This window comes from Gordonia sp. C13, from assembly GCF_023218005.1.
Lineage (GTDB): Bacteria > Actinomycetota > Actinomycetes > Mycobacteriales > Mycobacteriaceae > Gordonia > Gordonia namibiensis.
In genome coordinates this window covers 57,672-107,670 of sequence record NZ_JALPSY010000017.1, presented here as the reverse complement: position 1 = coordinate 107,670, position 49,999 = coordinate 57,672, and the positions used below count along the sequence as shown (strand labels likewise).

44 protein-coding genes (1 of these 44 running past the window's edge) are annotated in these 49,999 nt (G+C 69.4%); 34 read left to right on the top strand and 10 right to left on the bottom strand.

Annotated elements, in window-relative coordinates:
- Nucleotides 1–1,589: glycosyltransferase 87 family protein (locus M1L58_RS14575; protein WP_308221818.1), on the bottom strand; the 1,589-nt coding region annotated here is incomplete at its 3' end.
- A 136-nt stretch (nt 1,590–1,725) separates the two neighbouring features.
- On the opposite strand from M1L58_RS14575, the gene M1L58_RS14570 reads away from it, so the two are divergent.
- Together M1L58_RS14570 and M1L58_RS14565 are read left to right on the top strand one after the other, a co-directional pair.
- Nucleotides 1,726–2,220 carry a polyadenylate-specific 3'-exoribonuclease AS gene (locus M1L58_RS14570; protein ID WP_006868125.1) on the top strand — a complete coding sequence of 165 codons (495 nt, stop codon included), beginning with the start codon at nt 1,726–1,728 and terminating at the stop codon, nt 2,218–2,220.
- Between the two features lie 41 nt (nt 2,221–2,261).
- Nucleotides 2,262–3,659: a class II 3-deoxy-7-phosphoheptulonate synthase gene (locus M1L58_RS14565; RefSeq protein ID WP_006868126.1), complete on the top strand. Its 1,398-nt coding sequence runs from the start codon at nt 2,262–2,264 to the stop codon at nt 3,657–3,659.
- A gap of 316 nt (nt 3,660–3,975) precedes the next feature.
- Here the strand turns inward: M1L58_RS14565 and M1L58_RS14560 are convergent, their stop codons facing one another.
- Entirely contained in the window at nt 3,976–5,220 is a 1,245-nt protein-coding gene (locus tag M1L58_RS14560) for a protein kinase domain-containing protein (RefSeq protein ID WP_006868127.1), read from the bottom strand.
- Between the two features lie 124 nt (nt 5,221–5,344).
- Here M1L58_RS14560 and M1L58_RS14555 point away from each other — a divergent pair, with 124 nt between their 5' ends.
- Nucleotides 5,345–5,710, top strand: coding sequence for an Rv2175c family DNA-binding protein (locus tag M1L58_RS14555; protein WP_005200101.1), 366 nt, complete (start codon nt 5,345–5,347; stop codon nt 5,708–5,710).
- Here the strand turns inward: M1L58_RS14555 and M1L58_RS14550 are convergent.
- A complete protein-coding gene (locus tag M1L58_RS14550; RefSeq protein WP_374112729.1) occupies nt 5,679–7,271 on the bottom strand; it encodes an alpha-(1->6)-mannopyranosyltransferase A in 1,593 nt (530 codons plus the stop codon). The two genes, M1L58_RS14555 and M1L58_RS14550, sit on opposite strands and share 32 nt — an antisense overlap.
- Nucleotides 7,268–8,419, bottom strand: a complete 1,152-nt coding sequence (locus M1L58_RS14545; protein ID WP_143931878.1) for a polyprenyl synthetase family protein — start codon at nt 8,417–8,419, stop codon at nt 7,268–7,270. The genes M1L58_RS14550 and M1L58_RS14545 overlap by 4 nt, the downstream gene beginning before the upstream one ends.
- An 11-nt stretch (nt 8,420–8,430) precedes the next feature.
- Between M1L58_RS14545 and M1L58_RS14540 the strand changes: the two genes are divergently transcribed.
- Nucleotides 8,431–9,408 carry a methylenetetrahydrofolate reductase gene (locus M1L58_RS14540; protein ID WP_006868131.1) on the top strand — a complete coding sequence of 326 codons (978 nt, stop codon included), beginning with the start codon at nt 8,431–8,433 and terminating at the stop codon, nt 9,406–9,408.
- 13 nt (nt 9,409–9,421) lie between these two features.
- On the opposite strand, the gene M1L58_RS14535 is transcribed toward M1L58_RS14540, so the two are convergent.
- Genes M1L58_RS14535 through M1L58_RS14525 form a run of 3 tightly spaced genes read right to left on the bottom strand, consistent with a single transcriptional unit; the run spans nt 9,422 to nt 12,687 of the window.
- Entirely contained in the window at nt 9,422–10,309 is an 888-nt protein-coding gene (locus M1L58_RS14535) for an LppM family (lipo)protein (protein ID WP_248659417.1), read from the bottom strand.
- A gap of 37 nt (nt 10,310–10,346) precedes the next feature.
- The gene (locus M1L58_RS14530) at nt 10,347–11,969 is read right to left on the bottom strand and encodes a phytoene desaturase family protein (RefSeq protein WP_248659416.1); all 1,623 of its coding nucleotides are present in this window, start codon (nt 11,967–11,969) and stop codon (nt 10,347–10,349) included.
- A gap of 49 nt (nt 11,970–12,018) precedes the next feature.
- Complete coding sequence (locus M1L58_RS14525; protein WP_248659415.1) at nt 12,019–12,687, bottom strand: GNAT family N-acetyltransferase; 669 nt, start codon at nt 12,685–12,687, stop codon at nt 12,019–12,021.
- A gap of 319 nt (nt 12,688–13,006) precedes the next feature.
- On the opposite strand from M1L58_RS14525, the gene M1L58_RS14520 reads away from it, so the two are divergent.
- From M1L58_RS14520 to M1L58_RS14405, 24 genes are all read left to right on the top strand, one after another.
- On the top strand, nt 13,007–13,471 hold the full coding sequence (locus M1L58_RS14520) for an SAV_6107 family HEPN domain-containing protein (RefSeq protein WP_248659414.1): 465 nt from the start codon (nt 13,007–13,009) through the stop codon (nt 13,469–13,471).
- 177 nt (nt 13,472–13,648) lie between these two features.
- Nucleotides 13,649–14,050: a DUF3040 domain-containing protein gene (locus M1L58_RS14515; RefSeq protein ID WP_006868136.1), complete on the top strand. Its 402-nt coding sequence runs from the start codon at nt 13,649–13,651 to the stop codon at nt 14,048–14,050.
- A 465-nt stretch (nt 14,051–14,515) separates the two neighbouring features.
- Nucleotides 14,516–14,956, top strand: a complete 441-nt coding sequence (gene mraZ, locus M1L58_RS14510; protein ID WP_006434990.1) for a division/cell wall cluster transcriptional repressor MraZ — start codon at nt 14,516–14,518, stop codon at nt 14,954–14,956.
- A gap of 243 nt (nt 14,957–15,199) precedes the next feature.
- Nucleotides 15,200–16,186: a 16S rRNA (cytosine(1402)-N(4))-methyltransferase RsmH gene (gene rsmH / locus M1L58_RS14505; RefSeq protein ID WP_248659413.1), complete on the top strand. Its 987-nt coding sequence runs from the start codon at nt 15,200–15,202 to the stop codon at nt 16,184–16,186.
- Between the two features lie 2 nt (nt 16,187–16,188).
- A complete protein-coding gene (locus M1L58_RS14500) occupies nt 16,189–17,103 on the top strand; it encodes a hypothetical protein (RefSeq protein WP_248659412.1) in 915 nt (304 codons plus the stop codon).
- Nucleotides 17,104–17,206: 103 nt separating this feature from the next.
- Entirely contained in the window at nt 17,207–19,141 is a 1,935-nt protein-coding gene (locus M1L58_RS14495; protein WP_248659411.1) for a peptidoglycan D,D-transpeptidase FtsI family protein, read from the top strand.
- 175 nt (nt 19,142–19,316) lie between these two features.
- Nucleotides 19,317–20,999, top strand: coding sequence for a UDP-N-acetylmuramoyl-L-alanyl-D-glutamate--2,6-diaminopimelate ligase (locus tag M1L58_RS14490; protein ID WP_248659410.1), 1,683 nt, complete (start codon nt 19,317–19,319; stop codon nt 20,997–20,999).
- Nucleotides 20,996–21,520 (top strand): UDP-N-acetylmuramoyl-tripeptide--D-alanyl-D-alanine ligase, encoded by a 525-nt coding sequence (locus tag M1L58_RS14485; protein ID WP_248659409.1) that lies wholly within the window; start codon nt 20,996–20,998, stop codon nt 21,518–21,520. The genes M1L58_RS14490 and M1L58_RS14485 overlap by 4 nt, the downstream gene beginning before the upstream one ends.
- Nucleotides 21,521–21,614: 94 nt before the next feature.
- The gene (mraY, locus tag M1L58_RS14480) at nt 21,615–22,712 is read left to right on the top strand and encodes a phospho-N-acetylmuramoyl-pentapeptide-transferase (protein WP_006868142.1); all 1,098 of its coding nucleotides are present in this window, start codon (nt 21,615–21,617) and stop codon (nt 22,710–22,712) included.
- Nucleotides 22,705–24,276, top strand: a complete 1,572-nt coding sequence (gene murD, locus M1L58_RS14475; protein WP_248659408.1) for a UDP-N-acetylmuramoyl-L-alanine--D-glutamate ligase — start codon at nt 22,705–22,707, stop codon at nt 24,274–24,276. Before mraY ends, murD begins: the two co-directional genes overlap by 8 nt.
- Nucleotides 24,277–24,281: 5 nt before the next feature.
- Nucleotides 24,282–26,153, top strand: a complete 1,872-nt coding sequence (gene ftsW / locus M1L58_RS14470) for a putative lipid II flippase FtsW (RefSeq protein ID WP_374112728.1) — start codon at nt 24,282–24,284, stop codon at nt 26,151–26,153.
- A 73-nt stretch (nt 26,154–26,226) separates the two neighbouring features.
- Nucleotides 26,227–27,435: an undecaprenyldiphospho-muramoylpentapeptide beta-N-acetylglucosaminyltransferase gene (murG, locus tag M1L58_RS14465; RefSeq protein ID WP_248659406.1), complete on the top strand. Its 1,209-nt coding sequence runs from the start codon at nt 26,227–26,229 to the stop codon at nt 27,433–27,435.
- 71 nt (nt 27,436–27,506) lie between these two features.
- Entirely contained in the window at nt 27,507–29,117 is a 1,611-nt protein-coding gene (gene murC, locus M1L58_RS14460; RefSeq protein WP_248659405.1) for a UDP-N-acetylmuramate--L-alanine ligase, read from the top strand.
- Nucleotides 29,114–29,815 carry a cell division protein FtsQ/DivIB gene (locus M1L58_RS14455; protein ID WP_248659404.1) on the top strand — a complete coding sequence of 234 codons (702 nt, stop codon included), beginning with the start codon at nt 29,114–29,116 and terminating at the stop codon, nt 29,813–29,815. Before murC ends, M1L58_RS14455 begins: the two co-directional genes overlap by 4 nt.
- Before the next feature lie 295 nt (nt 29,816–30,110).
- Nucleotides 30,111–31,286 (top strand): cell division protein FtsZ, encoded by a 1,176-nt coding sequence (ftsZ, locus tag M1L58_RS14450; RefSeq protein ID WP_006868148.1) that lies wholly within the window; start codon nt 30,111–30,113, stop codon nt 31,284–31,286.
- Nucleotides 31,287–31,291: 5 nt separating this feature from the next.
- Complete coding sequence (gene pgeF / locus M1L58_RS14445; protein ID WP_006868149.1) at nt 31,292–32,017, top strand: peptidoglycan editing factor PgeF; 726 nt, start codon at nt 31,292–31,294, stop codon at nt 32,015–32,017.
- Nucleotides 32,018–32,043: 26 nt separating this feature from the next.
- The gene (locus M1L58_RS14440; RefSeq protein ID WP_248659424.1) at nt 32,044–32,808 is read left to right on the top strand and encodes a YggS family pyridoxal phosphate-dependent enzyme; all 765 of its coding nucleotides are present in this window, start codon (nt 32,044–32,046) and stop codon (nt 32,806–32,808) included.
- 122 nt (nt 32,809–32,930) lie between these two features.
- A complete protein-coding gene (locus M1L58_RS14435) occupies nt 32,931–33,644 on the top strand; it encodes a cell division protein SepF (protein WP_006868151.1) in 714 nt (237 codons plus the stop codon).
- Between the two features lie 56 nt (nt 33,645–33,700).
- On the top strand, nt 33,701–34,042 hold the full coding sequence (locus M1L58_RS14430) for a YggT family protein (RefSeq protein ID WP_006868152.1): 342 nt from the start codon (nt 33,701–33,703) through the stop codon (nt 34,040–34,042).
- Between the two features lie 300 nt (nt 34,043–34,342).
- Nucleotides 34,343–35,152 (top strand): DivIVA-like cell division protein Wag31, encoded by an 810-nt coding sequence (wag31, locus tag M1L58_RS14425; protein WP_006868153.1) that lies wholly within the window; start codon nt 34,343–34,345, stop codon nt 35,150–35,152.
- Nucleotides 35,153–35,186: 34 nt separating this feature from the next.
- Nucleotides 35,187–36,062: a hypothetical protein gene (locus M1L58_RS14420; protein ID WP_248659403.1), complete on the top strand. Its 876-nt coding sequence runs from the start codon at nt 35,187–35,189 to the stop codon at nt 36,060–36,062.
- Between the two features lie 324 nt (nt 36,063–36,386).
- The gene (gene ileS / locus M1L58_RS14415; RefSeq protein ID WP_308221816.1) at nt 36,387–39,590 is read left to right on the top strand and encodes an isoleucine--tRNA ligase; all 3,204 of its coding nucleotides are present in this window, start codon (nt 36,387–36,389) and stop codon (nt 39,588–39,590) included.
- 86 nt (nt 39,591–39,676) lie between these two features.
- A complete protein-coding gene (locus M1L58_RS14410; protein ID WP_248659402.1) occupies nt 39,677–40,879 on the top strand; it encodes an NAD(P)/FAD-dependent oxidoreductase in 1,203 nt (400 codons plus the stop codon).
- A 29-nt stretch (nt 40,880–40,908) separates the two neighbouring features.
- Nucleotides 40,909–41,826: an RNA polymerase sigma-70 factor gene (locus M1L58_RS14405; protein WP_248659401.1), complete on the top strand. Its 918-nt coding sequence runs from the start codon at nt 40,909–40,911 to the stop codon at nt 41,824–41,826.
- A gap of 132 nt (nt 41,827–41,958) precedes the next feature.
- Here the strand turns inward: M1L58_RS14405 and M1L58_RS14400 are convergent, their stop codons facing one another.
- Nucleotides 41,959–42,654 carry a TetR/AcrR family transcriptional regulator gene (locus tag M1L58_RS14400; RefSeq protein ID WP_248659400.1) on the bottom strand — a complete coding sequence of 232 codons (696 nt, stop codon included), beginning with the start codon at nt 42,652–42,654 and terminating at the stop codon, nt 41,959–41,961.
- A gap of 119 nt (nt 42,655–42,773) precedes the next feature.
- Here M1L58_RS14400 and M1L58_RS14395 point away from each other — a divergent pair, with 119 nt between their 5' ends.
- Together M1L58_RS14395 and M1L58_RS14390 are read left to right on the top strand one after the other, a co-directional pair.
- A complete protein-coding gene (locus tag M1L58_RS14395) occupies nt 42,774–43,229 on the top strand; it encodes a nitroreductase/quinone reductase family protein (RefSeq protein ID WP_248659399.1) in 456 nt (151 codons plus the stop codon).
- 39 nt (nt 43,230–43,268) lie between these two features.
- Nucleotides 43,269–44,846 (top strand): DNA polymerase IV, encoded by a 1,578-nt coding sequence (locus M1L58_RS14390; protein WP_248659398.1) that lies wholly within the window; start codon nt 43,269–43,271, stop codon nt 44,844–44,846.
- Between the two features lie 25 nt (nt 44,847–44,871).
- On the opposite strand, the gene M1L58_RS14385 is transcribed toward M1L58_RS14390, so the two are convergent.
- A complete protein-coding gene (locus tag M1L58_RS14385) occupies nt 44,872–45,873 on the bottom strand; it encodes an asparaginase (protein ID WP_248659397.1) in 1,002 nt (333 codons plus the stop codon).
- A gap of 237 nt (nt 45,874–46,110) precedes the next feature.
- Here M1L58_RS14385 and M1L58_RS14380 point away from each other — a divergent pair, with 237 nt between their 5' ends.
- A complete protein-coding gene (locus M1L58_RS14380) occupies nt 46,111–46,590 on the top strand; it encodes a hypothetical protein (protein WP_182374438.1) in 480 nt (159 codons plus the stop codon).
- A 37-nt stretch (nt 46,591–46,627) separates the two neighbouring features.
- On the opposite strand, the gene M1L58_RS14375 is transcribed toward M1L58_RS14380, so the two are convergent.
- Entirely contained in the window at nt 46,628–47,572 is a 945-nt protein-coding gene (locus tag M1L58_RS14375) for a hypothetical protein (RefSeq protein ID WP_248659396.1), read from the bottom strand.
- Nucleotides 47,573–47,612: 40 nt separating this feature from the next.
- On the opposite strand from M1L58_RS14375, the gene lspA reads away from it, so the two are divergent.
- From lspA to M1L58_RS14360, 3 genes are all read left to right on the top strand, one after another.
- A complete protein-coding gene (gene lspA / locus M1L58_RS14370; RefSeq protein WP_248659395.1) occupies nt 47,613–48,263 on the top strand; it encodes a signal peptidase II in 651 nt (216 codons plus the stop codon).
- On the top strand, nt 48,256–49,182 hold the full coding sequence (locus M1L58_RS14365) for an RluA family pseudouridine synthase (RefSeq protein WP_006868165.1): 927 nt from the start codon (nt 48,256–48,258) through the stop codon (nt 49,180–49,182). The genes lspA and M1L58_RS14365 overlap by 8 nt, the downstream gene beginning before the upstream one ends.
- 87 nt (nt 49,183–49,269) lie before the next feature.
- Nucleotides 49,270–49,999 carry the 5' portion of a serine/threonine-protein kinase gene (locus M1L58_RS14360; RefSeq protein WP_248659394.1) on the top strand. Its footprint extends 677 nt past the window's final position, so the window shows 730 of its 1,407 coding nt (coding positions 1–730); the start codon lies at nt 49,270–49,272; its stop codon lies off the right edge, out of view.

The following is a 49,999-nucleotide window of genomic DNA, read 5'->3' as shown; positions in this document are numbered from 1 at the left end:
CCCGCTTCGCCGACCCTCGCGTCATCGAGGATGATGCACAGTTCGGGAATCCAGTCGCGATCGGCGGGGACGACGTCGTCGAGGTCGAGTCTCCGTAGGTCGTCGGCTGTGAACCACTGCAGATCGAGATGTTCAAGTGCGGCCGGGGTGCCGGCACGGAGGCGCGCGCGGTAGGCATGCAGGACCAGGCCGTTGGGCAGCGTCACCGGCTTGCCGACGGCGTCGCCGGCCTCGACCTCGGCGCCGAGTTCCTCGCGGATCTCCCGGGCGAGGGCGGCGGCATGGGTTTCGCCGGACTCGACCCGGCCGCCGGGGAGTTCCCACTTGCCGGCGAGTTCGACCGGATGCGCGCGCTGGGCGAGCAGCACCCGACCGGCGTCGACGACGGCCGCGGCGACCACGTCCTTCGGGCGGTCGTCGGTCTCTTCTGCCCCGCGTGCGGAACGGGTGGCGATCAGCCAGCCCATCATGACGAAGGTGGCGATCGTCCAGGCCGCGCCGAGTACGGCCTCGACGGCGGCGGGGGGCTCTGGGCCGTATTCGTTGAGGACGCGCAGGATCCACGGGATGCCGAGGCCGGCGACGACGAGCCACATACCGAGGATCGCGCGGGCACCGGGGCGTCGTGCGCCGGCGCCGTGGACCAGCCAGATACCCAGTGGGACGACCCAGACCCAGTGGTGGACCCAGGAGATCGGGGAGATCAGGAGACCGAAGAACTGCACGACGAGCAGGACGCCGAGGGCGTCGGAGACCGCGCGCCAGGTGAACACCACCACCACGGTGGCGACGACGACGCCGAGGAACCAGATCCAGCCGGTGCCGACGTCGAAACCGGCGAACCGGGACAGCGTCCCGCGCAGACTCTGGTTGATGACCGCCTCGACGGGACCGATCCGTTCGGCGTCGCCGAAAAGGGTGCCGTAGTAGGTCCGGGTGACCTCCGGGAAGAGCAGCAGGCAGCCGAGGACGGTGAAGACGAAGGCGAACGCCGCCGACAGTGCGCCCCATGGTTTGCGGACGGCGAGGTACCAGAGGCCGGTGATGGCCGGGGTGAGCTTGATGCCGGCCATCAGACCGATGAGCGCGCCGCCCGCGAGTACGCCGCGCTCGTTCGGCGACCCGTCGGCGCGGCGGGCCCAGGAGATCGCCAGCAGGGTGCCCAGCATGAGGAAGACGTTGATCTGGCCGTAGTCCAGGGTCACCCGGACGGGTTCACACCAGATCGCCGGTGCGGTCCACAGCGCGGCGAGCGCATGGACGTCGGTGCTGCGGCCGCACAGCCGGAGCGAGACGACCACGCACGCGTAGAGCGCGGCGAAGGTCGCGAGCTGCCAGCCGATCGCCACGACGTCCCACGGGACCAGCGACAGGGGATAGAGGACCACCGCCGCGAACGGCGGATAGGTGAAGGGGAGCGCGAAGTCGGTCTCACCGGAATAGGTGAACAAATAGAGCGACCCGTCGGCGAGACCCGCCGAACCGTCGCGGTAAACGTGCAGGTCCACGAAGTTCCTGCCGTTCACGGTCAGCGTGTCCCAGACGAGCCGCGCGATGATCGACGCCGCCAGGAAAGCGGTCGCCAGCACAGACCTGGAGCGCACGAATTACCAGGGTAGCCAGCAAAGTACGGCAATGGCCAAACGTGCGTCGCCCTGGCGCGTGGGCGGAACGGGTCGAGGGAGTCCGGCAAGTGCGCAATCGGCGTATGTGAATACTGTCCCCATGCGGTTCTTCTACGACTCGGAGTTCATCGAGGACGGAAACACCATCGAGCTGGTCTCGATCGGGGTCGTCGGCGAGGACGGCCGTGAGTTCTATGCGGTGTCCACCGAGTTCGACCCCGGCCGCGCCGGTGACTGGGTCCGGGCCAACGTGCTGCCCAAGCTTCCTTCGCCGTCGTCGCCGGTCTGGAAGGACCGTCGCCGGATTCGCGAGGACCTCCTCGAGTTCCTCACCGCGGACGGGACCGACATCGAGCTGTGGGCGTGGATCGGCGCCTACGACCACGTCGTCCTGTGCCAGATGTGGGGTCCGATGACCGCGCTGCCCCGACCGATCCCGCGTTTCACCCGCGAACTCCGCCAGCACTGGGAGGCCGCCGGGCGTCCCGCACTCCCGCCGGCACCGTCCGACGCCCATGACGCACTGAGCGACGCGCGGCACAACCTGCGTCGCTGGGAGGCGATCGAGAAGGCCCGTCTCGACTCGCGTGGCTGACCCGGCGTAACTCGCGGGGGAGTCTGCTTTACGCTGGACCAGTGGTGAACTGGACCGTAGACGTTCCTATCGACGAACTCCCCGAACTGCCGCCGCTGCCCGGTGGGCTCCAGGAGCGTTTCGACGACGCGATGAGCCGCCCCGCGCTGCAACAGCCGAGCTGGCCCGCCGAGGAAGCACGCAAGATCCGCACCGTCCTGGAGTCGGTGCCGCCGATCTGCATGCCCGCCGAGGTGCAGTCGCTGTCGGCGCAGCTGGCCGACGTGGCCGAGGGCCGCGCCTTCCTGCTGCAGGGCGGTGACTGCGCGGAGACCTTCGCCGACAACACCGAACCCCACATCAAGGCCAACATCCGCACGCTGCTGCAGATGGCCGTCGTCCTCACCTACGGCGCGAGTATGCCGGTGGTCAAGGTCGCGCGTATCGCCGGCCAGTACGCCAAGCCGCGGTCGTCGAACGTCGACGCCCTCGGTCTGCCGTCGTACCGCGGTGACATGGTCAACGGCTTCCCGGCCGACGAGGCCGTGCGCCAGCACGATCCCTCACGTCTGGTGCGCGCGTACGCGAATGCCGCCGCAGCCATGAACCTGGTCCGGGCACTGACCCAGGCCGAGGCAGACCTGCATCGCGTCCACGACTGGAACCGCGAGTTCGTGCGGACCTCGCCAGCGGGCGCCCGCTACGAGGCCCTGGCCTCCGAGATCGACCGCGGCCTGCGGTTCATGGACGCCTGCGGCGTCACCGACTCGAGCCTCCACTCGGCGTCGATCTTCGCCTCGCACGAAGCACTCGTCCTCGACTACGAGCGCGCCATGCTGCGCCTCGCCGACGCCCCGGACAAGGAGTCGCAGGAGAAGGTCCTCTACGACCTGTCCGCGCACTTCCTGTGGATCGGTGAGCGCACCCGACAGCTCGACGGCGCGCACATCGCCTTCGCCGAACTGATCAACAACCCGATCGGTGTGAAGATCGGCCCGACGACGACGCCCGAGCAGGCCGTCGAATACGTCGAGCGTCTCGACCCGCACAACGTCCCCGGCCGCCTGACCCTCGTCGCCCGCATGGGCAACGGCAAGGTGCGCGAGGTGCTCCCGGCGATCGTCGCCGCCGTCGAGGCGACCGGCCACAAGGTCATCTGGCAGTGCGACCCCATGCACGGCAACACCCACGAGGCGTCGACCGGCTTCAAGACGCGTCACTTCGACCGCATCGTCGACGAGGTGCAGGGCTTCTTCGAGGTCCACCGCGCACTCGGCAGCCACCCCGGTGGCGTGCACGTCGAGCTGACCGGCGAGGACGTCACCGAATGTCTCGGTGGCGCACAGGAGATCTCGGATCTCGACCTCGCCGGCCGCTACGAGACCGCCTGCGACCCGCGCCTCAACACCCAGCAGTCGCTGGAGCTGGCGTTCCTCGTCGCGGAGATGCTGCGCGGCTGACGGTTCGGCCTGGCGGCGAGGTGGTTTCGATACGCCTCGTCGCAGGCTCCTCGGCTACTCAACCAGCGGTCGGGGTACGCCTCGTCGCAGGCTCCTCGGCTACTCAACCAGCGGTCGGGGTACGCCTCGTCGCGGGCTCCTCGGCTACTCAACCAGCGGCCGGAGTACGCCTCGTCGCAGGCTCCTCGGCTACTCAACCAGCGGTCGGGATACGCCTCGTCGCAGGCTCCTCGGCTACTCAACCAGCGGTCGGGGTACGCCTCGTCGCAGGCTCCTCGGCTACCCGACCAGCGGTGCTCCGCCGTCCGTGTCGAGGTCAGCCGATCGTGAGATAGGTGCTGCCGACCCAGAACCCGGCGGCGCCGAGACCCACCGCGATCAGCAGCACCAGCAGAATCCACACGACCGCGCCCAGGCGCCCGCCCCCGATGAGTTCGGGTTCGAGCGGGTCCTGGTCGTGCGCGTCGACGGCGTCCCGGCGACGCGGAACCGGTCGGTCCTCCCGCCCGCGTGCCGCAGCGCGACCGTCGGCATCGCCGACCCCGGCGACCGGACGGATCGGCGCCGCGGGGGAGTCCGGCGACGACGATCCGGGTTCGTACGGTCCCGGTGCCGACTGGACCCGGGTGTCGTGGCCGATCGGGCCGGCGGCGCGGTAGCGCGACTTCATCTCCCGCTCCCGGGATCGCTTCGGTGCGGGCACCGTGAACGGCGGCAGGTCGAGGTCGTCGGCGACCGCGAGCAGAGCGTGCTGCATCTCGAAGCCGTCGGCGAATCGATCGGCCGGGTTCCGTTCGGTCGCGCGCAGCACGATCTCGTCGAACTCCGCAGGGACACCGGCGATCACGTCGCCCGGCGCGGGGACGTCGTAGGTGAGTCGCTGGTAGGCCAGCGACAGCGGTGAGTCGCCGTGGAAAGGGGTTCGGCCCGTGAGCAATTCGAACATCATCACGCCCATGGAGTAGACGTCGCTGCGGGCGTCGGCGTGGGTGGACTCGACCTGTTCGGGGGAGAGGTAGGCGGCGGTACCGAGGATGACGCTGGCCGAGGTGACCCCTGCTTCGGCGACGGCGCGCACGAGTCCGAAGTCGGCGACCTTGACCTCGCCGGCGTCGGAGATCAGCACGTTCTCGGGTTTGACGTCGCGATGGACCAGGCCCGCGGCGTGCGCGGTCCCGAGGCCGCCGAGCACGGGTTCGGCGACGGCGACCACCGCGTGCGGCGGCATCGGGCCACGTTCGCGGAGGAGTTCACGCAGGCTTCCGCCGTCGACGAGTTCCATGACCAGGAAGGCGATGCCGTTGTCGATGCCCTGGTCGTAGACCGCGACGAGACCCGGGTGCTTGAGGCCGGCGACCGCACGCGCCTCGAACTCGAAGCGGCGCAGGAACTGCGGGTCGCCCGAGTACCGGGAATCCATCACCTTGACCGCGACCTCGCGCCCGAGCCGGAGGTCGACGCCGAGGTAGACCGCCGACATTCCGCCCCTCGCGATGGGTGCGTCGATGCGGTACCGGTCTTCGAGGACGGTCCCGAGCATCGGGTCGACGGGGGCGTTCACCCCGCTGAATCTACCTGCAGGACCACGCCGTCGGGGTCATCGGCGCGTGTGAGCCGCCCCCGGTGTCGGGCGCGCGGAGAGCGGCGGTTTCATCGTGCCCGGGTGTACCGCTACGCTTCTTTCCGTGGGTTCCATTCCGTTGTCGCCTGACACCCTGTCCGCTGATGTCGAGATGCTGTCGGTCGACGAGGTCGCCGACCGGCTCGCGGTGTCCACCAACCGGGTGCGCACACTCATCCGCGACCACAACCTGCTCGCCGTGTCCCGCGGCGGGCATCCGGTCATCCCGGCGGTGTTCTTCGACGACGAGGGCGTGGTCAAACATTTCTACGGCCTGGTCGGGGTGCTGCTCGACGGCGGTTACACCCGCGACGAGGCGATGAACTGGTTGTTCACCGTGCAGGAGGACCTCGACCTCCACCCGGCCGCGGCGCTGCACACCGACTCCGCGCGCGAGGTCATCCGCCGGGCGCAGGCTCAGGCTTTCTGACCTCGTCCTCGCCGTCCGCCGGTTGATCCGGTGCCCTGGTACGTTCCGAACCCCAGGCCCACCGTCCGAAGCGGCCGAGCCGCAACGGGTCCGGACGGAGCAGCGACCAGGCGGCGAGTCCGGCGAGCAGGAACGCCAGCGTGAGCTCGACGGGCTTGTAGAAGACGATCGCATCATCGGGCTGGAAAACGATGAGCATGAACGTCGACACCCCGACCACGGTCGCGCGCGCCCACGGCGGAAGGGTGAACGCCACCGCGATCGCCAGCGCCCACGTGTAGTACCAGGGGAGCGTGGACGGTTCGAGCAGGAGCACGGCCAGCATCGCCCACGCCATACCGGCAACCGCATCCCTCTCGTCTCGACGGTGACGCCACCACAGCGCGACCAGCGTGACCGCGAGGACCACCGACCCGATCGCACGCGTGATCTCCAGTACCGGTTGAAGATTCAGTGCGACGAACGGTGCGGCGAGCAGCGTGACGACATGGGCGACGAAGGTCGGGATCGTGAACCAGTTGATGATCACATCGGCCCAGCCCAGACCCGTCAGCCAGCCGAACCCGAGGCCCACCAGCAGGGTCCACAATCCGAACACCGCGACCGAGATGCCGACGATCGCGGCGAAGACGCCGATGACATCGCGGGCGGTCGCGGGCCGGCGGGACCGTATGTGGGACAGCCAGATCCACAGCACGAACGGCACTGCTATCCCCGCGGTGATCTTGATCGACACCGCGAGCGCGAGTACCGCGGTACCGGCCACGTGGCGTCCGGTCACGACCAGGACGACACCGGTCGTCAGCACGCCGGCCATGAGGAGTTCGACGTGGGGTCCCGCGACGAGATGGATGAGGACCATCGGATTGAACAGCGCCAGCCACAGCCCCGCCTGGGGCGAGGCGCCGAAATGCCGTGCGAGCCGGGGGATCGCCCACAACGACAGGAAGAGCCCGGGTACGAGGACGAGTCGTACGGCGAGGATACCCGCGACGACGTGGTCGCCGGTGACCTCGGTCACGACGCGCAGCAGACCCATGGTGAACGGCCCGTACGGCGCGGTGGTGGTGGCCCAGACCGTCGCCATGCTGTCGACGAGCGGGCCCGGGTGGTGGGCCGGGCCGTCGGCGTAGGGGTTGAACCCGGCACCGAACACCGCCCCCTGCGCGAGGTAGGCATAGACGTCGCGGCTGTAGACCGGCACCGCCACGAGCAGCGGTGCCGCCCAGACGAGCAGCCACCGCTGCAGGGTCCGGACAGACGGGGAGTCCGTGGCGCCCCGGGCGATCCGACGCCCCAGCCGGACCCAGGCGAACACCATGGAGAAGACGCCGAGCCAGAAGAAGATGCCGAAGAGGTTCTTGCCGTGACCGTAGGTGATCCAGCTGAGTCCCAGATCGGCGAGTGTCGTGGTGTTGCGGGGCGGGTCGCCGACGCCGAAACTGCCGAGGCAGACCAGGATCGCGCCGACCGCGCCGATGATCAGATCGCCGCGTGCGGTCCGGTCACGGACGCCCGTGCGAGCGGCCGTCGGGGTCGATGCCTTCACGCCGGAGTTCACGCCTCGCGATGAGCGGTCCGGTGGGCGACCGCGGTGAGTTCGCTGCGGATGTCGGCGCCGATGTCGGCGGTGTCGAGTGCACCGAGAGCGGCGCCGAGGAGGTCGTCGATCTGCTTCTCCATCTCGCCGACCGCGCCGACGTCGACGAGAAGCCCTCGCGCGGCGCCCAGTTCGTTCTCGTCGAGCGGGCGTCCGATGTAGTCCCGCAAGCGGTTCCCGAGAGCGGGGTCGGAGTCGTCGGCGCGTCGCAGGGCGGTGGCCAGCAGGGCGGTGCGCTTGCCCGACACCAGGTCGTCACCCGAGGGCTTGCCCGTCCGTTCGGGGTCGCCGAAGACGCCGAGCTGGTCGTCGCGCAGCTGGAAAGCGATACCGAGGTCGTGCCCGATCTTCCGCAGCGTCGCGACCAGATCCTCCGACGCACCCGCGAGACGTGCGCCGAGTTCGAGCGGGCGGGCCACCGTGTAGGCGGCGGTCTTGAACTCCATCACGCGATAGGCCGCGGCGGCCGAGTCGTCACCGCTCGCCTCGTTGACGATGTCGAGGAACTGGCCGCCGAGCACCTCGGTGCGCATCGCGGCCCAGGTCGCGCCGACGGCGGGCGGGAGCGCCCGGTACTCGACGGTGCCCGCCGCGACCCCCGGCCGGTGATCGTGCACGAGGTCGTCGGCCCACGCGAGCGCGAGGTCGCCGGCGAGGATCGCGGCGGCCACCCCGTGGTCGGCTGCGTCGCCGGCCCAGGAGGCGGCGGCGTGCCGCGACTGGAAGACGCGATGCAGCGTCGGGTGCCCGCGCCGGGTGTCGGACTGATCGATGATGTCGTCGTGGATCAGGGCGCACGCCTGTACGAGCTCGAGGGCTGCGCCCACTCGCAGCGCGTCGCGGGCCTCACGACCGACGTTCGATGCCGGGTCGGCGTCGGCGCGACCCGATTCGGTCATGCCGCACCGCCATCCGGCGAAGGCGAAGACCGGCCGGATGCGCTTGCCGCCCTGCAGGACGAAGTCCCGGACCAGTTCGGCCGCGGTGCCGACCACCGGGGCGATCTCGGCCGCGGCGGGGACCGCGACGTCGAAGAAACTGCGCAATTCGGTCTCGACGGCCGCCGGGACCGCATCGAGCGAGGTCGGCGTGGGGGAGGCGGAGGTCACCCTGCCAGGCTATGCGAATCGCTCTCTACACTGTTCGGGTGACCCCAACCGCTCCGGCACCCTCGATCGTCGAACGCCTGTCCGCCCCGCACCGTGGACCGGTGCCGTTCTCCGTCGAGTTCATGCCCCCGCGCGACGCCGAAGGCGAGGCCCGGCTGTGGCGGGCGGTGCGGATCTTCGAGCGGTTGTCTCCGGCGTTCGTGTCGATGACCTACGGCGCCGGCGGTTCGACGCGCGACCGCACGGTTCGTATCACCGGCGAACTCGCCGCCCAGACCACGCTGCTGCCCGTGGCGCACCTGACCGCGGTCAACCACAGCATCGCCGAGCTGCGTGCACTCGTCGGCGCCTATGCCGATCAGGGCATCGCCAACATCCTCGCGCTGCGCGGCGACCCGCCGGGTGATCCCCTCGGGGAGTGGATCGCCCATCCCGAGGGCGTCGAGTACGCCGAGGAACTGGTCCATCTCATCGACACCCTCGGCGACTTCCACGTCGGCGTGGCGTCGTTCCCGGAGGGTCACCACCGTGCCCCCGACCTCGAGCACGACACCCGCAACCTGGTGAACAAGCTGCGCGCGGGCGCCGAGTACTCGATCACCCAGATGTTCTTCGATGTCGAGGACTACCTCCGCCTCCGTGACCGGGTGCAGGCCGCCGATCCGGAGCAGGGTGCCAAGCCGATCATCCCCGGCATCATGCCGGTGACCTCGCTGGCCAGCATCAAGCGCATGGCCGAGCTGTCGGGTTCGGTGATCCCGCCCACCGTGATCGAGCGGTTCACCAAGGCCGCCGGTGACGGTCCAGAGGAGGATCGTGCCTCGGTTCGCGCCGTCGGTATCGACTTCGCCACCGAGACCGCCGAACGGCTCATCGCCGAGGGCGCACCGTGCCTGCATTTCTGCAGCCTCAACTTCGCGAAGGCGACCTCAGAGGTGCTCGGCCGCCTCGGCGTGGACGTCGACGCCGCGCTGCACGTCCCCGCCTGACGCCGACCGGGTCCTAGCTGTCCTTGGGCGCGGCCGAGGCCTTCGGGTCGGCGGCCGCCGAAAGGCCCTCACCCGACAGGGTCGACGGCGCGGTGTTGGTGGCGACCGGTCGTCCCGGGCGCGGGCCGCGGTACCGCTTCGCATAGGCGAGCCGCGCGATGACAAGCACCGCGATCAGACAAACGATCGCGACGAACCAGGACCAGCTGCTGACCGCTGCGGTCGCGGGATCCGGGTAGGTGGCGTCCGCGGTGAAGTCCGACGGTTCGCCCGGAGCCGGGGTCCAGGTGACCGTCGACTCGCCGACCTGGTCACCGTTGGTCGCCGTCACCGGTCCGCCGAAGGTGACCGTCAGCTGGACGAAGTCGCGACCAGGGATGAGCTCGGACAGGTCGGTGTCACCGCGGAATCGGACCACCTCGCCGCTGCGCTTGGCGGTGAGATCCATCGTCAGCGAGGTCTCACCGTAGGCGTCGGCGATGATGTCACCGAGTTGGCCGAACTGGCCTGCGGTGAGATCGGAGAAACTCGCGCGGCTGCCCACACGGGTGACGGCCTCCTCGGGCTTGCCGCCCCCGGCACCCTTGTCGTCACCGTCGGCGGCGTCCGACTCCTCCTCGGGCGTCTCCTTGTACTCGGTCACCGAGACCTGCCCCATCATCGACTCGGGGAGATCCAGCTGCGGGGCGCCACGGGGATTGTCCGGGGACGTCGCGACGATGACACTGCCCGAATACCGATCGCCCACCGTCGTCGAACGCTCCAGGCAACCGGCCATCAGCGGCGACAGGAGGAGAGCCACGACCGCCACCGCCACCGGCATCAGCCGGCGGTGTCGGGACTGACCGCGGGAGGACTTCGGTGCACCCTGCTCGGGATTCGACAATCGCACGCTGCTCATCGTGCCAGACACTCAGCCGAAGAGACGTCTCCGACGCTCAGCCGAACAGACGTCTCCCACGTAGGGCGGCGTGGGCGGCGATGTAACCGCTCGCGCCCGTCACCCCGCCGCCCGGATGCGTCGACGCCCCGGCCAGGAACAGCCCGTCGGCGCCGGGGACGCGATGGCCCGCCAGATCCGGGGTCGGTCGCCACATGAACATCTGGTCGATCGACATCTCGACATGCATGATGTTGCCGCCGATGAGCCCCAGTTCGGACTCGAGATCCTCGGGGGTCTGGATGTACCGGTGGGCGATGGACTCGGCGAAACCCGGTGCGTGACGGTCGACTTCGTCGCAGACCGCCGCGGCCGCCTGCGCACCCAGGGTCGACCAGTCGCCCCCGGCGTCGCTTGCGAGCCGGTACGGATGCCACTGCGCCCACAGGTTGATCGCGTGCCTGCCCTCCGGGGCGAGGCTGGGGTCGATCGCCGAGAAGCTCATCGCCACCACGGCGGGCCGCGGAGGCAGGGAACCCACCGCGGCGGCGGCGTGCGCGCGGACCAGGTGTGCGCGGTCGGTGACCAGCAGACCGAGGGCCGAGTGGACGCCGTGGGCGGGCAGGTCGTCGGGCAGGTCGCGGTAGGCGGGTAGCGCGGTCGTGCCGAGGCGCACCGCCATCCCGATCCCGCTGCCGACGACGATGTCGCGCCGCCAGCGCTCGATGGTCCCGGCGTCGAAACCGCCCGCCGCCAACAGGTCCAGGGTCGCCAGGACATGGCAGGCGTTGATCACCGTGGGCGTGCACCGATGCTCACCGGATTCGGTCTGCACCCGCCAGTGGTCACCGCATCGGGTGATCGAGACCGCCGGGTCCCCGCACACGATCCGGCCGCCGTCGGCGCCGATGCGGTGGACGAGCGCATCGGTCAGCGCACCGCTGCCGCCGATCGCCCGACCGGGCGGGATGAGATGCATCAGCGCGGCGAACCCGACCATCGGCGCGGTGCCGGGCGCGCTCATCGGCGGCCCCGACTGCGCGCCGAACCAGGCGAGCCCGGCCTTCAGCTGTTCGGAGTCGAAGTAGCGGTCGAGGAGCGAGTCGCCGGACGTCATGAGTTCGGCGGTGAGATTCATCATCGCGCCGCTGCGGCGTCCGACCAGGCCGGTGCGTTCGGTGGTGGCCGTCGACCCGAGACCGGCGAACGCCCGCCCGAACTGTCCCATCGACGCGGGTCGATAGAAGGCGTCCATGACGGCCCGCGCCCGCGGCGTCCAGGTCTCGACGAACTGCCGATATGCCGCGGCATCCGCTGCGCCGCATGCTCGTTCGATGGAGACGCAGGTCGCGTCGAGATCGGTGCGAAAGACGATCGCCGGCGCCGTGTCGGTCGCCGGCACGAAAGCCCAGGGGTCGCAGTCGACGTAGCGGAGTCCGTGCGAGGCGAGGTCGAGGTCGTCGAGAACGGGGGAGTGCCGGATCATCAGGTGCGCCGAGGAACCGCGATCGATGCGGTACCCGGGGAAACGTTCGACGGTCGACACCGCCCCGCCGGGGATGTCATCGCGCTCGAAGACCTCCACGTCGCGTCCGGCCTTCGTCAGGTAGGCCGCGGCGATGAGGCCGTTGTGGCCGCCGCCGACGACAACCGCGTCGCGCCGCTCCCCGTGCCCGCTCATGCGTGTTCCGTGTCGTGCGCTGTCGTCGTTGTCTGTGCCACGCCCTCCATCATCCAGATTGCGGAGGACCGGGGTGCGGCGGTTGCAGGTTCAGCGGCAGCGGACGGCCGAGGAACGCGAACGGGCGAGGATCGCCGGTGAAGGTGAAATGCCGGAGCACATCCGAGAAACCCATCCGCCGATACAGCGACCAGGCCCGGTTCTGCTCGGCGGGGATCTCCGGCGTCGACAGCAGCACATGGCGTTCGGGTCGCTCGGCGAGCAGCCGCGCCAACAGCAACTGCCCGATGCCGCGACCCTGTGCGGTGGGGTGGACGTGGAGCTCGGTCAGCTCGAAGTAGTCCCGGGCGATCATCTCGATGTCCGCGGGGGAGCGTCCCGTCTGTCGCAGCCCGAGCCGGAGTTGCTGGTTCCACCACTGACCGGTCGCGCCGGTGTAGCCGTAGGCGATGCCGACCAGGACGTCGTCGGGCCCGGTGCCCACCGGCGGTCCGACCCGGCGCCGGGACGTCGGCATCGACTGCGCCTCGTGCGGGGGCAGGGTGGCGACCGCGCCGATCGCACGCCAGCCCGGCCGGGCGATGTGTTCACGCCACAGCGACGCGCGGTGCACCTCGGTCCCGCGGGGATACCCCATCGCGGTCACGTAGACGTCGAGAGCGGGCTCCAGCCACACGCGGGAGTCCTGCCCACTGAGGTTCACCAGACGGATCGTCAACGTCGGATCGCCTCCGGGTCCACCGAGCGGGCCCGCACCGCCCCGGCCATGCGCTCTCCGACCATCTGGTGTGACTGTCCTCTCGGTACGGCAGACTCCGCGGAATCCGGTCGCGGGAGTCGGTGTTGAAGAAGGATGCGGGCGCGGCCCACGCCTTGAAGAGACGCGCACCGCTAGCTATATTGAACGTGTCGAACGGGTGTTCGATGAATGTGCCTCCGCAAGCTGTTCGCGTTCATCCCGACGACATGACGGTCCGGTGGCGGACGAGGGAAGCGTCTGCCACCGGATACCGTCGCCAGCGAGTGAGGAGGATGCCATGCCCGGACGGCCCACATCCCGCCGGTCCGCCCCCGTCGACCCGGTGATGGTCGGACGTGCGCGCGATCTTCTCCAGCGTGCCCATCTCCTCCTCGACAACGCCGACGGTGTCTCCGACGACGCCGAGCGCTTCCGGCAGTTCTATCTCGTCGCCCTCCGTGCGGCCGGCGCCGCGATCGCCATCGGCGAGCCGGCCGGCCCCGCCCGCCGCAAGACGTCGAACGCCTGGACCCGTATCGGTGTGGTCGCTCCCGAACTCGCTCCGCTGGCCGCGCGCTTCGCCACGCTGTCGCCCATCCGGATGAAGATCGAGTCGGGGATCATCCGAACGCTCGACCCCGACAGTGTTGCCGGCATGCGACTCCTCGTCCTCGACTTCCTCCGGCAGGTCGAGACCTTGGTCATCGCTTACGAGCAAGGCAAATTCGGGACAAAGGACCCCCAAATCGGGCGAACTGCGTGAGGCCGGACACAGTTTCGGTGTTCCGTTGTCGTTCCGGTATGTGCATCCGGGCCCACAACAGCGAGTAATGGTGGTCGCGGCTGATTTCACCTCGTATCATGGGAGAATAAGGCGCAGACGCCTCACCGGTCGCGGTTGACCGTCGTCGGCGTCGCGGATCAGGGAGAAGGAGGGTCGGTGCCACTTTCGGAGCACGAGCAACGCATGCTCGAACAGATCGAGAGCGCTCTGTACGCGGAAGACCCCAAGTTCGCGTCCAGTGTCAAGCGTCGTCGGCTGGGTAAGTCGAGTGGCCGTCGTCGCCTGCAGGCGGTGGCGGTCTTCGTCGTCGGCCTCGTGATGCTCGTCGGCGGTCTCATCGTCAAGATCGACATCGGGGGCTTCCCGATCGTCAGCCTCCTCGGCTTCCTGGTGATGTTCGGTGCCGGCCTCTTCGCCCTCTGGGGTGACGACCTCGCCGACTCCGCGACGGGCGCGCCGCGCGCGGGAGGCAAAAAGCAGTCCGGGCCCTCCGGCTCCAAGCGCAAGCTGTCGGAGCGGATGGAAGAACGATTCAACCGTCGGTTCGAGCAGGAGTAGACCTCCGGCCGGCCTGACGGCCACGACTCTTCAGAGAGCCGCGCACCCCAGGGGGGGGCGCGGCTCTTTTGTTGGTGCGGCTCGGCTCTGTACCCGTGATTTCGACGCGCTGTCGACCGTGTCCCACCGTCACCCATTCCCTGGCCCCCACCTTCCCCCACCGGCGTTCCCCACCTTCCCCCACCGGGGTTCCCCACTTTGCCCCACCTGGTGAGAACTGCTGGTCGCATCGGCACCTGAAGCCTCAAAGGACTCGTCTGTCACACCATCGATGGACACAGCGACACGCGTCAGCGCACGAGACGCGCACGAAGCGTCAGAAGTTTCACCCGCTTGAACTGGGAATTTGCTGTCAGGTGGAGTCCGTGTGGGCTTCTGGGGTGGAAAGTGGAGGAAAGTGGGGTACTGTGGCAGCACTGGGTGAGGCGATCCGGAGCGCGGAACCCAGGGGCAGGAGGTGTCGACATGTCTGTGCGATTCGTCGGCACCTACACGCCCAAATTGGACGACAAAGGGCGACTCACGTTGCCCGCCAAGTTCCGCGATGCACTGGCAGGAGGGGTAGTGGTCACCAAAGGCCAAGACCACAGCTTGTCGGTGTATCGGACCGAAGAGTTCGATGCGATCGCGGCGAGGATCGTCGAGGCGTCACGTAACGACCCTGACCTGCGTGCGTTTCAGCGGACCTTCTTCGCCGGTTCGGAAGAACAGCGACCGGACGGCCAGGGCAGGATCAGCCTGTCCTCCGACCATCGCGTCTACGCGGGACTGTCCAAGGAGTGCGTGGTGTTCGGCAGCTTCGATCACCTCGAGATCTGGGATTCGGCCGCATGGGACGAGTACCAGTCGCAGCACGAGGAGAACTTCTCGGCAGCCAACTCGGCCGCGTTGAACGCGGTCTTGTAGCCGAGAGGGGACGGGGCGAAGCGGTACTCGGGCTTCGGATGGCACGAGGCCCCGATCCGGTCCGACCCTGGCGTACTTCCCCAACGCCAGGTACGGAATCGGATCGGGACCTCGCTCCATCCGGGGCGCGGCCCGACGGTGATGCACCGTCCGCCCGCGACATCACACTCCTCCGATCAGTCCTTCGCACCGAAACGCCGACTCTGCCGACCGACATGGCCGACACGCCGATGGGGGCCCTCCGTGGATGACACTGGTGACGACACTCGCCGCTCCGGCGAGTTCGGCCACATCCCCGTCATGGGTCGGCGCATCGTCGAATTGCTCACCCCGGCACTGGAATCAGAAGACCGGCGGGTCTTCCTGGACGCGACGCTGGGTGCCGGTGGACACAGCGAACTCATCCTGAACACCTTCCCCAACGTGCACCTCGTCGGTATCGATCGCGACGCCTCCGCGCTGGACATCGCGCGGCGCCGACTCGAACCGCACGCGGACCGGATCTCGCTGCACCAGGCCACCTTCCACGAGATCGCCGACGTCCTCGACGATGCCGGTGAGGAAGTCATCGACGCCGCCCTGTTCGACCTCGGCGTCTCGTCGATGCAGCTCGACCAGGCCGGCCGCGGTTTCGCCTACTCGGTCGACGCGCCCCTGGACATGCGGATGAACTCCGACGACCCGCTGACCGCGGCGGACGTCCTCAACACCTACGGCCACGGCGAATTGGCCCGTGTGCTCTCCGAATACGGGGAAGAGCGCTTCGCCGGCAAGATCGCCTCGGCGGTCCTGCGCGAGCGCGAGAAGGAACCGTTCACGACGAGTGCGCGCCTCGTCGAACTGCTCTATGCCACCATCCCGGCCGCGACCCGACGGACCGGCGGCCACCCGGCCAAACGCACCTTCCAGGCCCTGCGCATCGAGGTCAACCACGAACTCGACGTCCTGCGTGAGGCGTTGCCGACTGCGCTGTCGGTGCTCACCGTCGGCGGCCGAGTCGCGGTGATGAGCTACCAGTCCCTCGAGGACCGGATCGTCAAGCGGGAGTTCGCAGCCCGCACGACTTCGACCTCGCCGCCCGGCCTGCCCGTCGAGTTGCCCGGCACCGCCGCGGAGTTCCGCCTCGTGACCCGCGGCGCCGAGCGTCCCGACGACGAAGAACTGACCATCAATCCGCGATCGGCACCGGTGCGAGTCCGGGCGGTCGAACGAGTCGAGAAGAAGGGCTGATCATGACGATCCTGCACGACGCCCCTCGTCATCCCGGCTCCGGCCGTTCCGACGACAAGCGTTCCGGCTCAGGTCGTTCCGGCTCAGGTCGTTCCGATGCGGGACGGTCCGACACAGATCGGAGCAGCCGTCGGTCACGGCGCGCACGCATCGAGTCCGAGCGCGCGACCCGTTCGCGGGCGGCCCAACGCGCACTGGACCGCCGTCACAAGCGCATGGCCACCGGCGCGGTCGCACCGCGCGCAACCCGCGGCGCGGGTCTGTCGATGTCCGGTGTCTCGCTGCGAGAACGGTTGCAGCACACACCTTTCGTGGTCCCCGTCATCGCATTGCTGGTGCTGGGCCTCGGTCTGAGCCTGTGGCTGTCCACCAAATCGGCCCAGGACTCCTACAAGCTCGGTATCGAGCGGACCGAGAACCAGTCGCTCATCGACCAGCGGGATGCGCTCAAGCGGACCTACGAATCCGGCAACTCGGCTCCGGAACTGTCCCGGGAAGCAACGCGTCTCGGCATGATCCCGTCGGACAACCCGGCACGGATGATCGTCGACGACCCGCGCCGGCCCCGCATCGTCGGGAAACCCGCACCGGCATCGGGGAAGCCGATGGCCGACCTCAACCCCGAGCTGAAGCCCGACCCCACCGAGACCATCGACCCGCGCAAGGTGGACGACTCGATCGGCCTCGGCGGCGGCGCGGTCGGCGCACCGAACCCGCCGGCGCAGCAGACCCCGGATCAGCAGGCCCCGGCCCCGTCGACCCCGGGACAGGCCGGGCCGTCGCCATCGCCGCAACCCGCTCCGGCTCAACCCGATCCGGCTCCCGGGCAGGGGGAGCCTTCGCCGCCGACCGAGTCGGGGGCCGCGCCCGCACCCTCGAGCCCGATCCCGGCGCCGAATGTCGTGCCCCGGACGTGAGGTGGCCGCGGGTCGTAAGGGTTGTCACAGTGCACCCATCGATCTGCAACCCGCCGACGCCAAATCCCTGTCACGACCTTGAAGCGGTGAACAATTGACGACCATGACACGTGCGACCTTCGAGCGACTCGGCCACGCGCCGTCTCGCCCGGGACGTCGCCCGGGCCAGGGATCCCGCGCGACCGCAGGCGGCCCGGGTGGCCGCGGACCGGGAAAGGGTGGTCCCCGGAACAGCGGGGGACTGCACAGCTTCGGGTTCCGGACCAAGGTGTTCGGGGTCGCCGTGCTGCTCGTGGTCCTCGCGGTCGCGGGGAAGATGATCGTCGTCCACACCATCCAGGCCGGGTCCATCTCGGCCGAGGCCGCCCAGCAGCGCGAGTACACGCAGGTCCTGACGGCCAAGCGTGGTTCCATCCTCGACCGCAACGGTCGCCCGCTGGCCTACACCGACGAGGCCCGGTCACTGACGTTCCTGCCCAAGGCGGTTCGCAAGTCGATCGACGAGGAGCACCGCAAGAACGACGAACTGCCCGGCGTCGACGAGCGTCTCAAGGAGATCGCCAAGGGCGTCTCGATGGCACTCGGCGGCTCGATCAGCGAAGAGGACCTCCTCGCCAAGATCACCGGCGACGAGCCCTTCGTGTACCTCGCACGGGCCGTGAGCCCCGACGTCGCCAAGCGCATCACCGAGGAGTTCCCCGAGGTGGGCGCCGACCCGGAGAGTATCCGGCTCTATCCCGGTGGTTCGCTGGCGGCCAACGTCATCGGTGACGTCAACTACGACGGCAACGGTCTCATCGGCCTCGAGGCCTCCCTCGACGCGATCCTGTCCGGCACCGACGGTTCCCGTACCTACGACCGCGGATCGGACGGCGCGATCATCCCGGGCAGCACCCGCAACGTGCACCCGGCGATCAATGGTTCCACCGTCCGTCTGACCCTGGACTCCGACACCCAGTGGTTCGTCCAGAGCCAGGTCATGAAGGCCAAGCAGGCCTCCGGTGCGAAGGGTGCCTCGGCGGTCGTGCTGGACGCCCGGACCGGCGAGGTGCTGGCGATGGCGAACGACGGCACCTTCAACGCGTCGCTCCCGCTGTCGGATCAGCCGAAGGCCGAACTCGGCAACCCGTCGGTCACCTCCCCGTTCGAGCCCGGCTCGGTCAACAAGCTCGTCGCGGCCGCCGCCGCCATCGAATACGGCCTCACCCGGCCGGACACGGTCCACCAGGTCCCCGGCAGCATCCAGATGTCCGGCGTCACGGTCCGCGACGCCTGGGAGCACGGCGTCGAGCCGTACACGACCACCGGCATCTTCGGTAAGTCGTCGAACGTGGGCACGCTGATGCTCGCCAAGCGCATCGGTGAGGAACGCTTCGCCGACATGCTCAAGCGATTCGGGCTCGGCCAGCGCACCGGCGTCGGTCTCCCGGCCGAGAGTGCCGGCGAGGTCCCCGCACTGAGCCAGTGGTCGGGCGGTTCCTTCGCCAACCTGCCCATTGGACAGGGTCTTTCGATGACGCTCCTGCAGATGACCGCGATGTACCAGGCGATCGCCAACGACGGCCTGCGCATCCCGCCGCGGATTCTCGCCGGCGAGGAGCGCGACGGTAGTACCTCGGAGGGGCGTGCTCGCCCCGAACCGGTCCGCGTCGTCAGCGAGGAGACCGCCCGGACGGTCCGCGACATGTTCCGCTCGGTGGTGCAGGACGATCCGATGGGCGTGCAGATGGGTACCGGCACCAAGGCGGCCGTCAGCGGTTACCAGGTCTCCGGCAAGACCGGTACCGCTCAGCAGGTCGATCCGTCGTGCGGCTGCTACTCGAACTCGCGCTACAACATCACGTTCGCCGGGATCGCCCCGGCCGACGCCCCGCGCTATGTCATCGGGATCATGCTCGACAACCCGCGCCGCAGCTCCGACGGCACCGGGGGACAGTCCGCCGGGCCGCTCTTCTCGACCATCGCGTCGTGGATGCTCCAGCGCGCCCAGGTCCCGCTCTCTCCGCCGACCCCGAGGCTGACCCTCACCGCGAAGTGATTCCGACCCGGTGGTCGGCGCACCGCGTCCCGGACGCCGATCCCGGGGTCGGTATCGTGAGTGCAATTCTGCGCCGAACACGAACCCGGGCCGCGGTGACCGAACCGCGAAGACCCCGACCACCAGCACCCCGACCACCAGCACACCGACCGAGAACAACCGAGGAGGCGAACACATGACGTCTCGTGGTTCCTCGCACAAGGGATCGGCCGGCAGACGCAAGGGCAACAAGAAGGTCCCCGGTCGTCCGCGTGAGGTCGCGCCGACGGCCGTGACGGTCCTGTCGACGGCCACGGGCGCCCGGCTCGACCTCGTCGGCGGCGCCGATCGCGACACCAGCGTGCAGGGCGTGACCCTGCGCGCCCAGGACGTGCAGCCCGGCGATCTGTTCGCGGCCCTGCCCGGTGCGGCCACCCACGGCGCGCGGTTCGCCGACCAGGCGGTCGCCGCCGGGGCGACCGCGATCCTGACCGACCCGGCCGGCCGCGCCGAACTGAGCCGCGTCCTGCCGCCCGAGACCGCCGTCGCGGTCCTCATCCACCCCAGCCCGCGGACCGTCCTGGGCAGCGTCAGCGCCCGTGTGTACGGCAACCCGTCGCAGCGGTTGAAGCTGATCGGGATCACCGGCACGTCGGGCAAGACCACCACGTCGTATCTCGTGGAGGCGGCACTGCTCGCCGCCGGGCACTCGGTGGGACTCATCGGAACCGTCGAGACCCGCGTGAACGGCGTCGCGCAGCCGAGCTCGCTGACGACCCCGGAGGCGCCGACCCTGCAGGCGCTGCTTGCGTCGATGCTCGAGGACGGGGTCGACGTCGTCGTCATGGAGGTGTCCAGCCACGCGCTGTCCCTGGGCCGGGTCGACGGTGCGCACTTCGCGATCGGGGCCTTCACCAACCTCTCGCAGGATCATCTGGACTTCCATCACACGATGCGCGCCTACTTCGACGCCAAGGCGCAGCTGTTCGTGCCGTCGTCGCCGAACCACGCGGTACGCGCGGTGGTGTGCGTCGACGACGAGTGGGGTCAGCGGATGGCCGATCTCGCCCGCCGTCCCGGTGAGGCGGCGCATCTGCAGCCGGTGACGGTGTCCACCGGTCCGACGCCCGCTCACTGGCATGCGGGCCCGTCGGACCTCGCCGGCGACGGCACCTCCCACACCCCGATCACCGAACCCGACGGCGACCACGTCCTGGTCATGCCTCTCCCGGGTCGCTACAACGTGGCCAACGGACTGCTGGCCGTCGCGGTGGCCCATGCGGCGGGTGTGCCGATCTCCACCGCGCTCGACGCGGTCGCGTCGGTGAGCGTGCCGGGACGTCTGCAGCGGGTCGACCGCGGGCAGTCGTTCCTTGCCCTGGTCGACTACGCGCACAAACCCGGAGCCGTCGAGGCCGTCCTGGCGACCTTGCGCGGTCAGCTCGGCGAGGGACCGGGCCGCGTGGCCATCGTGGTGGGTGCCGGCGGAGACCGTGACGCGGGTAAGCGGCCGCTGATGGGGGAGGCCGCCGCCCGCGGTGCCGAACTCGTCATCGTCACCGACGACAACCCGAGGTCGGAGGAACCGGCCGCCATCCGGTCCGAGGTTCTCGCCGGCGCCCGGAGCGTCGACGCCGCCGACCGTCCGGCCGGTGCCGAACCGGTACGCGAGGTCGGGGATCGTGCGGCGGCGATCGCCGAGGCCATCGCCTGGGCACGGCCCGGCGACATCGTGCTGGTCGCGGGCAAGGGTCATGAGGCAGGGCAGGAGATCAACGGCGTGAAGCATCCGTTCGACGACCGCGAGGTCGTCGCACAAGCGCTGGACGAGTTGCCGAACGCGACCACCGGCCCGGTGGGCGCGGAGGGTGATCGATGACCGGACCGTTCGTCACGGTGATCCGCGGGGATGCGCCGGTGACGGTCGACGACGCACGTCTGCTCATCCGCCGACTCGCCGAGCACGCCGGCGCGTTGCGCGGCAGCAGCGTGGAGGACCGGCCGCGAACCTGGGCGATCCTCGGCGAGGTCGCCAGCCCCGAGGGGACCGCCGAGAACCAGCGCGTCGTCGAACACGATCTCCTCGGACGCCTGGCCGTCCGACTGGCCGTCGACAAGACTCTCTGCGTCGGTGACTCCCGATCGGTTCGCGCCCTGCACCAGGGCGCCGTCATGGAGGGGTCGTGGGGCGACGAGGCGCGCATCGTCGACACGGTCGAGACCGCCGCGGCACTCGTCGACATCGACCCGGACTGGCGGCCCGCCGCCGGCGATGTCATCCTCCTCGCGGCAGCGAGCGCCGACCTCGACTCGGTGGTGAGGGCATGGGGTGCGAGCTGCGGATGGCAGGTCCGCGAGGATACTGACTCCGGTCCCGATGACGAGGGGACCGCATCATGAGGGCACGCGATGAGGCGCGCCTGCCGAGAACACTGAACAGAGTCGGAGAGAAGAGCGTGGCGGGGAACGGACGAGCGAACACGAGGGCAGCACGGTGACCCAGATCCTCCTCGCGGGTGCGATCGCGATCGCGGTGTCGATCCTGCTGACCCCCGTGCTCATCAAGGTGTTCTCCCGACAGGGCTTCGGCCAGGAGATCCGGGTCGAGGGCCCCCAGAGCCATCAGACCAAGCGTGGCACGCCGTCGATGGGCGGCGTCGCGATCCTCGCCGCATTGTGGGCGGGCTACTTCGGTTCGCATCTCGTCGGCCTCTTCACCGACGCCGGCAACGGACCGACTGCGTCGGGCCTGCTCGTGCTGGGCCTCGCGACCGCGCTCGGCATCGTCGGCTTCCTCGACGACATCATCAAGATCCGCAAACACCGCAACCTGGGACTGAACAAGACCGCGAAGTCGATCGGGCAGTTCATCGCCGCGATCCTGTTCGGTGTCCTCGTGCTGCAGTTCCGCAACGACTACGGCCTCAGCCCGGCCAGCACCCACCTCAGCTATGTGCGCGACATCGACGCCATCGGCCTCGGCGCGGTGGTCTTCGTGGTGTTCTGCTGGCTCGTGGTCGCCGCGTGGTCCAACGCGGTGAACTTCACCGACGGACTCGACGGTCTGGCCGCCGGTTCGATGGCGATGGTCCTCGGCTCCTACGTCCTCGTGACCTTCTTCCAGTTCGTCAACGCCTGCGCCGGCGGTGCCAAGCCGCCCAGCGACATCCCGACCGGGTGCTACCAGGTCCGCGACCCCCTCGACCTCGCGATCATCGCGGTGGCCGGCGGCGGCGCCTGCCTCGGCTTCCTGTGGTGGAACGCCGCGCCGGCGAAGATCTTCATGGGGGACACCGGCTCGCTGGCACTCGGCGGCATGCTCGCCGGCCTGTCCATCACGACCCGGACCGAACTCCTCGCGGTCGTCATCGGTGCGCTGTTCGTCGCCGAGATCATGTCGGTGGTCATCCAGATCGCCTTCTTCCGGACCACCGGCCGTCGTGTCTTCCGGATGGCGCCGTTCCACCACCACTTCGAACTGGGCGGATGGGCCGAGACGACGGTGATCATCAGATTCTGGCTGCTCACAGCCATAGCCTGCGCGCTCGGCCTGTCGCTCTTCTACGGCGAGTTCCTGACGACCAATGGCTGATCCGCGCGCCGAGAACTCCGCGTCTCCCGACGACCCACTGGGGTTGACCGGCAAGACCGTGGTGATCGGCGGCGCGGGTACCGCCGGCATGTCGGCGGCCCGCTACCTGGTCACCAGGGATGTCCGCATCCTGCTCGCCGACGACCGGTTCGCCGTACGTGATGCCGACGCCGCCGACCGGGATGCGGCGGTCGCTGCCGTTCCCGGGGTCGCGGACCTGACCGGGCAGGGCGTCGAGGCCGTCGCGATCTCCGATCTGCTCGCCGACCCCTCGTGGACCGCCGACACCGCGGTCGTGATCGTCTCGCCCGGATTCGCGCCCACCCACGACCTCGTCGCGCAGGCCGCGGCGGGCGGTGTGCCGGTATGGGGCGAGGTCGAGTTGGCCTGGCGGGTCGACGCCGCGGGTCTGCTCGGGGAGCCGCGCACCTGGCTGGTCGTCACCGGCACCAACGGCAAGACCACCACCACCTCGATGCTCGCCGACATCGTCGAGCGCTCCGGGCGTGCCGGCGCGGCGTGCGGCAACATCGGCCTGCCGGTTCTCGATGCCATGCGCGCGACACCTCGGGTGGACGTCCTGTGCGCCGAGCTGTCGTCGTTCCAGCTGCACTGGGCACCGTCGGTCGCCCCGGCCGCCGGGGTGGTGCTCAACGTCGCCGACGATCATCTCGACTGGCACGGCACCTTCGACGCCTATGCGCTGGCCAAGGCCGGTGCGCTGCGCGGCGACATCTCGATCGTCGGTCTCGACGACGCAGTTGCATCTGGTCTGCCGGGTGCGGGACGCCGGGTCGGCTTCACACTCAACCCGCCCCAGGACGGCCAGCTCGGCGTCGAGGACGGACAACTCGTCGACCGTGCCTTCGGTGCGGGTCGCCTGCTGTCGGCCGCCGCCGTGCATCCGGCGGGCCCGTCGGGCGTGGCCGATGCCCTCGCTGCCGCCGCTCTCGCCCTCTCGATCGGTGTCGACCGCGACGCGGTCGAGGCCGCGCTCACCGATTTCCGGCCCGCCGCCCATCGCGGCGAGGTCGTGGCGACGCGCGACGGCATCCGCTTCGTCGACGACTCCAAGGCCACCAACCCGCATGCCGCCCAGGCTGCCGTCTCCGCATACGGCCGCGTGGTGCTGATCGCGGGCGGCCTGCTCAAGGGCGCGTCGATGGACGCCATGCTCACCGCGGTCGGCGATCGGCTCGCCGGGGTGGTCGCCATCGGCCGTGATCGTGAGCTGGTCGTCGAAGCGATCGTGCGACACGCCCCAGAAGTCCCAACAGTCACAGTATTCACAGGGGACGATGGCACGGTGAACGTGCATCGCCAGGGTCAGACCGCACCCGTCCTCTCGTCGACCGAAACCTCGGGAACAGACGCCGCCGCTGCCGTGATGGACCGGGCGGTCGCCGAGGCATGGGAGCTCGCCGCGGCGAGCGACCCGAAGCCCGACGCGGTGCTCCTCGCACCCGCCGCGGCATCGCTGGACATGTTCGCCGGCTACAGCCGGCGCGGTGACGCGTTCGCGCGCGCCGCACAGGACATCGCCGGCACCCCCACCTCGCGGTGAGTGGCGTGAGCACCGACAAGACCGCGGTCGACGCCGCGGACGACGAGAGCACCTTCGACGACGAGGACACCCTCGACGACTCGTTCCAAGACGGAACGGACGAGACCTCGGACGTGAGCAGGCGAGCGTCCGTGCGTCGAAAGGCGTCAGAGGGTGCGGCCGCGCTGTCGAAGCCGGCTGCCGAGGTCTCCGCAGCGGCCTCGACCGCGGGGTCGGTGACGGCCTCGTTGCCGGCGATGCTCGTCGAAGGCGTGCGCAACCTCCTGGCGCGGCCGCTGGCCTCCTACCAGCTGGTCCTCACGATGGCGTTCATGCTGACCGCCTTCGGTCTGGTGATGGTGCTGTCGGCGTCGTCGGTCGAGGGGTACTCGCAAGACGGATCGGCCTACGGACTGTTCACGACGCAGGTCATCTTCGCCGGACTCGGCCTCGTCGTCTTCTACCTGATGCTGCGGGTCCCCGTCCGTCTGCTGCGGCGCTTCGCCGCGCCGTCGATGGCCATCGCCATCCTGCTGCTCGGACTGGTGCTGATCCCCGGCATCGGCACGCTCAGCCAGGGCGCCCGACGCTGGTTCGTCATCTCCGGTGTGTCGGTGCAGCCCTCGGAGCTGGTCAAGGTGGCGCTGTGTATCTGGGGTGCGCACCTGCTCGCCTCCCGGCGCCGGGACAACGCCTCGATCAAAGAGCTCCTGATCCCGCTGGTCCCGGTCGCGATGCTGGTCTGCGTGCTGATCATCCTCGAGCCGAACCTCTCGACGACGATCACCATCGCCATCATCGTCGGCGCGATGCTCTGGTTCGCCGGGCTGCCGATCAAGGTCTTCTCGGCCTTCGCCGTCTCCGGTGTGGTCCTCGCGGTGATCCTCGCGCTCGTCGAGGGGTACCGCTCACAGCGCGTGATGAGCTTCCTCGGCGGCATCGACGACCCGCAGGGTGCCGGCTACCAGGCCCGGCAGGCGACCTACGCGCTGGCCAACGGCGGCGTCTTCGGTGTGGGCCTCGGCCAGTCGAGCGCCAAGTGGAACTACCTGCCCAATGCGCACAACGACTTCATCTTCGCCATCATCGGCGAGGAACTCGGCCTCCTCGGTGGTCTGCTGGTGGTCTTCCTGTTCGTGCTGCTGGGCTACATCGGCTTCCGCATCGCGCACCGCTCGACCGATCCGTTCCTGCGCCTGATGACCGCGACCATCACCGTGCTGATCCTCGCGCAGGCGTTCATCAACATCGGCTACGTCATCGGCCTGCTGCCGGTCACCGGTATCCAGCTGCCACTCATCTCGGCGGGCGGTACATCGACGCTGACCGTGCTCGCGATGCTCGGCCTCCTGGCCAACGCCGCGCGACACGAACCCGAGGCCGTCGCGACCCTCACCGCCGGATCGCAGGGCCGTCTGGCCCGGATCCTGCGGCTCCCGACGCCGGTGGCCTACCGGCAGACGCGGGCCGAGACCCTGCGAGATCGGCTCGACCAGCGTCGCTCGGCGAGCGGACGGCCCGCGGGCCGCACAACCGGACGGGGTGCACCGGGCCGGGTCGGGGCATCCGGACGGGCAGGAGCGTCGACCGGTCGCGGACGACCGGCCGAACCGGCTGAAAGCCAGGGCCGGTTCACCATGCCGTGGAAACGGGCGAAGACTGCCGAACCGGCACCTGCACGGGGTGCATCCGCACGGCGTCCGGCAGCGACAGGTCGCACCCGACCTGCGCCGTCGGCACGAGCGGGCGTCGACTACCGTGGCGGGTATCCCGGCGCCGGCAGTGCACGTCGCTCGGCGTCACCGGGATGGCGGGCGGGCGCGCATCAGCCGCGGACGCCGAGGTCCGCCGACCCCGGGCGCGATCGGCCGACACACGGCCGCGCGGGACGCCGCTGACGGCTCCCGCGACAGGCGATGCCGCTGCGTGGGACAGACGTGCACAGTGGCTGGAGATGGAGTGACAGAGCCGGTGAGTTCGGGTGCAGCACAATCTGATACGACCGGAGGCCCGGGCGGGCGGCCGCTGTCGGTGGTGGTCGCGGGCGGCGGGACCGCCGGACACATCGAACCCGCACTCGCCGTGGCCGACGCGATCACCCGCATCGACCCGACGGCCCGCGTCACCGCGCTCGGGACCAACCGCGGCCTCGAGGTCGACCTGGTGCCCGAACGCGGATACGACCTGCGGCTGATCCCGCCGGTTCCGCTGCCGCGCAAACCCGGGATGGACCTCGCCAAGACCCCCGGGCGCCTGGTGTCCTCGGTCGCCGCGACTCGCAAGGTGCTCGCCGACGTGGACGCCGACGTCGTCGTCGGCTTCGGCGGGTATGTGTCGGTGCCCGCCTACCTCGCCGCGCAGATGCATCTACGCGGACGCAATCGCATCCCGATCGTCATCCACGAGGCGAACGCCTCGGCGGGCATCGCCAACAAGGTGGGCGCCCGGTTCGCCGACCGTGTCCTGGCCGCCGTCGACGGCTCCGGGCTCGACGCCACCGTCGTCGGCATGCCGGTCCGCGGGGTCCTCGCCGAACTGGACCGGCCGGCCTTGCGCGCCAAGGCGCGCCACTACTTCGGACTCGACGAGGATGCCCCGACCCTGCTCGTCTTCGGTGGTTCCCAAGGCGCGCAACGTATCAACGCCGCGGTCTCGGGAGCGGCCGAAGCACTCGCGAAGGCGGGAATCGGGGTCCTGCACGCCTACGGGCCCAAGAACTCGATCGACCCGGTGATCGTCGAGGGCGCCCCGCCGTACCGCGGCGTCGGCTACCTCAAGCGGATGGACCTCGCCTACGCCGCCGCCGATCTGGTGATGTGCCGGTCCGGCGCGATGACCGTCGCCGAGGTGTCGGCCACCGGTTTGCCCGCCGTCTACGTCCCGCTGCCGCACGGCAACGGCGAACAGCGCCTCAACGCGCTACCGGTCGTCGAGGCCGGCGGCGGACTCATCGTCGAGGACTCGGCGGTCAGCGCGGAGTGGGTGGCACGCGAGGTCCCGGCCCTCCTGCAGGACACCGAACGACTGCAGCAGATGTCCGCGGCGGCCGCGGGCACGGGCCATCGCGACGCCGCCGCGGCCGTCGCCGACGCCGCCCTCGAACTGGCTCGCGGGTTCCGCGCGGGCCGGCGACCGTCCCGTAAGGCGTTTCGTTCGCGCCGATCGGCCGGCGAACAGTGACAATTGGACGGGACCGGGTCGGAGGGGACAGGGCCGGCGAGATGACCGGACCCGGAGCGGGAGGTGACGACATGAGCGAGGGGACGACTGTGGGAACCGGAGGACTGCCGCCGCAGCTCGCCCGCGTGCACATGGTCGGCATCGGCGGCGCCGGCATGTCCGGGCTCGCGCGCATCCTGCTCGCCCGCGGCGGCCAGGTGTCGGGATCGGACGCCAAGAACAGCCGGGGCATCCTCGAACTCCGCACCCGCGGCGCCCGTGTCCAGGTCGGACACGATCCGTCCGCACTCGACCAGATCCCGGGTGGTCCGTCGGTCGTGGTCACCACCCACGCCGCCATCCCCAAGACCAATCCCGAGCTGGTGGCCGCACGCTCGCGGGGAATCCCGATCCTGCTGCGCCCGCGCGTGCTCGCCCAGCTCATGGAGGGTGACCGGACGCTGCTGCTGGCCGGGACGCACGGCAAGACCTCGACCACGTCCATGGCCGTCGTCGCGCTCCAGCACGCCGGCAGCGACCCGTCGTTCGCGATCGGCGGCGAGCTCAACGAATCCGGCACCAACGCCCATCACGGCGGCGACCCGGTCTTCGTGGCCGAGGCCGACGAGAGCGACGGTTCGCTGCTCGAGTACACGCCCGATGTCGTGGCCGTCACCAACATCGACGCCGACCACCTCGACTTCTTCGGCTCGATCGAGGCCTACGTCGAGGTGTTCGACAAGTTCACCGAACGCATCCGGACCGGCGGCACACTTGTGGTCTGCCTCGACGATCCCGGATCCGCGGCACTCGCCGGACGTGTCCGCGGCGATCTCGCCGAGCGCGGGGTGGCGGTCCTCGGCTACGGCCGCGGCACTCACGCGGTCCTCGCGCCCGGCGTGCCCAACGTGGCGACCCAGCTGTCGTGGGAACCGCGCGCCGCCGGGGGAGCGGCACGGGTCCGTTTCACCGCGCCGGTGACCGGCCCCGCCGACGAGACCGGCACCGTCGTCGAACGTGAACTCATCCTCCCGCTGCCGGGAGAACACATGGCGCTCAACGCGATCGCCGCGGTCATCGGTGCCGTGCGCGTCAACGCCGCGGCGACCGCCGACGCCGCAGGTGCCCTCGACGGCATCCTCGCGGGGATCGGCGCGTTCGGCGGGGTCCATCGTCGCTTCGAGTTCCGCGGGCGCCGCGGCGGCGTCGAGGTCATCGACGACTACGCCCACCATCCCACCGAGGTGCGCTCGGTGCTGTCCGCGGCGCAGTCCATGATGGCCGCGCGGGTCGGCCCCGACGCGCCACGCGGTCGCGTCATCGCGGTCTTCCAGCCCCACCTGTACTCGCGCACGGTCGAGTTCGCCGACGAGTTCGCCGCCGCCCTCGACCTCGCCGACACCGTGGTCGTCGCCGACGTCTACGGCGCCCGTGAGGCTCCGATCCCCGGTGTCAGCGGCCGGACCATCACCGACAAGTTGACCCGGCCGTCGTTGTTCGCACCGGATCTGTCGCGGCTGGCCGGTCAGGTCGCCGGCCTGGCCCGACCCGGAGACGTCGTGCTGACCCTGGGCGCGGGCGACATCACCATGCAGGGGCCCGAGATCCTGGCCGCACTCGGCGCGGACACCGCGACCGACGACGCGACGCCCGCGACCGGTGAGGGCCCCGGCGACGGGGGCCTCACAGGACGGGTCTCGTGATCCGCTGGCCGACCCGCCGCCGGTCCCGCCTGATCCTCGGCACCCTGATGGTCGTCGCCGCGGGGGTCGGGCTGGTCCTGATCGCCTACCTCACCCCACTGATGGCCGTGCGCGGCACCGACATCCGGGACAACGGTTCGATCCCGGCCGACGAGATCCTGCGCGTCGCGGCCGTCCCGCAGGGGACACCTCTCCTCCAGGTGGACACCCGCGCCGTCGCGCAGCGCGTCGCCGGCATCCCGTCCGTCGAATCCGCCCGCGTCCAGCGGTCCTACCCGTCGACGCTCACCATCACCGTCGTCGAGCGGGTGCCGGTGGTGATCGTGACGAGCGGGGACGAGGTCCACGTCCTCGACCGGTCCGGGGTGTCCTTCCTCCACTACGTCCGCGCCCAGGGCGTGCCACCGGAGGTGCTCAAGCTCCCCGTCCTCGAGACCCCGAACCCGGGCCCGGCCGATCCCACCACCCGGGAGGCGATCACCGCGGTCGCCGGATTACCGGAATCGCTGGCGCGACAGGTCAAACGGTTGTCGGCGAGCTCGCCGGTCGACATCGAGTTCATCCTCACCGAGAACCGCCGGGTCATCTGGGGTGACAGCGATCGGGGAGCGGAGAAGGCGCGAACCCTCACGTACCTGTTGAGCCGGGACGCCAAGATGTACAACGTCTCGAGCCCCGAGTTCCCGGCCTACAAGTGAGCGCGGCGGCCGCCGGTCGCCCGCACGCGTCGGGAATCGCGTCAGATTCGTTGAAGATGTGAGAAATTCACCGAAATTCGGGAGCGACTTCCCGACACGCCGGGCGCTGTTGTGGATACCGGGGCCCGGGATGCCTAGCGTCATCCCCACAACGAACTACTTGACATAACTCTAAATCTATGGTTCAGGTTTAGGGTTTTGCCAGCAACTCAGCCGCTGAGACCTCAGCACCGGAACACGCTGAGAGATCAGCAACGGAACATCGAGCACGACCCATTACGAGGAAGGCGAGCGCATGACGCCACCGCACAACTACCTGGCCGTCATCAAGGTCGTCGGCATCGGCGGCGGCGGCGTGAATGCCGTCAACCGCATGATCGAGCAGGGGCTCAAGGGAGTCGAGTTCATCGCGATCAACACCGACGCGCAGGCCCTGCTGATGAGCGACGCCGACGTCAAGCTCGACGTCGGTCGCGACTCCACCCGTGGCCTCGGTGCCGGCGCCGACCCCGAGGTCGGTCGCCGCGCCGCCGAGGACGCCCGCGACGAGATCGAGGAACTCCTCAAGGGTGCCGACATGGTCTTCGTGACCGCGGGCGAGGGTGGTGGCACCGGCACCGGTGGTGCACCGGTCGTCGCGCAGATCGCCCGCAAGCTCGGCGCTCTCACCGTCGGCGTGGTGACCCGTCCGTTCTCCTTCGAGGGCAAGCGTCGCGGCGGACAGGCCGAAGCGGGCATCACCGCGCTGCGGGAGTCCTGCGACACCCTCATCGTGATCCCCAACGACCGCCTGCTCCAGCTCGGCGACGCGCAGGTGAGCCTCATGGACGCCTTCCGCAGCGCCGACGAGGTCCTCCTCAACGGTGTCCAGGGCATCACCGACCTCATCACCACCCCGGGTCTGATCAACGTCGACTTCGCCGACGTCAAGGGCGTCATGAGCGACGCCGGCAGCGCCCTCATGGGCATCGGTTCGGCCCGCGGTGAGGACCGCGCCAAGAAGGCGGCCGAGTCGGCGATCAACTCGCCGCTGCTCGAGGCGTCGATGGAAGGTGCTCGGGGCGTGCTGATCTCGATCGCCGGCGGCAGCGACCTCGGCCTCTTCGAGATCCACAACGCGGCCACCCAGGTCCAGGAGGCGGCCCACGAGGACGCCAACATCATCTTCGGCACCGTGATCGACGACAACCTCGGCGACGAGGTCCGCGTGACCGTCATCGCCGCCGGTTTCGACGGCGGCACCCCGAAGAAGCGCTCGGACGTGCCCGCCGCGGCCGCCGGCCGTTCGGCCGTCGGTCAGGGGCAGGCCGGCGCGGTGTCGCCGCCGCCGAAGAGCGACCCGCTCTTCGGTGACATCCCCAAGGGATCGGGTGATCCCTTCGGTGGTGAGCGTGAGCCGGAGCCCCCGCGTCGCAACACCGTGCACCTCGACGACGATGACGTCGACGTGCCGTCCTTCATGAAGCGCTGACCCGCATGCGGGTACGTCGTGTGGTCACCACGCGTGCCGGCGGCGTCTCGGTGGCACCGTATGACTCGTTCAATCTCGGTGACCATGTCGGAGACGACCCGGAGGCGGTGTCCGCCAACAGAAATCGTCTGGCCGAGCAGATCGGGTTGCCTGCTTCGTCGGTCGTCTGGATGGAGCAGATCCACAGCCGCAACGTGACGGTCGTCGACGGTCCGGTCACCGAACCGGTCCCGGCGACCGATGCGCTGGTGACGACCACGCCGGGCCTCGCGCTCGCCGTGCTCTCGGCCGACTGCGTGCCGGTGCTCCTCAGCGACGACGAGGCCGGCGTGATCGCCGGTGTCCATGCCGGTCGTGTCGGGGCGCGCATCGGCATCGTGCGCGAGACGCTCAAGGTGATGGTCGACCTCGGTGCGCGCATCGAGTCGATCGGTGCGTTCCTGGGCCCGGCCGCATCCGGCGAGCAGTACGAGGTGCCCCCGGCGATGCAGGCCGACGTCGAGAAGCATCTGCCCGGGAGCGCGAGCCGCACCAAGAAGGGCACGACGGGCCTCGACCTCCGTGCCGGTCTGCGCCGGCAGCTCCTCGAGGCGGGGGTCGCCGGGGTCGCCGTCGACCCGCGCTGCACGATCTCGGACACGAGTCTCTTCAGCCACCGGCGTGGCGCACCGACCGGCCGCCTGGCATCGGTGATCTGGATGGACGACGAGAGTGCGCCGGACGGGGAGTAGGCCCCCGGCGCTCCACGCGGAGAATGATGGGGGACATGAGCGACTCTCTCGATGACGCACGCACCGCCGAGCTGTCCGAGCGACTCGAAGCCGTACGCGGGCGGCTCGACGCGGCCGTCGCGGCTGCGGGCCGTCCCGCCGGGTCGTGTGCACTGCTGGTCGTCACCAAGTACTTCCCGGCCGTCGACGTCCGCCGATTGCTGAACCTGGGCGTCCGTTCGTTCGGGGAATCCCGTGAACCCGAAGCCGGCCGCAAGGTCGCCGACGTCCTCGCCGAGTGGGCGCCCGAGGATTCCACCGACGTGCCCGTGTTCGACATGATCGGGACCGTCCAGTCGAAGAAGGCCCGTTCCATCGCGCGGTGGGCGCGCGCGGTGCACTCGGTGGATCGTCCGAAGGTGGTCGACGCCCTGGGCCGGGCCGCACGAGCCGCGCTCGACGAGGGGGAGCGGACCGAACGTCTCGGGATGCTGCTCCAGGTGAGTCTCGACGGGGACCCACAACGCGGCGGCGTCGTAGAGGCGGATCTCCCCGCACTCGCCGATCAGGTGTCGAACGAGGACGCACTGGCGCTGCGCGGGCTCATGGTCATCGCCCCGCTATCCGGCGATCGGAAGCACTGGATGGCCGAATCCGCCCGTATTCACAACGCTTTTCGCGACCAGTACGCAGACGCCGTCGAACTGTCCGCGGGCATGTCGGGTGATATGGAGGAGGCGGTTGCAGCCGGCTCGACATGCGTGCGTGTCGGAACCGCGATCATGGGCGATCGGCCGCTAGTCTCTCAGTAATCACATTGGTAACAACAGAACCAAGTGACACAGCAAGCGCAGACATCTCAGCAAGCACAGTGACATCAGATGCACCATCCGGCACGGCTGCACACCGGCGTCGCACGACAGAGAGGCCGACTATGACCACGATGCAGAAGTTCAAGGCTTACTTCGGCATGGTGCCGCCCAGCGAGTACGAGGACGACTACCTCGAGGACGGTTCGGCGCTGCGTGCCCCGTCGCGTGAGCGTGCCTACCGTGACGACTACTACGGTGACGGCTCCTACGACCCCGGTTACGAGCCCGCCCTGCGCGACCCGGGCTTCCGCGAGGCCGGCTACCGCGACGAGATGGCCTACGACGACCGTCATTTCGACGGCGGATACGAACTCGCCGGCGACTTCGCCCCCGAGTTCGCCTACGCCGGACCGCGTCCGGCTCCCGAGGCCCCCATGCGGTCCGCTGCACGCCTCGAACCGCTGCAGCGTTCGTCGAGTGCCGCCCTGCGGGCCGCCTCGTCGCGCCCGGCCGCGCCCGAACATCGTGAGCTCGAGCGTGTCTTCGCCGACGGCCCGCTGCAGAAGATCACCACCCTGCGTCCCTCGGACTACAGCGAGGCCCGCACCATCGGTGAGCGTTTCCGCGACGGCAACCCGGTCATCATGGACCTCGTCGACATGACCAACGACGATGCGAAGCGCCTCGTCGACTTCGCTGCGGGCCTGGCCTTCGCACTGCGCGGCTCTTTCGACAAGGTGGCCACCAAGGTCTTCCTGCTGTCGCCGGCCGACGTCGATGTGTCGCCCGAAGACCGCCGCAAGATCGCCGAGACCGGCTTCTACAACCACTCCTGATGCAGGTGGGCACCCTCGGTTCGCACCGTCGGGTGCTCTTCAGGCAATCTTGACGCGTGGCTGCGATTTTGTTGGGTGTCCTCTACTACATCCTGTTGGTCTTCTGGTTGCTTCTCCTCGGCAGGCTCGTCGTCGAGCTGGTGCGGACGTTCGCCCGCGAATGGCGGCCCACCGGGGTGGCGGTCGTGATCATCGAGACGGTCTTCACGCTGACCGATCCGCCGATCAAGGCGTTGCGCCGGATCCTCCCGCCGATCCCGCTCGGCCCGATCCGCCTGGATCTGTCGCTGATGATCGTCATGCTCGTCGTCATCATCGCCATGAACATCGTGAACGGTCTCCGCGCCGACGCGGTCGCCGATTCGCTCGCCACCGCACTGGTTCTCATCCGCTCCTGATCCGCCGACGAGTCACCCACCGGGCCTCTTGCGACCCGGGTACCTTGGGGTACGTCGATGGACTACCGTTGGTTGTCGTCTTCGATGCCCTGCCCGTTCGGAGGAGTTTCGGTCGGGCTCGGCATCAAACAGTGCGACCTACGGTTCGCATGTGACAGGATTGGACGCCAGTTACAGATTTTGACTGGTATGAATAGTTAGTGACAACCTGTATTGGTCGAACGACTCACGTCGCGCGATCCGGGTTGGACGGCACGCCAACTGAACACAAGCTCCACCACAGACACGAGGGGAACCGACATGCGGCTGACTCCAGCTGATGTGCACAACGTCGCGTTCAGCAAACCGCCTATCGGTAAGCGCGGCTACAACGAGGATGAGGTCGATCAGTTCCTCGACTTCGTCGAGGCCGAGCTCGCCCGGCTGATCGAAGAGAACACCGACCTCAAGCAGCGCGTCGAGGAACTCGAGGGTGAGGTCGCCGACGCCCGGTCGGGTGCCGGCGCAGCCCCCGCCGAGGAGCGGACCCAGATGTTCGCCAAGCCGCCGGCCCAGGAGCAGCCCGCTCCGGTCCAGCAGCCCGCAGCGTCGAACGACGACGCCAACGTGCGTGCCGCCCGCGTTCTCGCACTCGCGCAGGACACCGCGGACCGTCTGACCGGCAGTGCCCGCGCCGACGCCGACGCGATGCTGGCCGACGCGCAGACCCGCGCCGACACGATGGTCTCCGAGGCGCAGAGCAAGTCCGACGCCATGCTCGCCGATGCGCGGCAGCGTTCGGAGGCCATCCTGGCCGACGCCCAGACCCGTTCCGAGGCGCAGCTGCGCCAGGCGCAGGAGCGCGCGGACGCGCTGCAGAGCGACGCCGAGCGCAAGCACAGCGAGATCATGGGCACGATCAACCAGCAGCGCGGTGTGCTCGAGGGCCGGATCGAACAGCTCAAGACGTTCGAGCGTGAGTACCGCACCCGTCTGAAGACCTACCTGGAGTCGCAGCTCGAGGAGCTGCAGCAGCGCGGAAGCGCGGCACCGGTCGAGGGTGGCCGTCCCGATCAGTCGTTCTCGAACGATCCGGGCAGCGGCGGTTTCAGCAGCTACTCGCCGAGCTGACCTCCGCACCGGACATGCACCCTAGGCTGGTGATGTGCTGACCTTGGCCCTGGGCGCGACCCTCGTCGGGTTCGTGCTGCTCATCCTCGGTCTCATCACCGGGACCGTGTGGCTGGCCGTCGCCTGCATCGTCATCTGTCTCCTCGGCCTGGCCTTTCTGCTCGTCGACGTGTTCTCGGGACGCAACCGGGACTCCGCTCGATCGCTGGAGGACATGGTCCCCGGAGCCGGACGCGATGAGGCCGACGCCGATCGCGACGACGCCGGTTCACCCGGCGCCCGCGGCGATGACGACGAGTCCCGGACTCGCAGGTACTCGACGTCGACGCAGGACTCCGGCGCCGGTGAGAAGACGGTTGCCTACGAGCAGCCCCCTTTCGAACCCGGTATGGCCGCACCGTCCGGTCCGGCGTCGTCTGGGCCGACGCCGTCTCGGCCCGATGTGCCCGAGAGCCGTCCGGCCCCCGAGCGTCGCGAGGGCAACCTCGAGGACTACCTGCGATCGGTCGGTGAGCCGGTCGGCCAGCCGAACTCCGGTCCGACACCCGTTCCCGGTCAGGGACCGCCCGGTCGGACTGGACCGGGCCAGCCGCCTCGCGCGCCGTACCAGGCGCCGGGTCAGCAGTCGCCCGGCGGCGAGCTGCCCCGTCCCGATGGGCCACGGCCACCGCAGTACGGGAGTTCGCAGTACGGGAACCCGCAGGCGGGGCCTCAACAGCAGTACAGACAACCGTCGTCGGGGCAGCCTCCGGCGTGGCCTCAGGGCCAGGACTCCGCGCGACCCGATCCCGCCCAGTCGGGTGAGCGACCGCAGGGGGAGCAGCCCGAGTCGCCGCAACCGCGCCCCGGCCGGCGTCGTGCGCCGGATTTCGATCCGCTCGACCCGAACTGGCGTCCACCGCTCGACTGATCTCTCGTTCTCGACCACGCACCGCCCGGACGGCGATACCGATTCGCCTGTTCGGGCGGTGCGTCGTTACACTGGTTGACGCGTCGATCCGGCCATCACCGGGGAGCACCCGGAAGAACAGAGCCGCTGCGGTGGAAACCGAGCAGCGCTCCCAGTAGAACCGGGCGGGAGTGGCCCGTCACAGCCACGGGACCGTACGGGGAGACCCGCGCGATCCGATGAGTGGCGCCGGAGTGCCGGCGCAAGCGGGGTGGTACCGCGCAGACCTTCCGGTGTGCGTCCCCGTGCCGAGGAGAGACATCACCAGGCACGAGGAGACGAGCCGTGACCGACACGAACGAGACGGGCGCGAACGCGACCGGACGTGTGTACCCCAAGGTCGACATGACGGGTGGGACGGGCCGCAGCGCGCCCGATTTCCCATCCGTGGAGCAGAACGTCCTGCAGTACTGGGATGCCGACTCGACCTTCGCCGCGTCCATCGCCAACCGTGCCGACGCCGAGGAGTTCGTCTTCTACGACGGCCCGCCCTTCGCCAACGGCCTCCCGCATTACGGCCATCTCTTGACCGGCTACGTCAAGGATGTGGTACCCCGGTACCAGACCATGCGCGGCAAGAAGGTCGACCGCCGATTCGGTTGGGACACACACGGTCTGCCCGCCGAACTCGAGGCCGAACGCCAGCTCGGGATCACCGACAAGTCGGAGATCGAGAAGATGGGCATGGAGAAGTTCAACGAGTACTGCCGTGACTCGGTTCTCCGCTACACCGGCGAGTGGCGCGACTACGTGACCCGTCAGGCGCGCTGGGTGGACTTCGACAACGACTACAAGACGCTCGACCTCGACTTCATGGAGTCGGTCATGTGGGCGTTCAAGGCCCTCTACGACAAGGGTCTGATCTACCAGGGCTACCGCGTGCTGCCCTACAGCTGGTACGAGCAGACGCCGCTGTCCAACCAGGAGTCGAAGCTCGACGACGCCTACCGCATGCGCCAGGACCCGGCGGTGACCGTGCGGATGCCGCTGTCGGTGCCCGAGGGGCCGCTCGCCTCGCTCGACGGCGTCAATGCGCTGATCTGGACCACCACGCCCTGGACCCTGCCGTCCAACCTCGCGATCGCGGTCAACCCCGAGGTCACCTACGTGCACGTCAAGGCCGCCGACGGTCAGCAGTACCTGCTGGCCGAGGCGCTGCTGGGCGCGTACGCCAAGGAGATCGCCGAACCCGAGGTCGTCGGCACCCACCTGGGCAAGGACCTCGAGAACCTCTCCTACGCACCGCCGTTCGACTTCTTCGTCGGACATCCGAACTCTCACCGCGTGCTGCTCGGCGACTACGTCACCACCGAGAGCGGCACCGGCGTCGTCCACCTCGCGCCGGCCTTCGGTGAAGAGGACATGGAGCTCGCGACCGCCAACGGCATCGAGGTCGTGCAGCCGCTCGATCCGGGCGGCCGCTTCACCTCGCAGGTCCCGCCGTACGAGGGGCAGATGGTCTTCGACGCCAACCCGGTCATCATCAAGGACCTCAAGGCGGCCGGCCGTATCCTGCGCCACGAGACCATCGAGCACTCCTACCCGCACTCGTGGCGGTCGGGACAGCCGTTGATCTACATGGCCGTGCCGTCGTGGTTCGTGGCCGTCACCCAGTTCCGCGACCGCATGGTGGAGCTGAACAAGCAGATCACCTGGGTGCCCGAACACATCCGCGACGGCCAGTTCGGCAAGTGGCTGGAGGGTGCGCGCGACTGGAACATCAGCCGCAACCGCTACTGGGGTGCGCCGATCCCGGTGTGGATCTCCGACGACCCGGAGTACCCGCGCATCGACGTCTACGGTTCGCTCGACGAACTCGAGCGCGACTTCGGCGTGCGCCCGGACAACCTGCACCGGCCGTTCATCGACGATCTCACCCGCCCGAACCCGGACGACCCGACCGGGCAGTCGACGATGCGTCGCGTGCCCGAAGTTCTCGACTGCTGGTTCGAGTCCGGGTCGATGCCGTACGCCCAGGTGCACTACCCGTTCGAGAACCGCGACTGGTTCGACGGTGGGGACTCGGCCTCGGCGGTGGCGCACAACCCGGGCGACTTCATCGTCGAGTACAACGGTCAGACGCGCGGCTGGTTTTACACCATGCACGTGCTCGCGACCGCGCTCTTCGACCGTCCTGCCTTCAAAACCGTTGCCGCACACGGAATCGTGCTGGGCGATGACGGCCAGAAGATGTCCAAGTCCAAGCGCAACTACCCGGACGTCAACGAGGTCTTCGACCGCGACGGCTCCGACGCGATGCGCTGGTTCCTGATGGCCTCGCCGATCCTGCGCGGCGGCAACCTCGTCGTCACCGAGCGTGGCATCCGCGAGGGTGTCCGTCAGGCGCTGCTGCCGCTGTGGAACGCCTACAGCTTCCTGCAGCTCTACGCAGATCGCCCGGCGACCTGGCGGACCGACTCGCAGAACGTCCTGGACCGCTACATCCTGGCGAAGCTCGCCACCACGCGCGAGGTGATGACCGAGGCGCTCGACACCTACGACATCGCCGGTGCGTGCGATGCGTTCCGTGAGTTCGTCGAGTCGCTGACCAACTGGTACGTGCGCCGCTCGCGTGCACGGTTCTGGGCCGGCCAGGATGAGGACACCGACGCCTTCGACACCCTGTACACCGTGCTCGAGGTGGCGTCGCGGCTCGCGTCGCCGCTGCTGCCGCTGGCGACCGAGGCCATCTGGCGCGGACTCACCGGTGGCCGTTCGGTGCACCTGACCGACTGGCCGACTGCCGACGAGCTCCCGGCCGACGCCGACCTGGTCGCGGCGATGGACGAGGTCCAGGCGGTCTGTTCGGTCGCGTCGAGCGTGCGCAAGGCCAACAAGCTGCGCGTCCGCCTGCCGCTGCCCGGTCTGACCGTGGCCTCGCCGACCGCGGCCGCACTCGAGCCGTACGTCGACCTGGTCAAGGACGAGATGAACGTCAAGTCCGTCTCGCTCGCGACCGACGCCAGCGAGTACGGCCGCTACGAGATCGCGGTCAACGCCCGCGCCGCGGGCCCGCGCCTGGGCAAGGACGTCCAGCGCGCGATCAAGGCCGTGAAGTCCGGCAACTGGTCGGTGGAGACGAACGCCGACGGCGCGGAGGTCGTCGTCGCCGACGGCATCGAACTCCAGGACGGCGAGTACAGCCGCAAGCTGGTGGCGGTCGAACCGGACTCCACCGCCGAGCTGCCCGGTGGCAAGGGTCTCGTCGTGCTCGACACCACGGTGACCCCCGAGCTCGAGGCCGAGGGCTGGGCCAAGGATCGCGTGCGCGAACTGCAGGATGCGCGCCGCAACCTCGACCTGGACGTCTCCGACCGCATCGCGGTGCGCCTCGTCGTACCGGCCGAGCGTCTGGAATGGGCACAGACCCACGCCGACCTCGTCGCCGGCGAGGTCCTCGCCGTGGAGTTCGACGTCACCGCCGAAGGTGCGCCGGGAGCCATCGAGCTCGGCGACGGCGTCACCGCCGACGTCGCAAAGGTCGGCTGACCAGCGATCTCGCGCTGACTGTCACATTTCTGCCGCCGTCGGTGTCTCGAGGATGACCACCTCGAACACCGACGGAAGGCAGATCGATGAGCACCACCGACACCACGCAGGAAATCCAGACAGTCGAGCGGACGCACGTGGTCGTCCTCGGCGCCGGTTACGCGGGGGCGATGGCGGCCAACCGGCTGCGGCGCAACCCCGCCGTCGACGTCACGGTCGTCAACCCGCAACCGTTCTTCGTCCAGCGGATCCGGTTGCACCAGTTCATCGCGCGGACCGGTGAACCGCAGACCTCATTCGACGACGTGCTCGGCGACGGCATCGACGTCGTCGTCGGCACCGCGACGCGGATCGATGCCGATGCGCGGCGGGTACATGTCGGGTCGGGGGAGCACCTCGACTACGACTACCTGATCTACGCCATCGGCAGCCGGCATCATCTCCCGGACATCCCGGGCGCGGCCGACCACGCCCTGTCGGCCTCGGACTGGGCTGCGGCACAGCACCTCCGGGAACGCATCGACGCCCTGGAGCCCGGTGCGCCGGTGGTCGTCGTCGGCGGCGGCCTCACCGGTGTGGAGCTCGCCGGCGAACTCGCCGAACGCGGCTTCGCGGTGACGCTCGCCGGTGGCGGTGTCGTCGCTCCGTCGGTCGGTGAACGCGGCCATCGGGCGACCCTCCGGCAACTCGGTCGACTCGGCGTCGACGTGCTCGAAGACGCTCGGGTCACCGCTGTGGCGGCCTCGCGGGTCCTCATCGAAACCGAGGGGCGCGAACAGGTGTTGCCCAGCGCGGCAACGGTCTTCGCCACCGGCTTCCGGGCCCCGGCGCTCGCCGCGGACAGTGGGCTGACGACCGACGGGATCGGCCGTCTGCAGACCGATGACAGCCTCACGAGCGTCGACGACGATCGGATCCTCGGCGCCGGGGACGCGGTTGCGGTCCAGGGCATCACTCTGCGGATGAGTTGCCAGGCGGCGGAACCCCTCGGGGCACAGGTCGCCGAGGCCGTGCTCGCCCGGATCGCCGGCGACCGGCCGATCCCCGTCGACCAGGCCTTCGTCGCACAGTGCACGAGCATCGGGCGCCACGCGGCCACCCTGCAATTCACCCGGCGGGACGACTCGCCCGCGCGGGCGGTGGTGACGGGTCGTCTCGCGGCTCTGGCCAAGGAGGTGGTGTGCCGCGGTACCGTGTGGAACATCCGCCGCGAGGCCGCGCACCCGGGCGCATTCAGCTGGTTGCGCGGTCGCGAGGTGACCGCCGAGCGTGAGCCGGTTCTGCAGTGACCGGTTCGCCGACGAGAGGCAGGGCTCCGGTGAGCAGCAGCGGTTCAGAGACGAGTGGGAACGACCGGCGGGCAGCACGTTTCGCCGAGTTGCGGCCGCTGCTGTTCACCGTCGCCTACGAGATCGTGGGGACCGCGGCCGACGCCGACGACGTGCTCCAGGACAGTTACCTGCGGTGGGCCGAGGTCGACGACACCGAGATCGCCGACACCAAGGCGTATCTCGCGAAGATCGTCACCCGCCAGGCACTCAACGTGCTGAGGTCACGGTCGCGGCGACGCGAGGAGTACGTCGGACCGTGGCTGCCCGAACCGATCCTGACAGACGAGCGGGACCTCGCCGACGATGTGGTTCTCGCGGAGTCGGTGTCGACGGCGATGCTGATCGTGCTGGAGTCGCTGAGTCCGGACGAGCGCGCGGTGTTCGTGCTGCGCGAGGTGTTCGGCTTCTCCTACAACGAGGTCGGCGACATGCTCGCCAAGCCGGCGGCCACTGTGCGCCAGATCGGGCACCGCGCCCGGAACCACGTCGAGGCGCGTCGCCCCCGGTTCGACCCGGTGGATTCCGAACGTGCGGTCGCGGTGGTCGACGCGTTCCTCTCGGCCGCGCAGTCCGGCGACGTCGAGGGCCTGTTGACGATGCTCGCACCGGAGGTCGAGTTCACCGCCGACAGCGACGGCAAGGTGACGGCGGTACGCCACCCGATCCACGGTGCGCTGGCCGTGGCCCGGCTGCTGACGGGATTCGCCCGGCTCGGCCGGGACATGGACTACCGACTCGAACCGGCGGTCTTCAACAACCAGTCCGGCGTGGCGATCTACATCGACGGCCGGCTCGAGGGCACGTTCACCTTCCACATCGTCGACGGCGTCATCGAGCAGATCTACGCCATGCGCAATCCGGACAAGTTGGCCGGACTGGAGGAACCGCGCACTGTCGCGCGGTGAACTCGCGCTCCCAGGTGTGAGGTGCGAGGAGCGTCAGCCGCCGGGCTGAGTAGCGACGAAGGAGCGTATCGAAGTCGACGAACCTCGAATGGTTGGCGACCTGAAACCCTCAGCGGTGCAAGCGGAGTGGCATCAGCTCCGGAACAACCCCGACAACGTCAGTTCGATCTGCGACCGGAACAGGTCGGCGGAATGGGTGAAGGTGTCCTTGCCGTACTGGCCGAAGGTCTCCAGGCTGATCGCGCCGACGAGGACCGCCCAGAGGGTCGTCGACGCGGCCATGACGTCGTCCGGGGCGTCGATGCCGAACTCGTCGCGGATGGCGGCCATGTCGCCGGCGACCCCGGTTGTGGGAGTGGGTAGGTCGTCGCGCAAGAGTTCCTCGGACCAGGCGGCCGCGCACTCCCGCAGGAGCAGTGCCGGGATGCGTGTGCCCGGCACCATCGTCTCCTCGCCCGGCGCGGCATAGCCGGGAACCGGGCTGCCGTAGAGGAGTGCCCACCGGGCCGGGTCGCCGAGTGCCCAGTTCCGGGCGGCCTCCGCAGCGGCGAGCAACCGCTCCCGGCGGTGGCCGGCCTCGACGGCCGCGACCGCTGCGTCGATGGCGTCGCCGACGTCGTTGTACGCCTCCACGAGCAGCATCGTCAGCAGGTCGTCGCGGCTGGGGACGTAGCGGTAGACGGCCGAGGACACCACGCCCATCTCGCGGGCGATCGCGCGCAGTGACAGTCCGGCCGCGCCATGCGTGGCCAGATGCTTGCGCGCCAGTCTGCGGATCTCGTCGGTCATCATCGCGCGGTTCTCCGCGCGGCTTCGTCCGGTTGCCATGGGTCGATCCTTCCATATTTCGAGAGCACTGCTCTTGATTTCTTGTGCGAGTGGGTGCAGACTCGAAAACGAGAGCGGTGCTCTCGATAATCTTCCACCATCATGAAAGGCCCACCACGATGACCGGCACGACCCACTACCGCGCCCCCGAGGGTTTCGACAACGTCTTCAACCGCACCGTCCGCTGGCTCGCCGACCACGGTGTCAACCTCGCCGGTGCGCAGAATCTCACCGTCGCCGGCCGCCGGACCGGCAAGCTACAGACCGTCCCGGTCAACGTTCTGCGGTTCGACGGCGGGGAGTACCTCGTCTCGCCGCGCGGCAACACCCAGTGGGCCCGGAACGCACGCGCTGCCGACACCGTCGAACTCCGGCGCGGACGCCGTCGGACCGTGGTGGCCCTCACCGAGGTCGACCCCGACCGGCGCCCGCCGATCATCGCCGAGTACCTGCGCAAGTGGGGCTGGGAGGTCGGCCGCTTCCTGCCGGAGGGGCTCGACGCCAAGCCATCCGACGCCGACCTCGCCGCACATGCCGGATCGATCCCGGTCTTCGCGATCAGGTCCGCCGACTAGCCGATCTCCGCACCGCGTCGGCTCACTAGACTCGGACAGGTGGTGCGCCCGGATTCCGACTCGACGATCGCGGACGGTTCATCCGTACCCGAACGGTGGGTGTCCGGCGGCGCTGGAACGAGCGGGGGATCGGGCGGTGCGCCGGCCGGCGCCGACTCCGAACGCGGCGCACGCTGGGTGATGCACCTCGACATGGATGCCTTCTTCGCCTCGGTCGAACAGCTCACCCGTCCGACGCTGCGCGGTCGTCCGGTGCTCGTGGGCGGTTCGGGTGGTCGGGGAGTGGTGGCAGGGGCCAGCTACGAGGCCCGAGTGTTCGGGGCGAGGTCGGCGATGCCGATGCATCAGGCCCGACGCCTCATCGGCCCCACCGGCGTCGTGGTGCCCCCGCGCGGCGCGGTCTACGGCAAGGTCAGCAAGCGGGTGTTCCGCATTGTGCGCGAAGCAGTTCCGGTGATCGAGACACTGTCCTTCGACGAGGCGTTCGCCGAACCGGCCGAACTCGCCGGGGCGACCGTGGCACAGGCGCGGGAGTTCGCCGAGGAGGTGCGCGGCCGCATCCGCACCGAGTGCGGACTTGCCGCGTCGGTTGGATTCGGCAGCGGCAAGCAACTCGCCAAGATCGCCTCGGGGATGGCGAAACCCGATGGCGTGATGGTGATCCCGCCGTCGGGCGAGATCGAGTTCCTGCACGGACTGCCGGTACGCAAACTGTGGGGCATCGGTCCGGTCTCGGGTGATCGCCTCGCACGACTGGGAATCGACACCATCGGAGACCTCGCGCGGATGTCGACGGTCGAGGTCGCGTCGGTGCTCGGCGCCACCGTCGGACCTGCACTGCATCGGCTCGCCCAGGGCATCGACGACCGGCCCGTCGCCGAACGCGCCTCGGCCAAACAGATCAGCGCCGAATCGACCTTCGCCGAGGACATCGTCGACCTCGACGAACTGCGCAAGGCGATCCGCAAAGCCGCCACCGACGCGCATCGCCGGCTGCTCAAGGACGGGCGCGGCGCGCGCACGGTGGTGCTGAAGCTCAAACGTTCGGACATGTCGATCCTCACCAGGTCGGCGACCACCGCAGCCGCCACCACCGACTTCGACGCCCTCGAGCGCACCGCCCAGCGCCTCGCGCTCGATCCGCGCACGGTCGGGGCGATTCGTCTTGTGGGCGTGGGGTTCTCCGGCCTCAGTGCGGTGCAGCAGTACGCGCTGTTCGACGACCTCGACGCCGCGCCGGACGAGACGACCCACCACGACACCGCATCCGCGGGTGGCGAGGCGGGATCGTCGTCGCACGCGGGCGGCATCGTGGAGGTGTCGGAGACGGTGCACGATCCGACCGTCGACACCGAGTCGCCCGAACCCGTGCGCTTCGCCCCGGGCGGTGATCCGCAGAGCCGCATGCCGTTCGCGCCGGGCGCCGACGTGACCCACCCCGAGTTCGGTCACGGCTGGGTGCAGGGGAGCGGGCACGGCGTCGTCACCGTCCGCTTCGAGACGCGCACCACCGGGCCCGGGCGCACCCGCACCTTCGGCGTCGAGGATGCCGACCTACGTCCCGCCGATCCGCTCGACAGTCTCGAATGGGATCTCGGCGCCGACGACGACGATTAGGTGTCTCGGAATCGTCTGTGCGACTTCACTTCCCGGAGTCGGAGAAGAACTCGGTGACCGTCTCGCGACTCGCCTTCGCGGTGAGCAGCGCGATCAGTGCCATGCGGGCCTGGGGCGCACGCAGCCACGGCGAGACGACCGCGCCCGCGCGATGCAGATCGACGGCACCGCCACCGCCGCCGTAGGTCGGCGACACCTCGCCGTAGGGCACCCGGCTCGTCACCACGACGGTCACGCCGTGGGCGACGGCGAGCGCGACCTCGGCGGTGATGTCGGGATGGGTGTTCCCCGAACCCGTCGCGGCCAGCACGATGCCCGCGGCGTTCTGCGCGACCGCGGCCGCGATCAATCCGGGGGACACCCCGGGGTACAACGCGAAGAGGTCGACCCGGGCGGTCCGCCCGAGCGGGATGCCGTCGGTCAGCACCGGACGCGGCAGGTCGGTGCGCACCGAGTCGAAGGCCACCGCGTCCGACGTCGACACCTTGAACAGTCCGCGCGCCGGGAGGACGCGACCGCCGGCGACCACCAGGACACCGTGGCCCCGGTTTCCGGGATCGCGGACCGCGGCCAATGCGGCCGCCAGGTTGATCGGACCGTCCGCATCGGGTCGGTCGGCCGGCAACTGGGCCCCGGTGAACACGACCGGCCGCTCGTCGGTGCAGTACAGATCGGCGAGGAACGCCGTCTCCTCCATCGTGTCGGTGCCGTGGGTGACCACGACCCCGGCGACCTCCGTGTCGTCGAGGGCGTCGGCGATCGCCCGCACCACCGCGAACTGGTCGGCCACGGTCATCGCCGAACTGTCCACCGACATCAGGTCGACGGTGCGGACAGCATGTGTCCCGGTGTCCCCGGCCCCGGCCCCGGCCCCGGCGTCCACGGCTCCGGTGTTCGATGCCGCTGACAGCAGGTCATCGGCGCCGAGCGCGGGAACGGCACCGTCGGTCGTGGTCTGGGCGGCGATGGTGCCGCCGGTGGTGATCAGCACGGTCGTCGGCGAGCCGGGCGGGGGAGAAGCGGACATGGTCGTCAAGCCTCACGGCAGGCAGCCCGGGCGTCAAGCGTCGTCGCCGCGGCGTGGAACCCGGATCATCCGGTTACGTTTGGCATAGTGGTGTGGGTTGTCGCCGGGCCCGCCCCGGCAGACCCCATCGGCGAGTCATGGGAGAGCGCCCCGGCGCACCCACGTCCACAGACATAGTGAGGGAGATCGTTGAAGTATCGGAAGTTTCTTGGCGCGACCATGATCGCAGCCGCATTGATGACCGGTGTCGCAGCCTGCGGTGGCGACGACAGCGACGCACCGCCCGTCCCGACCGCGACCAGCACCGCTGATGCCGGTGCCGCCGGCGGCGACACCGAATCCGAGATCACCAACGGCAGCAAGCCGCCGTCGATCGCCGCTCTCAACGAGCTCGTGGACACCGCCGTCGACCCGAAGATCCCGAGCAAGGACAAGATCGTCCTCGTCGAGGGTTCGGAGAAGGACCCGGCCATCTTCGACGAGCTGGTCAAGGCCCGCGCAGAGAACTCCGACGTCGACTGGGTCCTGGTGAACCCGGTCATCAGCGCCGGCCCGAACAAGGCCCGCGTCAAGGTTCGCATCGAGACCGCCGGCAACCCGCCGACCAACGCCGAGTCGACCATCGTCTTCGACGACGGACGCTGGAAGCTCTCCAACGAGACCGTGTGCAACCTGCTCGGCCTGTACCAGGTCAAGAGCGCGATGTGCGCCGCCTAGTCGCACCGACTCGATAGACCGGGAAACCGGGTTGTCCTCACCGCCAGGTGACGGTCAACCCGGTTTTCTGCACCAGGGGGCGCGACGGGTCGGACCCGACGAGTTCGCGCGCACCGGTGTAGGTGAGCTGACCGCCGACCGGCAGTCCGCGCGAGAGGTCGATCTCGACGCTGCCGCCGCCCTCGGAACTGAATCGGCTGATGGTGAGGGTGTCGCTGCCGCCCGGGATGGCGAAGACCGAGTTCACCGGGGTCTCCTCGGCGGAGAACTGGATGGTGAGACGGTTGCCGTCCCAGGCCGACAACCGGGCGTCGATGGTCTGGGTGACAGTTGCGGCCGCCGAGATGACGCGTTCGGTGCGCCACCGCGCGCCCACCGCGATCGGTTCGGTCGGCAGTGCGATGGAGGTGTTCAACGCCGTCACCAGGGACTGTTCGACGGCGAGGCGCGCTTCCTGCCCCGCCTGCTCGGGAGGGGCGAGACGCAACGCCACGGGCGCGAGTCCGGGGCCGGTGGTCAGTCCGGCCTTCGTGCCCGTCATCGCCGGCAACTGCGCGTTGAGGGATGCGTCCGGAGACGTCACGGTGCCCAGTTCGAGTTCCAGCTCCGATTTCTCGGAGCACGAGAACCGCGCCGTCATCGGGGTCTCGACGGTCTCGGCATCGGACGAACCCGGTGAGGCGACATCTGAGGTCGTCACGAGCGTCACGGTCTGAGTGGACGAGGTGTCGGGAGCTGGAGCTGCCACGCGACGTTCACCCTCACCCGGGTCGACCAAGGTGACCGTGGCCCCCGCGATCGGCACCGGCGCCGCTCCGGCCGCGCGGGAGGGCGATTCGTTCGCGCAACCGGCGACCGTCGCCGAGCTGGCGCCCGCAGCGTCGTCGGACTCTGACGAGCACCCTGCGACCAGCACGGACACCGCAGTGACGAGGGCACACGAGGAGACAACGGACCGGAGGACACGACGATGCGAGGACACGGGTAGCCAGCGTATTCGACGGGTCGTGGACAATGAGGCTGTGGATGACCAACCCCTGACGGATTCCGGCAACGCGGATCCGCACGGCGCCGATTCTCCGGACGCCGACCGCGATCGAGCCCCATCGGACGACGCGACCCCCGCACGACGCTTCTCCAAGATGACCGCAGCCGTCCTCGGCGTCGCGCTCGTCGTCATCGGGCTGGACCTGCTGACCAAGGTCATCGCCGTCGCGACGCTCGACCCGCAGCGCCCGATCGAGATCATCGGCGACGTCGTCACCCTCCGGCTCGTGCGCAACAGCGGCGCCGCATTCTCGCTGGCCTCCGGGTACACGTGGGTGCTGACGATCATCGCGCTGGTCGTCGTGGCCGTCATCATCCGCTACAGCAGCAGGCTGAAGTCCTGGGGCTGGGCGGTCGGCCTGGCTCTCGTGCTTGGCGGTGCGATCGGCAACCTGATCGACCGCGTCTTCCGGGCCCCGGAACCCCTGCAGGGCCACGTCGTCGACTTCATCTCGGTCGGCTGGTGGCCGGTCTTCAACATCGCCGACTCGGCGGTCGTCTGCGGGGCGATCCTCCTCGTGGTGCTCTCGGCGCTGGGATTCGACTACGACGGCAGCCGCACCGGGTGGGCCGCCCGCCGGAACAAGCACGACAACAGCGAAGACGGGGGCAGTACCCATGCGTGAATCACGTGTCGTACCGGTACCCGACGGACTCGACGGCATGCGCGTCGACGCCGGTGTCTCCCGCATGCTGGGCCTGTCGCGGACGGTCGTGGCGACCCTCGCCGAGGAGGGGGACGTCATGGTTGACGGCGTCGTCGTCGGCAAGTCGCACAAGCTCGCGGCGGGGACCCTCCTGCACGTCACACTGCCCGAGCCCGACGAGCCGCTGCGGGTCGAGCCGACCCCGGTCGAGGATCTCGAGGTCATCTACCACGACTCCGACATCGTCGTCGTCGACAAGCCGGTCGGTGTGGCCGCGCATCCGTCGCTCGGCTGGAGCGGACCCACCGTCATCGGTGCTCTGGCCGCCGCCGGCTTCCGGATCTCGACCTCCGGTGCTCATGAGCGGCAGGGGATCGTCCACCGGCTCGACGTCGGGACGTCCGGTGTCATGGTCGTCGCCGTGTCCGAACGCGCCTACACGCTGCTGAAGCGGGCGTTCAAGCAGCGGACCGTCCACAAGGGCTACCACGCCCTCGTCCAGGGGCATCTCGATCCGCCGTCGGGCACCATCGACGCGCCGATCGGCCGCCACCGCGGCAACGACTGGAAGTTCGCGGTGACCGCGAACGGCAAGCCGAGCATCACCCACTACGACACCCTCGAGATGTTCGCCGCGGCGTCGTTGATCGACGTCCATCTCGAAACCGGTCGCACACACCAGATCCGCGTCCATTTCTCGGCTTTGCATCACCCGTGCTGCGGTGACCCGACCTACGGTGCCGATCCGGTCCTGGCGAAGAAACTCGGTCTCGAACGGCAGTGGCTGCACGCGCGGACACTGCGTTTCGCGCACCCCGCAGACGGCCGCACGGTCGAGTTCAGTTCGGAGTACCCCGAGGATCTCCAGCACGCCCTCGACGTGCTGCGCGACACCTGACCGACTTGCCGGATCGCGCCGGTGGGGACGGCATTCGTTCGGTCGTCAACCGGCGACATCACCGTGCAACTCGCCTAGATTGAGAGGGTGTTCGAGCCTGGAACGGTGATCGCCGGCTACCGCGTCGAGCGGCTCCTCGGCAGCGGCGGGATGGGTGCTGTCTTCCTCGCCCGGCACCCCGAGCTCCCCAGGTACGACGCCCTGAAAGTCCTGAAGGACTCGGCGGGCTTGACCGACAACAACTTTCGACGCCGGTTCCTCCGGGAGGCCGAGGTGGCGGCGACGCTGGACCACCCCAACATCGTCACCGTCTTCAACCGTGGCCGGGCGACCGTGCCCGTCGCGTCGAGATCCGGTCAGTCCGACCTGCTCTGGATCGCGATGCAGTACGTGCCGGGCACCGACTGTGCCCGCGAACTGCACGACATCGGACGGTTCACGCCGCCTCGGGTCGCGCACATCGTGTCGCAGGTCGCTCGCGGTATCGACCACGCCAACCGGCGCGGCCTCACCCATCGCGACGTCAAACCCGGGAACATCCTGCTCGCCGAGGTCGACGAGGACTCGCCGGTCGACGAGCAGCGGGTGCTGCTGACCGACTTCGGCGTCGCCAAGATCTGCGACGAGACCGAGGCCCTGACGTCGGTCGGCACCGTGCTCGCGACCCTGTCCTACGCCTCACCCGAACAGCTCATGGGGCGGACGCTCGACGGCCGCAGCGACCAGTACTCCCTGGCGGCGTCCACCTTCCATCTGCTCACCGGCCGGGTGCCGTTCGACGACCGCGACACCGGGGCGGTCATCGGCGCGCATCTCA

Bases quoted from the DNA above. Each gene is read 5' to 3' on its own strand.
- M1L58_RS14540 (WP_006868131.1), top strand. From the start codon at position 8,431: ATGCGAATCGCTCTCTACACTGTTCGGGTGACCCCAACCGCTCCGGCA.
- M1L58_RS14435 (WP_006868151.1), top strand. From the start codon at position 32,931: ATGACCACGATGCAGAAGTTCAAGGCTTACTTCGGCATGGTGCCGCCC.
- murC (WP_248659405.1), top strand. From the start codon at position 27,507: ATGAGCGAGGGGACGACTGTGGGAACCGGAGGACTGCCGCCGCAGCTC.
- M1L58_RS14520 (WP_248659414.1), top strand. From the start codon at position 13,007: ATGCCCGGACGGCCCACATCCCGCCGGTCCGCCCCCGTCGACCCGGTG.
- ftsZ (WP_006868148.1), top strand. From the start codon at position 30,111: ATGACGCCACCGCACAACTACCTGGCCGTCATCAAGGTCGTCGGCATC.
- wag31 (WP_006868153.1), top strand. From the start codon at position 34,343: ATGCGGCTGACTCCAGCTGATGTGCACAACGTCGCGTTCAGCAAACCG.
- M1L58_RS14395 (WP_248659399.1), top strand. From the start codon at position 42,774: ATGACCGGCACGACCCACTACCGCGCCCCCGAGGGTTTCGACAACGTC.
- M1L58_RS14485 (WP_248659409.1), top strand. From the start codon at position 20,996: ATGACCGGACCGTTCGTCACGGTGATCCGCGGGGATGCGCCGGTGACG.
- M1L58_RS14530 (WP_248659416.1), bottom strand. From the start codon at position 11,969: ATGAGCGGGCACGGGGAGCGGCGCGACGCGGTTGTCGTCGGCGGCGGC.
- M1L58_RS14495 (WP_248659411.1), top strand. From the start codon at position 17,207: ATGACACGTGCGACCTTCGAGCGACTCGGCCACGCGCCGTCTCGCCCG.
- M1L58_RS14500 (WP_248659412.1), top strand. From the start codon at position 16,189: ATGACGATCCTGCACGACGCCCCTCGTCATCCCGGCTCCGGCCGTTCC.
- mraZ (WP_006434990.1), top strand. From the start codon at position 14,516: ATGTCTGTGCGATTCGTCGGCACCTACACGCCCAAATTGGACGACAAA.
- M1L58_RS14380 (WP_182374438.1), top strand. From the start codon at position 46,111: ATGACCGGTGTCGCAGCCTGCGGTGGCGACGACAGCGACGCACCGCCC.
- M1L58_RS14490 (WP_248659410.1), top strand. From the start codon at position 19,317: ATGACGTCTCGTGGTTCCTCGCACAAGGGATCGGCCGGCAGACGCAAG.
- M1L58_RS14535 (WP_248659417.1), bottom strand. From the start codon at position 10,309: ATGAGCAGCGTGCGATTGTCGAATCCCGAGCAGGGTGCACCGAAGTCC.
- pgeF (WP_006868149.1), top strand. From the start codon at position 31,292: ATGCGGGTACGTCGTGTGGTCACCACGCGTGCCGGCGGCGTCTCGGTG.
- M1L58_RS14385 (WP_248659397.1), bottom strand. From the start codon at position 45,873: ATGTCCGCTTCTCCCCCGCCCGGCTCGCCGACGACCGTGCTGATCACC.
- M1L58_RS14400 (WP_248659400.1), bottom strand. From the start codon at position 42,654: ATGGCAACCGGACGAAGCCGCGCGGAGAACCGCGCGATGATGACCGAC.
- M1L58_RS14365 (WP_006868165.1), top strand. From the start codon at position 48,256: ATGCGTGAATCACGTGTCGTACCGGTACCCGACGGACTCGACGGCATG.
- M1L58_RS14410 (WP_248659402.1), top strand. From the start codon at position 39,677: ATGAGCACCACCGACACCACGCAGGAAATCCAGACAGTCGAGCGGACG.
- murD (WP_248659408.1), top strand. From the start codon at position 22,705: ATGGCTGATCCGCGCGCCGAGAACTCCGCGTCTCCCGACGACCCACTG.
- M1L58_RS14570 (WP_006868125.1), top strand. From the start codon at position 1,726: ATGCGGTTCTTCTACGACTCGGAGTTCATCGAGGACGGAAACACCATC.
- M1L58_RS14440 (WP_248659424.1), top strand. From the start codon at position 32,044: ATGGGGGACATGAGCGACTCTCTCGATGACGCACGCACCGCCGAGCTG.